Annotated in this window: 57 protein-coding genes and 1 pseudogene (2 of these 58 running past the window's edge); 25 read left to right on the forward strand and 33 right to left on the reverse strand. The window is 50.4% G+C overall.

Translation table 11 applies throughout. The annotated features are described in order from the left end of the window. The 3 genes from ACO0LF_RS25520 to ACO0LF_RS25530 form a co-directional block, all read right to left on the reverse strand. A protein-coding gene (locus tag ACO0LF_RS25520; RefSeq protein WP_423003518.1) for a branched-chain amino acid ABC transporter permease crosses the window boundary here: on the reverse strand, positions 1–187 show its start. It extends 743 nt beyond the left edge of the window; only the first 187 of its 930 coding nucleotides appear in the window; the start codon lies at positions 185–187; the stop codon falls past the left edge of the window. 532 nt (positions 188–719) lie between these two features. Continuing rightward, positions 720–1,658, reverse strand: a complete 939-nt coding sequence (gene ispH, locus ACO0LF_RS25525) for a 4-hydroxy-3-methylbut-2-enyl diphosphate reductase (protein WP_423019177.1) — start codon at positions 1,656–1,658, stop codon at positions 720–722. 8 nt (positions 1,659–1,666) lie between these two features. Beyond that, complete coding sequence (locus tag ACO0LF_RS25530) at positions 1,667–2,122, reverse strand: FKBP-type peptidyl-prolyl cis-trans isomerase (protein WP_423019179.1); 456 nt, start codon at positions 2,120–2,122, stop codon at positions 1,667–1,669. Positions 2,123–2,215: 93 nt separating this feature from the next. On the opposite strand from ACO0LF_RS25530, the gene radC reads away from it, so the two are divergent. From radC to rpmG, 3 genes are all read left to right on the forward strand, one after another. After that, positions 2,216–2,890: a RadC family protein gene (gene radC, locus ACO0LF_RS25535; RefSeq protein WP_423019181.1), complete on the forward strand. Its 675-nt coding sequence runs from the start codon at positions 2,216–2,218 to the stop codon at positions 2,888–2,890. 263 nt (positions 2,891–3,153) lie between these two features. After that, positions 3,154–3,390: a 50S ribosomal protein L28 gene (gene rpmB / locus ACO0LF_RS25540; RefSeq protein ID WP_110257749.1), complete on the forward strand. Its 237-nt coding sequence runs from the start codon at positions 3,154–3,156 to the stop codon at positions 3,388–3,390. Positions 3,391–3,415: 25 nt separating this feature from the next. Next, positions 3,416–3,583, forward strand: a complete 168-nt coding sequence (gene rpmG, locus ACO0LF_RS25545) for a 50S ribosomal protein L33 (protein ID WP_110257750.1) — start codon at positions 3,416–3,418, stop codon at positions 3,581–3,583. Between the two features lie 386 nt (positions 3,584–3,969). Here rpmG and ACO0LF_RS25550 read toward each other — a convergent pair whose 3' ends face one another. The 6 genes and pseudogenes from ACO0LF_RS25550 to ACO0LF_RS25575 all read right to left on the reverse strand — a co-directional run bounded on the left by ACO0LF_RS25550 (position 3,970) and on the right by ACO0LF_RS25575 (position 9,649). Beyond that, a complete protein-coding gene (locus tag ACO0LF_RS25550) occupies positions 3,970–5,172 on the reverse strand; it encodes a DesA family fatty acid desaturase (protein WP_423019183.1) in 1,203 nt (400 codons plus the stop codon). A 146-nt stretch (positions 5,173–5,318) separates the two neighbouring features. Next, entirely contained in the window at positions 5,319–6,617 is a 1,299-nt protein-coding gene (locus ACO0LF_RS25555; protein ID WP_423019185.1) for a mechanosensitive ion channel family protein, read from the reverse strand. A 54-nt stretch (positions 6,618–6,671) separates the two neighbouring features. Then, positions 6,672–7,982: an RsmB/NOP family class I SAM-dependent RNA methyltransferase gene (locus tag ACO0LF_RS25560; protein WP_423019187.1), complete on the reverse strand. Its 1,311-nt coding sequence runs from the start codon at positions 7,980–7,982 to the stop codon at positions 6,672–6,674. A gap of 154 nt (positions 7,983–8,136) precedes the next feature. Then, complete coding sequence (gene purN / locus ACO0LF_RS25565; RefSeq protein ID WP_423019189.1) at positions 8,137–8,742, reverse strand: phosphoribosylglycinamide formyltransferase; 606 nt, start codon at positions 8,740–8,742, stop codon at positions 8,137–8,139. 89 nt (positions 8,743–8,831) lie between these two features. Further along, positions 8,832–9,251 (reverse strand): annotated as a pseudogene (locus tag ACO0LF_RS25570) (barstar family protein); the annotation flags it as partial. Between the two features lie 20 nt (positions 9,252–9,271). Next, the gene (locus ACO0LF_RS25575) at positions 9,272–9,649 is read right to left on the reverse strand and encodes a ribonuclease domain-containing protein (RefSeq protein ID WP_423019191.1); all 378 of its coding nucleotides are present in this window, start codon (positions 9,647–9,649) and stop codon (positions 9,272–9,274) included. Positions 9,650–10,376: 727 nt separating this feature from the next. Here ACO0LF_RS25575 and ACO0LF_RS25580 point away from each other — a divergent pair. Together ACO0LF_RS25580 and ACO0LF_RS25585 are read left to right on the forward strand one after the other, a co-directional pair. After that, positions 10,377–11,792: a circularly permuted type 2 ATP-grasp protein gene (locus tag ACO0LF_RS25580; protein WP_423019193.1), complete on the forward strand. Its 1,416-nt coding sequence runs from the start codon at positions 10,377–10,379 to the stop codon at positions 11,790–11,792. 5 nt (positions 11,793–11,797) lie between these two features. Then, entirely contained in the window at positions 11,798–13,174 is a 1,377-nt protein-coding gene (locus tag ACO0LF_RS25585; protein WP_423019195.1) for a hypothetical protein, read from the forward strand. Between the two features lie 14 nt (positions 13,175–13,188). Here the strand turns inward: ACO0LF_RS25585 and ACO0LF_RS25590 are convergent, their stop codons facing one another. The 9 genes from ACO0LF_RS25590 to ACO0LF_RS25630 all read right to left on the reverse strand — a co-directional run bounded on the left by ACO0LF_RS25590 (position 13,189) and on the right by ACO0LF_RS25630 (position 22,140). Then, the gene (locus ACO0LF_RS25590; protein WP_423019197.1) at positions 13,189–14,376 is read right to left on the reverse strand and encodes a patatin-like phospholipase family protein; all 1,188 of its coding nucleotides are present in this window, start codon (positions 14,374–14,376) and stop codon (positions 13,189–13,191) included. Positions 14,377–14,664: 288 nt separating this feature from the next. Beyond that, the gene (locus ACO0LF_RS25595) at positions 14,665–15,423 is read right to left on the reverse strand and encodes a 3-hydroxyacyl-CoA dehydrogenase (protein ID WP_423019199.1); all 759 of its coding nucleotides are present in this window, start codon (positions 15,421–15,423) and stop codon (positions 14,665–14,667) included. Between the two features lie 226 nt (positions 15,424–15,649). Then, a complete protein-coding gene (locus ACO0LF_RS25600) occupies positions 15,650–17,878 on the reverse strand; it encodes a sodium-translocating pyrophosphatase (protein WP_423019201.1) in 2,229 nt (742 codons plus the stop codon). Between the two features lie 247 nt (positions 17,879–18,125). Continuing rightward, positions 18,126–18,782, reverse strand: a complete 657-nt coding sequence (gene adk, locus ACO0LF_RS25605) for an adenylate kinase (RefSeq protein ID WP_423019203.1) — start codon at positions 18,780–18,782, stop codon at positions 18,126–18,128. 198 nt (positions 18,783–18,980) lie between these two features. Next, a complete protein-coding gene (gene kdsB, locus ACO0LF_RS25610; RefSeq protein ID WP_423019205.1) occupies positions 18,981–19,739 on the reverse strand; it encodes a 3-deoxy-manno-octulosonate cytidylyltransferase in 759 nt (252 codons plus the stop codon). 6 nt (positions 19,740–19,745) lie between these two features. Next, positions 19,746–19,940 carry a Trm112 family protein gene (locus ACO0LF_RS25615; protein ID WP_423019207.1) on the reverse strand — a complete coding sequence of 65 codons (195 nt, stop codon included), beginning with the start codon at positions 19,938–19,940 and terminating at the stop codon, positions 19,746–19,748. Continuing rightward, positions 19,921–20,961: a tetraacyldisaccharide 4'-kinase gene (lpxK, locus tag ACO0LF_RS25620; RefSeq protein ID WP_423019209.1), complete on the reverse strand. Its 1,041-nt coding sequence runs from the start codon at positions 20,959–20,961 to the stop codon at positions 19,921–19,923. Before lpxK ends, ACO0LF_RS25615 begins: the two co-directional genes overlap by 20 nt. Positions 20,962–21,088: 127 nt before the next feature. Further along, complete coding sequence (locus tag ACO0LF_RS25625) at positions 21,089–21,532, reverse strand: ExbD/TolR family protein (RefSeq protein ID WP_423019211.1); 444 nt, start codon at positions 21,530–21,532, stop codon at positions 21,089–21,091. A 2-nt stretch (positions 21,533–21,534) separates the two neighbouring features. Further along, a complete protein-coding gene (locus ACO0LF_RS25630; protein WP_423003552.1) occupies positions 21,535–22,140 on the reverse strand; it encodes a MotA/TolQ/ExbB proton channel family protein in 606 nt (201 codons plus the stop codon). Positions 22,141–22,480: 340 nt separating this feature from the next. Between ACO0LF_RS25630 and ACO0LF_RS25635 the strand changes: the two genes are divergently transcribed. The 4 genes from ACO0LF_RS25635 (at position 22,481) to ACO0LF_RS25650 (ending at position 26,510) form a co-directional block, all read left to right on the forward strand. Continuing rightward, positions 22,481–22,606, forward strand: coding sequence for a hypothetical protein (locus ACO0LF_RS25635; protein WP_423019213.1), 126 nt, complete (start codon positions 22,481–22,483; stop codon positions 22,604–22,606). 744 nt (positions 22,607–23,350) lie between these two features. Then, positions 23,351–24,712, forward strand: a complete 1,362-nt coding sequence (gene xseA, locus ACO0LF_RS25640) for an exodeoxyribonuclease VII large subunit (protein WP_423019215.1) — start codon at positions 23,351–23,353, stop codon at positions 24,710–24,712. 168 nt (positions 24,713–24,880) lie between these two features. Then, positions 24,881–25,459, forward strand: coding sequence for a superoxide dismutase [Fe] (gene sodB / locus ACO0LF_RS25645; protein WP_423019217.1), 579 nt, complete (start codon positions 24,881–24,883; stop codon positions 25,457–25,459). A gap of 178 nt (positions 25,460–25,637) precedes the next feature. Then, entirely contained in the window at positions 25,638–26,510 is an 873-nt protein-coding gene (locus tag ACO0LF_RS25650; protein WP_423019219.1) for a DMT family transporter, read from the forward strand. Positions 26,511–26,563: 53 nt separating this feature from the next. On the opposite strand, the gene ACO0LF_RS25655 is transcribed toward ACO0LF_RS25650, so the two are convergent. From ACO0LF_RS25655 to ACO0LF_RS25665, 3 genes are read right to left on the reverse strand one after another with little or no spacing between them, the layout of a single operon-like run. Beyond that, positions 26,564–27,505 carry a hypothetical protein gene (locus ACO0LF_RS25655; protein ID WP_423019221.1) on the reverse strand — a complete coding sequence of 314 codons (942 nt, stop codon included), beginning with the start codon at positions 27,503–27,505 and terminating at the stop codon, positions 26,564–26,566. After that, a complete protein-coding gene (locus ACO0LF_RS25660) occupies positions 27,502–28,383 on the reverse strand; it encodes an ABC transporter ATP-binding protein (protein ID WP_423019223.1) in 882 nt (293 codons plus the stop codon). Before ACO0LF_RS25660 ends, ACO0LF_RS25655 begins: the two co-directional genes overlap by 4 nt. Next, on the reverse strand, positions 28,380–28,748 hold the full coding sequence (locus ACO0LF_RS25665) for a GntR family transcriptional regulator (protein ID WP_423019225.1): 369 nt from the start codon (positions 28,746–28,748) through the stop codon (positions 28,380–28,382). Before ACO0LF_RS25665 ends, ACO0LF_RS25660 begins: the two co-directional genes overlap by 4 nt. A gap of 193 nt (positions 28,749–28,941) precedes the next feature. Between ACO0LF_RS25665 and ACO0LF_RS25670 the strand changes: the two genes are divergently transcribed. Further along, positions 28,942–29,829 carry a DUF2785 domain-containing protein gene (locus tag ACO0LF_RS25670; RefSeq protein WP_423019227.1) on the forward strand — a complete coding sequence of 296 codons (888 nt, stop codon included), beginning with the start codon at positions 28,942–28,944 and terminating at the stop codon, positions 29,827–29,829. Between the two features lie 8 nt (positions 29,830–29,837). Here the strand turns inward: ACO0LF_RS25670 and ACO0LF_RS25675 are convergent, their stop codons facing one another. Continuing rightward, positions 29,838–30,530: an aspartate/glutamate racemase family protein gene (locus ACO0LF_RS25675; protein ID WP_423019229.1), complete on the reverse strand. Its 693-nt coding sequence runs from the start codon at positions 30,528–30,530 to the stop codon at positions 29,838–29,840. 121 nt (positions 30,531–30,651) lie between these two features. Between ACO0LF_RS25675 and ACO0LF_RS25680 the strand changes: the two genes are divergently transcribed. The 6 genes from ACO0LF_RS25680 (at position 30,652) to ACO0LF_RS25705 (ending at position 37,866) form a co-directional block, all read left to right on the forward strand. Then, positions 30,652–31,431, forward strand: coding sequence for a helix-turn-helix domain-containing protein (locus ACO0LF_RS25680; protein ID WP_423019231.1), 780 nt, complete (start codon positions 30,652–30,654; stop codon positions 31,429–31,431). Between the two features lie 223 nt (positions 31,432–31,654). Then, complete coding sequence (locus ACO0LF_RS25685) at positions 31,655–34,327, forward strand: prolyl oligopeptidase family serine peptidase (RefSeq protein WP_423019233.1); 2,673 nt, start codon at positions 31,655–31,657, stop codon at positions 34,325–34,327. A 144-nt stretch (positions 34,328–34,471) separates the two neighbouring features. After that, positions 34,472–34,894 carry a hypothetical protein gene (locus ACO0LF_RS25690; protein WP_423019235.1) on the forward strand — a complete coding sequence of 141 codons (423 nt, stop codon included), beginning with the start codon at positions 34,472–34,474 and terminating at the stop codon, positions 34,892–34,894. Between the two features lie 144 nt (positions 34,895–35,038). Then, positions 35,039–35,344, forward strand: coding sequence for a hypothetical protein (locus ACO0LF_RS25695; protein ID WP_423019237.1), 306 nt, complete (start codon positions 35,039–35,041; stop codon positions 35,342–35,344). A gap of 154 nt (positions 35,345–35,498) precedes the next feature. Beyond that, positions 35,499–36,815, forward strand: a complete 1,317-nt coding sequence (locus tag ACO0LF_RS25700; RefSeq protein ID WP_423019239.1) for a hypothetical protein — start codon at positions 35,499–35,501, stop codon at positions 36,813–36,815. A gap of 214 nt (positions 36,816–37,029) precedes the next feature. Next, positions 37,030–37,866, forward strand: a complete 837-nt coding sequence (locus tag ACO0LF_RS25705) for an HDOD domain-containing protein (RefSeq protein ID WP_423003578.1) — start codon at positions 37,030–37,032, stop codon at positions 37,864–37,866. Positions 37,867–37,956: 90 nt separating this feature from the next. Here the strand turns inward: ACO0LF_RS25705 and ACO0LF_RS25710 are convergent, their stop codons facing one another. Next, positions 37,957–39,030 (reverse strand): acyltransferase family protein, encoded by a 1,074-nt coding sequence (locus tag ACO0LF_RS25710; RefSeq protein ID WP_423019241.1) that lies wholly within the window; start codon positions 39,028–39,030, stop codon positions 37,957–37,959. Positions 39,031–39,428: 398 nt separating this feature from the next. On the opposite strand from ACO0LF_RS25710, the gene ACO0LF_RS25715 reads away from it, so the two are divergent. The 5 genes from ACO0LF_RS25715 to ACO0LF_RS25735 all read left to right on the forward strand — a co-directional run bounded on the left by ACO0LF_RS25715 (position 39,429) and on the right by ACO0LF_RS25735 (position 44,366). Continuing rightward, complete coding sequence (locus ACO0LF_RS25715) at positions 39,429–40,754, forward strand: MFS transporter (RefSeq protein WP_423019243.1); 1,326 nt, start codon at positions 39,429–39,431, stop codon at positions 40,752–40,754. Positions 40,755–40,956: 202 nt separating this feature from the next. Continuing rightward, complete coding sequence (locus ACO0LF_RS25720) at positions 40,957–41,370, forward strand: cupin domain-containing protein (protein WP_423019245.1); 414 nt, start codon at positions 40,957–40,959, stop codon at positions 41,368–41,370. Between the two features lie 144 nt (positions 41,371–41,514). After that, positions 41,515–42,588 (forward strand): sensor histidine kinase, encoded by a 1,074-nt coding sequence (locus tag ACO0LF_RS25725; RefSeq protein WP_423019247.1) that lies wholly within the window; start codon positions 41,515–41,517, stop codon positions 42,586–42,588. After that, on the forward strand, positions 42,585–43,367 hold the full coding sequence (locus ACO0LF_RS25730; RefSeq protein ID WP_423019249.1) for a LytR/AlgR family response regulator transcription factor: 783 nt from the start codon (positions 42,585–42,587) through the stop codon (positions 43,365–43,367). Before ACO0LF_RS25725 ends, ACO0LF_RS25730 begins: the two co-directional genes overlap by 4 nt. Positions 43,368–43,499: 132 nt before the next feature. After that, positions 43,500–44,366, forward strand: a complete 867-nt coding sequence (locus ACO0LF_RS25735) for a DUF2306 domain-containing protein (RefSeq protein WP_423019251.1) — start codon at positions 43,500–43,502, stop codon at positions 44,364–44,366. A 125-nt stretch (positions 44,367–44,491) separates the two neighbouring features. On the opposite strand, the gene ACO0LF_RS25740 is transcribed toward ACO0LF_RS25735, so the two are convergent. Both ACO0LF_RS25740 and ACO0LF_RS25745 read right to left on the reverse strand, forming a co-directional pair. After that, positions 44,492–44,935, reverse strand: a complete 444-nt coding sequence (locus tag ACO0LF_RS25740) for a GlcG/HbpS family heme-binding protein (protein WP_423019253.1) — start codon at positions 44,933–44,935, stop codon at positions 44,492–44,494. A 33-nt stretch (positions 44,936–44,968) separates the two neighbouring features. After that, the gene (locus tag ACO0LF_RS25745) at positions 44,969–45,979 is read right to left on the reverse strand and encodes a zinc-binding alcohol dehydrogenase family protein (RefSeq protein ID WP_422978741.1); all 1,011 of its coding nucleotides are present in this window, start codon (positions 45,977–45,979) and stop codon (positions 44,969–44,971) included. A gap of 129 nt (positions 45,980–46,108) precedes the next feature. Between ACO0LF_RS25745 and ACO0LF_RS25750 the strand changes: the two genes are divergently transcribed. The 4 genes from ACO0LF_RS25750 (at position 46,109) to ACO0LF_RS25765 (ending at position 48,512) form a co-directional block, all read left to right on the forward strand. Beyond that, positions 46,109–47,026, forward strand: coding sequence for a LysR family transcriptional regulator (locus ACO0LF_RS25750; RefSeq protein ID WP_423019255.1), 918 nt, complete (start codon positions 46,109–46,111; stop codon positions 47,024–47,026). A gap of 117 nt (positions 47,027–47,143) precedes the next feature. After that, complete coding sequence (locus ACO0LF_RS25755) at positions 47,144–47,359, forward strand: DUF4287 domain-containing protein (RefSeq protein WP_423019257.1); 216 nt, start codon at positions 47,144–47,146, stop codon at positions 47,357–47,359. A 108-nt stretch (positions 47,360–47,467) separates the two neighbouring features. Continuing rightward, on the forward strand, positions 47,468–47,779 hold the full coding sequence (locus tag ACO0LF_RS25760) for a hypothetical protein (RefSeq protein WP_423019259.1): 312 nt from the start codon (positions 47,468–47,470) through the stop codon (positions 47,777–47,779). 223 nt (positions 47,780–48,002) lie between these two features. Next, positions 48,003–48,512, forward strand: coding sequence for a DUF695 domain-containing protein (locus ACO0LF_RS25765; RefSeq protein WP_423019261.1), 510 nt, complete (start codon positions 48,003–48,005; stop codon positions 48,510–48,512). A gap of 17 nt (positions 48,513–48,529) precedes the next feature. Here ACO0LF_RS25765 and ACO0LF_RS25770 read toward each other — a convergent pair whose 3' ends face one another. From ACO0LF_RS25770 to ACO0LF_RS25805, 8 genes are all read right to left on the reverse strand, one after another. Next, positions 48,530–49,630, reverse strand: coding sequence for an ABC transporter ATP-binding protein (locus ACO0LF_RS25770; RefSeq protein WP_423019263.1), 1,101 nt, complete (start codon positions 49,628–49,630; stop codon positions 48,530–48,532). A 12-nt stretch (positions 49,631–49,642) separates the two neighbouring features. Then, positions 49,643–51,184, reverse strand: a complete 1,542-nt coding sequence (locus tag ACO0LF_RS25775) for a glycoside hydrolase family 3 protein (protein ID WP_423019265.1) — start codon at positions 51,182–51,184, stop codon at positions 49,643–49,645. After that, positions 51,181–52,002, reverse strand: coding sequence for a carbohydrate ABC transporter permease (locus ACO0LF_RS25780; protein ID WP_423019267.1), 822 nt, complete (start codon positions 52,000–52,002; stop codon positions 51,181–51,183). Before ACO0LF_RS25780 ends, ACO0LF_RS25775 begins: the two co-directional genes overlap by 4 nt. A 2-nt stretch (positions 52,003–52,004) precedes the next feature. After that, positions 52,005–52,907 (reverse strand): carbohydrate ABC transporter permease, encoded by a 903-nt coding sequence (locus ACO0LF_RS25785; RefSeq protein WP_423019269.1) that lies wholly within the window; start codon positions 52,905–52,907, stop codon positions 52,005–52,007. Continuing rightward, entirely contained in the window at positions 52,904–54,193 is a 1,290-nt protein-coding gene (locus ACO0LF_RS25790; protein WP_423019271.1) for an ABC transporter substrate-binding protein, read from the reverse strand. The genes ACO0LF_RS25785 and ACO0LF_RS25790 overlap by 4 nt, the downstream gene beginning before the upstream one ends. Positions 54,194–54,314: 121 nt before the next feature. Then, a complete protein-coding gene (locus ACO0LF_RS25795) occupies positions 54,315–55,325 on the reverse strand; it encodes an SIS domain-containing protein (RefSeq protein ID WP_423012122.1) in 1,011 nt (336 codons plus the stop codon). Then, positions 55,318–56,439, reverse strand: coding sequence for an N-acetylglucosamine-6-phosphate deacetylase (gene nagA, locus ACO0LF_RS25800; protein WP_423019285.1), 1,122 nt, complete (start codon positions 56,437–56,439; stop codon positions 55,318–55,320). The genes ACO0LF_RS25795 and nagA overlap by 8 nt, the downstream gene beginning before the upstream one ends. A 2-nt stretch (positions 56,440–56,441) precedes the next feature. Continuing rightward, on the reverse strand, positions 56,442–57,161 hold the 3' portion of the coding sequence (locus ACO0LF_RS25805) for a GntR family transcriptional regulator (RefSeq protein WP_423009606.1). Its footprint extends 15 nt past the window's final position; 720 of the gene's 735 nt are visible here — the last part of the coding sequence; its start codon lies beyond the right edge, outside the window — the gene reads right to left on this strand; its stop codon occupies positions 56,442–56,444.

Consider the following 57,161-nt stretch of genomic DNA (forward strand, 5'->3'; position numbering starts at 1 on the left):
CAGGTGCAATAACTTGCAATCCTTTGATGATACTCAGGCCTGCCATCGCACCAACCATCAGTACGTCGCCATGCGCAAAGTTAATCAGATTGAGTACACCATAGACCATGGTGTAACCAAGAGCGACCAAGGCATACATACTGCCCAGCACCAGACCGTTAATAATTTGTTGGATAAAGGTATCCATATTTTGCTTCTCACTTTAAGAACGAAACGAATTTCTGAAAAAACAGGAGATGAACTGTTTGCCATCTTGCCACCCTATACAAGCAGATAACAATAGACAGGTTTCAGCAAAAATCATTCCTGATAATAAAAGCGGCACCCTGGTTTGGGTGCCGCCGGAATTCGAACGCGCGCTATCCGAACAGGCGCGTCATCAAAGTAGAAGCAATAATGGCGTAATTGATACACATAGTAGTACTCTCCTCAGCAACTTTTGGTAAAAGTTTTTGTAATATATTTTGACTTAAAGGTTATCCCAGTAAAGTCGGGCGGATTATACATAATTTGCTTGTTCTTCCAGTGGTAAAAAAGCCACCGCAAGCTACGTATTTTCCACAACCGCCAATCACCAGCATACACGTTTTGACAAGTCCGGCAAGTACCGAGCTTGATTGTGCCGCAATCTTAAACACGTATTTGCAAAATAAAATATCGAAAACAACAGCCAAAACGAATTTTTAATCAAATTCACTTAGCAAAGGAGTTAAGCAGGCTTAAATCTTCGGTGTAGCGAGCCCCTTGGGCATGGGGAAAGTCACTGCCTCTTCTACCCCATCAAGTGCACGTACACTGCGTGCGCCTAACTGACGCAAGCTGCTGATCACTTCCTGCACCAGTACTTCTGGTGCAGAAGCACCAGCAGTGACGCCAATACGTAGCCGGTTTTCCAGCCATTCAGGTTTGATCTGACTGGCATTGTCGACCATATATGCCGCCACCCCTTTTTTTTCTGCCACTTCGCGCAGGCGATTGGAGTTCGAGCTATTAGGGCTACCGACCACCAGCACCAGATCCACTTGCGGTGCCATGAATTTCACAGCCTCCTGGCGATTCGTCGTAGCGTAACAAATGTCACCCTTTTTGGGTTCACTAATTAAAGGGAAGCGCGCTTTCAAGGCATCGATGATTTCTGCCGTATCGTCAACCGACAGTGTCGTTTGCGATACAAAGGCCAGCATGTCAGCATTTTTTACTTGCAAGCGGGCGACATCGGCCACGGTTTCGACCAGGTACATGCCCTCTTCTGCCTGCCCCATTGTGCCTTCGACCTCAGGATGTCCATGGTGGCCTATCATGATGATTTCGCGGCCTTCCTTGCGCATCTTGGCGACTTCTATATGCACCTTGGTCACCAGTGGACAGGTCGCATCAAAAATCGTCAGGCCGCGGGCTTCAGCATCCTGGCGTACGCTTTGAGAAACCCCATGCGCAGAAAATATCAGGGTATTCCCTGGCGGGACATCTTCCAGCTCTTCAATAAAAATCGCGCCCTTGGTCTTGAGGTCATTCACAACATAGGCGTTGTGCACGATTTCATGCCTGACATAAATCGGTGCACCGAATTGTTGCAAGGCGCGCTCGACGATTTCAATGGCGCGGTCTACGCCAGCGCAAAATCCGCGTGGCTGAGCTAATAAGATTTCTTTGTCCATAAGCTTGATTAAAGAATCCCGATAATTTTTGTTTCAAACAGCACGGTTTGTCCGGCCAGAGGATGATTAAAGTCGAACAAGGCACCCTCGTCGTCAAGTGCGCGCAAGATACCGGCAAACTTGCCACCAGCAGGGGCCGCAAATTCGACCAGATCACCAATCACATATTGCTCGCCAAAAGCCGAGTTTTCTTTTAGTGTAGCTAGCGACACTCTTTGTATCAAATCCGGATTGCGTGGACCAAAGGCTTTTTCAGGTGCCAGTTCCTGGGTAGTATGGGAGCCCTCCTCCAAGCCCAGCAAGGATGCTTCCAGTTCAGGAGCCAATTGGCCATTGCCAAGTTGCAGCGTGGCCGGACGCTCATTGAAGGTGCTGAGTATATCCTCACCATCCAGCGTCGCAAGACGATAATGCAGGGTCAGGTAGGCATTGGGTGTCACAGTGGGGATTGCATTGGAAGACATGATATGAAGCTGGGCTTAGGCTAAGAATCCGATATTGTAAGCCAGCTTTAGCTTAATAAGAGACAAGGACACAATTCTATGGAGAAAACCTAGATGGCAATCAATGAATGGCCGGAAGATCAACGCCCCAGGGAAAGACTGATCAAGCATGGGGCCAGTGCCCTGTCGGATGCAGAATTGCTGGCCGTTTTCCTGCGCACTGGTGTTACTGGCAAGAGCGCCGTGGATCTGGGGCGTGACATGATCACCCGCTTTGGCTCGCTTTCAGGCTTGTTTGCGGCCAGTATCAAGGATTTTTCCTCCGTACACGGACTGGGTTCTGCCAAATATGCCCAATTGCACGCAGTACTGGAGCTGGCCAAGCGGGCGATTTCTGAAGAACTGCAAGAGAATGCCTCCTTGTCCTCACCCCAGGCTGTTAAAAATTATTTGCAGCTCATGATAGGTAATAAACCACATGAATCTTTTGCCATCCTGTTCCTGGATGTCAAAAACCGTTTGATCAAGGCAGAAGAATTGTTCCGCGGCACACTCAATCATGCGAGCGTGTACCCGCGCGAAGTAGTGAAATCGGCTTTGCATCAAAATGCAGCCGCCATCATCCTGGCACACAACCACCCTTCAGGCTCCTGCGAACCCAGTTCTGCCGACATCGGCCTGACCCAAACCCTGAAACAGGCGCTGGCGCTGGTAGATATACGCATACTGGATCACTTCATCGTCGCCAACCCTAACGTGTACTCGTTCGCGGAGCATGGATTGATGTAAACACTTCTGACTTTGGCCACTGAGGTTTTACGACACTAAGTACAACACTGAATACAACACTGATCAAAATAGCCGCTGTCTGCGTTTTTCAGGTTTCCCCCGGTGTTTACCTGAGGATAAAGCCCCGGCAAAATCATGAAAATCGAATTGTTAAATCTATTTTTTTAAAATGACACAGTTGTTTTTCGCAAGTCGTTGATATTTCATGAGATTTTGTTTATACTTGCGTTTTTCCAATTTCGGAATCGTCTAAGGAGTTAAACATGGCACGTGTCTGCCAAGTGACTGGGAAGGGGCCAATGGTTGGCAACAATGTATCCCACGCTAACAACAAAACAAAACGCCGCTTTTTGCCTAATCTGCAAAATCGTCGCTTTTTCGTAGAATCAGAAAACCGTTGGGTTTCTCTGCGTTTGTCCAATGCTGGCCTGCGCGTCATCGACAAAATTGGCATCGATGCCGTTTTGACTGACATGCGTGCTCGCGGCGAAAAAGTTTAAGCTAAACTATTGTTAGGAAAATATCATGGCTAAATCTGGTCGCGACAAAATCAAGCTGGAATCGACTGCTGGTACAGGTCACTTCTACACAACCTCCAAAAACAAGCGCACTATGCCTGAAAAAATGGAGATCATGAAGTTCGATCCTAAAGCACGTAAGCACGTCATCTACAAAGAAACCAAAATCAAGTAATTCTGGTAAGTTTTGTAGAAATAAAAAAACCCTGCATTGCAGGGTTTTTTTATTTCTACAGGAAGTAGCCACAAAACAAAGGGGCTATTTACTCTTGATGAAGCGCATTGCAGAGGTAGCGCTAACCTGATTTACAAGGGTTATCCAAAGTATCGAGACTCTGGTCACGCTGAAAGCATCTGGGAAACTGCCAATAGATGCTCCTGATGCATATCAGACCTAGGCACTGACCAAACACAACATCATTGCATTGATCGCCTCCAGAGGCATGCTGAAAGTCCTCAACGGACACAAGCAGCTAGTCACCTCTCACGATAAGCGCGGCATAACAACGTTCAAAAATAAAAAACGGCGCATCAGCGCCGTTTTTTGAAGAAGCAAAAGACTTAAGCGTAGGTACGCAATCTCAATGAGAATTCACGCAAAGTCTGGATGCCAGATGCTTCTGCACGCACACACCAGTCCTGCAATTGCTGCACCAGTTGTTCGCGACTGACGGTAGAACGCTCCCAGATCAAGCCCAGTTCCACACGCATGTCATGCATGGTCTTCAGGGCGCGACTATGAGCCAACACTTCAGACAATTGCTGTTGTTGTGGTGCTTCGAGCTTGGTTGGCTCACGTTGCAGCAATTTTTTTGTCGACTTCAGCATTTGCGCTTCAAACATGGCTTTTTCACGCAAGTTGGCTACTTCATCACGCCAGGTACGGCGCAAGGACTTGGTATATTTGGCCATGACGTCGTAACGATTGGTGATCACCGCCTGCAGGGTTTCCAGGTCAACGACAGCCTTGGTTTCCTTGAACTTGGGCTCAGGTGCCACTTTTTTGACCTTGGCCAGACCGACGATTTCCAAACTGCGTATATACATCCAGCCTATGTCAAACTCATACCATTTGGAGGACAGCTTGGCCGATGTGCCAAAAGTGTGGTGATTATTATGCAGCTCTTCGCCACCAATCAAAATACCGATCGGCAAGATATTGCGTGAGGCATCCACACAATCATAATTGCGATAACCCCAGTAGTGGCCTATACCATTGATAATGCCAGCAGCAGTCACGGGTATCCATGCCATTTGCACTGCCCAGACTGTTGCGCCAATCACGCCAAATAACATCAGGTCAATAATCAGCATCAGTGCCACGCCCTGCCAGCTGAAGCGGGTGTAGATATTACGCTCCATCCAGTCATCTGGTGTGCCATGGCCATATTTTTCCATGGTTTCGAGGTTCTTACATTCTGCACGATACAGCTCTGCGCCTTCGAACAAGACTTTTTTGATACCACGCGTCACCGGGCTATGCGGATCTTCTTCAGTTTCGCATTTGGCATGGTGCTTGCGGTGGATGGCGGCCCATTCCTTGGTTACCTGGCCAGTCGTCAACCACAACCAGAAACGGAAAAAATGACTGGGTATGGCATGCAATTCCAGAGCACGATGTGCCTGGCAGCGATGCAGGAAGATAGTCACACTGGCAATCGTGATATGCGTCACGACCATAGTGAAGATAAAGACTTGCCAACCCGTGGCACGCGTCAGACCATTAGACAGAAAGTCAACGACAGTATCGATAAAAGTGCTCAAAATGACATGTACTCCATTGTTATTGACGACATCTGGGTTGATTTCGCAAAAATGCAATCAACTTTATTCATTATAGACATGGGACGGCATTGTACGCCGTTTTAGAGGATTCCCACCAATTTTAGATCTAAAATTATTGCCATGCCTCAAGTTTCTTTAGCAGGAGTGTTAATTAAAGTCACAACCCGCTGGCCATAGGGCAGATTCACCTGATGCTCGTGCAAAACCTGCCACAAGGCAAGATTCACGGCAGACATGACGCTGGAACGGCCATTCTCTGGGTCACTAATCCAGAAACCTACCCGCAACTCAAAACCATCTGCACCAAATTTCATCAAATAAGCCGACGGTGCTGGCTCTTTGCAGACACGCTCTACTGTAGCAGCTGCAGCGCCCAGGATGGGCATGATATGAGTAAGATCGGTTTCATAGCCCACTGTCATATCCGTCCACATTGCCACGGTCCGGTCGCTCAGAGAATAATTTTGCACAGGCGTCGATACCAGCATTTCATTTGGTATGACAGCCTCGCCACCATCCTGCCCTTGCAATACCGTATAACGCGTATTGATTTGCGTTACTCGCCCGCTGAATTTATCGACCGTGATCATGTCACCTATGGACATGCTGCGGTCCAGCAGGATAATGAAACCAGATACATAGCTGCTGGTAATTTTTTGCAAACCAAAACCCAGGCCCACACCCAGGGCACCACCAAATACCGATAGCACTGTCAAGTCTATGCCAACCAGGGTCAGGCTGATGAGTATCGCCAGCAGGATAAAAACCGCCCTGCTTACGCGTGACAGTACCACCTTGAGAGAGCTATGCGCATTTGGCAAAAGCATCAGGCGCACTTCCAGTGCAGCGCTGGCCCACATTGCCACCACCAGGGTAACCACGACAGAAGCGACTGCCTGCAAGATGGTCAGGATGGAAACCTTGTTTTTCCCCAGGGGCAAAGCAACATCATCCAGGGATGAAAACAGTTCCTGCCCCAAACCTGTGAAATGCAAGACCACACCCAGCCAGACCAGGCCAGCAAACAGTTTCTCAAATACGGCAAGAAAATTACCAATATAGCCATCACGGGCAAAGGTCTGGCGCACGACATAAAAAGCAAAGCGTATCAGGGCCAGCGAACCGATGATGGGAAATAGCAGAGACAGCAAATGCGTATGCTGCCATTTGCCTAAAATCATTTTTGCAATCAGGATAAAAATCATCGCCAGAGCTGGCGAGAGTACACGGGTAAAACTTTCCACGCCCAGCTTGACCACACCAGTATCAGTCTCCTTGGGAGTAAAGCTGCGCCTGAGCATGCGTGACAGCACCCAGGCCAGCGCAAAGCACAAGATGACCGCCGCCACTTGCCAATAAAAATCAGACTGGCCTACATCATGCGATAAGTCAGACAATAAACTGGCGAGCAAAGGCGTACTCATGGTGCGTCACAAAAAATAAGAATGATGGAAATGGTGCCAGAGCAGTGAAGTCAATCAGGCATCCTCAGCCACTTCAGCCGCTTCAGGCTCTGGAGCAACTTTAGCTGGTGCCTTTTTACGTTCCAGTATCGCTGCAAAGAAGCCATCTGTCTGATGCAGGTGAGGATAGAGCTTCAGATAGTCACCCATTTCCAGATCCACTTTTTGCTCAGCCAATACTTGCGAAGCTGGCACCAGCGCATAATCAGCATGTTCAGCCAGGAAAGCTTGCACTATGCCTTCATTTTCTTCATCGAGGATACTGCAGGTCGCGTAGACCAGGCGTCCACCTGGTTTCACCATGCGCGCAGCGCTGGCCAGGATGGAAGCCTGCTTGACATTCAACTCTGCTACGCCTTCTGGTGTCTGGCGCCATTTGACGTCAGGATTGCGGCGCAAGGTGCCCAAACCACTACAAGGTGCATCGACCAGTACGCGGTCCAGCTTGCCTGCCAGGCGTTTGATTTTGGCATCTTTTTCATGGGCGATTACAACCGGATGCACATTCGACAGACCACTGCGTGCCATACGTGGCTTCAATTTAGCCAGGCGTTTTTCAGAAATATCAAAAGCGTACAAACGGCCAGTATTGCGCATTAATGCACCCAGCGCCAGCGTCTTGCCACCGGCACCGGCACAGAAATCGGCCACCATTTCACCGCGCTTGGCACCGACCAGTTGCGCCAGCAATTGACTACCTTCATCCTGCACTTCTATTGTGCCGTCTTTAAACAAAGGCAGATTCTGGATGGATGGTTTTTTACGTACACGCAAACCTGTGCTGGAGTATGGCGTAGGCTCAGCAATGATAGGTGCTTGTGCCAGTGTGGTGATGACAGTTTCACGATCACCCTTGATGGTGTTGACACGCAAATCCAGTGGCGCAGGGGTGTTAAGAGACATGGCCAGCTTGAGCGCTTCTTCTTCACCAAAGCGTTCCAGCAACTTGGTCCACAGCCATTCAGGCAAATTAGCCTTCATCATCAAAGGCAGGTGGGCACGGTCAATTTCCATGACACGTTGCAACCATGCAGTTTCATCTTCCGTCAAACCACCCAGAGCATCGACACCCACCGCATCAGCCAGACCCAGCAGGCTCAGGCGGCGCATGGGTGAACCTATGCCGGACTCAGAAAAATTGGTGTACACCGCTTTATTGCGCAGCAAGCCATAGACAGCCTCCGCAACTACACCGCGTTCACGTGAACCCAGTCGCGGGTGGTCACGAAAATAACGCGACAAAGTGCCATCTGCCGGGCCGGTAAAACGCAAAATCTCACGTAATACTTCTTCGGTATTGACGAGTATGGCTGGAGGTAATCTCATGCTGCTTCCTTCTAATATGCTGATATGGCCCGGATGGGCCTTGTTACTATTTTTTGCTTTGATTTTTTACTATGTCATGCGGATGCAAGACCGCAGAAGCGATCTCGCTGATACTGGCTAACCTGGCTTCTTATCAAGCTACTTATTCGGCTTATCAGTTACTGATATGAACACGGTTGCCGTCTATACGCAATTTGTCTTCGACGAATTGCAGTACGGCGCGCGGATAAATCTGATGCTCCTGCTCCAGCACGCGGTGCGACAGCGTGTCTTCGGTATCATCATCAAGTACGGGCACGACTGCCTGCGCGACGATGGGGCCATGGTCCAGTTCGGCAGTGACAAAATGCACAGTCACACCATGCACTTTAACACCAGCATCAATTGCCTGCTGATGCGTTGCCAAGCCAACAAAGCTGGGTAACAGGGATGGATGAATATTCAACATCTTGCCCGCATAGTGTTCAACAAAACCTGCCGTCAGTATGCGCATGAAACCAGCCAAAACGACCAGATCGGGGGTAAATTCATCAATTTTTGCCTGCAAAGCGGCATCAAATGCTTCACGTGTGGCAAATTGCTTACTGACAACTACTGCCGTAGGTATGCCACGGCTGGCAGCATATTCCAGGCCACCTGCATCAGCACGGTTGCTGATAACGGCTGCAATTTGCGCAGGCCATTGCTGTTTTACAGCAGTTTCAACGATGGCTTGCATATTGCTGCCACGACCAGAAATGAGGATAACAATCTTTTTCATGGCGGCATTGTACCGCTGACAGGGGTCTAGCCCCAAATAAAAATGCCGACAATTACTTATCGGCATCTATTATACAAGGTATAAAAAGACTATTCGAAGGAGTAAAACACCCGGAAAGCAACTTTTCTTTCGGCCCAGAAATCTGCTGCATCACGAAAGACATCCAGCAGAGTCTCACGTGCTTCCTTGTCAAATTTTTGCGTATTTGGCAATTGCTCAAGCACAATGAGAAAGCCTGGTTGTGGCCCTGCCTTATAAATCATGTCTGTCAGGCAATCAGACAAGGCATCCAGATTCCGGCACATGGGTTTGGGGAAGCCAAAAGATACGGCAATCTTGCCCAAGACTTGCTGCTTGCTTAATGCTTCCAGGCAATAGGCATACAGGAAATGCTGGCCAAGTTTGTTCGCCTCTGCCTGCAAATCCTGCACGCGAAAAGCCCGTATGGACTGCACCAGATTTGACGGCACCGTTGCCAATAAATCCATTTCCCCCTCGATTGCTGAGATCATATTTACTCTTTAATTATTTACTCTTTAATTCTGCGAAAACTCTGGTAGTGGTCTTCAGTGTAATAGTACTCACCAGAGGTCTGCGGGTCCGATCCGGCAATGATGCGACGCACACCACGATTACGGGCGCGCGGTGTTTTCACTGTATATTCATGATAGTAACCACGCTTCTGCTTGGGCAATCTGGATTCATAATTGCCAAAAACAACGCCATCCTTGTCATAAGGAAATGGCCCACCTTGCTTGATGAGTTTCAGTGTCGTCTGAGCCTCTTTGGGTAACTCTGCCAGCGCAACTTGAGACTGACCGCCAGTGTCTTTAGCAATGCCAGTTACTGCCAATAAAGCAAGCGCCAGGAAAACCAGCCATTTTTTAAAAAATGTTGGACTTATCATTATTTCATCTATCCGCACATGCTTAAACAGGGCATAGATTAACGGTTTGTCGATGATGAATCAACCATTGTTGCACTTGTTACAAGGAGGCAACTCCTTGTAACAACAGAGCGAACTTTAGCGCTTCCCTGGAGAAATTTTTCTATTTTGAAACGCTGCATGCGCTGTAAAGAATGCCTTGCTTGCATGATAGGGCTTGCGTCCTTTTACATCATTGAAATTGTTAAAATTAATACTCATTAATATATTACAAAATAGCAATTGACAAAAAGGACACATCATTTCAAAATCACAGGCTTGTGTTGCCAATGTAGCCATAAGCTGCAGAGTGAGTGCCTTACGAAGAGTGAGTCCTCTTAAAAATGAGCAACTTGGTCAAGCGTGATATTCGCTTGGTTCACATGGCCTTGAGTCTGCCAATAGGCATGATCCACGAGGGCGACTTAAGCTAGTATTTAATCTGAGGATACAGTTTTCGTATGAACGGATCTTCTTCATCTCATCGTGACGTAAATTCTTGGGGCAGGACAGACTGCCTGTTTGTACAGGCAAAGAAACCCAAGCCCTGCTAGTACTCGTCAGCACTCAGCATCGCCCTTCCCTACCTCATCGGAACCGCACATCAAGTGCAGGCGGAGTTATGTCCGCCTGCAGGAAATAGCTTTTGCTGGAAGTCGCAAACCCAGACATCTCTTGAGGGTCGATTAATCGAATTTTCTTAACCATCATGAATACTTACACTCCCCTGAAAAAAACCAGCATTCTTGAAGTCTTAAAGAAGAATGGCCGCATAAATTTGCTTGAGCAATGCTTTGCTGATCAACTGGATGCATCTGCCAGGCTGGTTGACCATCAAGAAAATCCTGCCAGGCTCAGCGGACTGGGCTTACGTCATGAAGACAAGGCTATCCCCTATCAGGGCCTGCCTTATGTGATGTCAAATTCCACCTTCCTGCGCATAGGTGGCTTGCTGGAACGCGTGGCCGTGATAGTCGAACGAGCTATCGACCTTTACCTGAATGATGCCAGCGTACGCGATTTCTTCAAGCTACAAGCCAGGTACGAGCATTTGATACGGCTAGGCGCAGCATACCGGCCACGCGTGCAATATTGCCGCTACGATTTCACGATTGATGATGCGGGCCGCCCGCGTATCTATGAATTAAATACCCATTCCCCGGCAGGCTCCAGTTTCTATGAGCGCTTTGCGCAAGTCTTCAGACATAACCTGGTCATGGAAGAATTACAGCAACTGGGATTAGACCCTGTCGTCACGCCCCTGGAAAAGCAAGGTGCATTTGCCAAAGCCGTGATAGAGGCAGCCAGCACAGCTAACTTGAATCAGCCCACCCATTCTGCAGCTATCTTGAACAGCAAATATCTGACGATGAATAATGAGCTTGATCTGATCAAGGAACAATTTATTGCAGAGGGCAAACCAGCGATTCGCTGCTATGTTGAAGACTTGCGATTCGAGGAAGGAACGCTGTATTTCGAGGATAAACCTATCGATATCTGCTTCAATAAATTTGACGATACCCATGGGCCAGATGCCTATGAATGTGCATTTTCACGTACGCATGCAGAAGTGCAGGCTTATCTGGATGCCGTTGGAACTGGCAAGGTCTTTGCCGTAAACACATTTGCCAGCATGTATTTACCTGAAAACAAGAGCATGCTGGCCTTTCTGTGGAGCCCTTTACTGCGCCCACATATCAACGCCGAGGAATATGAACTGATCAGGGAAGTTGTCCCCTACACCAGGCTGCTCAGGCACCTTAATCCAAATGAGTTGAAACACGTGATCTCCAATCGCAGGGAACTGGTGTTAAAACGCTCTCTCGATACACGCGGACGCAGCGTCGTCATCGGCAGGGATGTCGACGATAAAGAATGGGAACAGGCCATCCACCAGGCAGTCGAAGTGCAAGAGGAAGAGGACTTTGTGATACAGGAACTCTCGGCTGTAGAAACCTGCATGGCTACGCTGCCCGGCATGCAAGAACCCGGGCAATACTTTACCTCTCTGGCCTATTTCATGATACATGGCAAAGCCCAGGGGATTTTGGTCAGGACTTCTGCAGAAGCGACCACCAATGTTGCGCGCGAAGGCTTTGTTCAACCATTTTTAGTCGTCAGGTGAAACCGATGGACAGCAAAGTCACGCACCTGCCAGCGCCTCAGTTACGTACTCTGCCTGCCATCGAAGGAAAAGCAGCGCAGGATTTACTCAGGGACTTCAGGGCGCAATTAGGCAAGACCGTATGGGGCACACAAACTCCAGATACCCTGCTGGGCCCGGTAGAATCTGCCTTGCCCTCCTTGCTGGAATTTGAAACTGATTTGCAGACACTGTACCGCGCGCTCTTGAAAGTACTGGTCCTTGAACGCGAGATTTCTCATGCGGATGCTCAGGCACATCGCATGTCCGACTTGATGGCCCATGTACGGCGTTTCAATCACTGGCCTGTAATGAATGAAGGCATATTACCCAGTCCAGAAATCCTGCTGGCCGAAGATGCCACCAAATTCATGTTCGGCCGCCCGGATATCGTCTTGAGTGCAGAAGGTCCCAAAGTCGTAGAAACGAATTTTGACACTGGCATAGGTGGTTATCTGCGTCCCGATGATATCTGGAAAATCGCCGCACAACTATTTATCCTGGACGATGAAACCCTGGCTTTCGGCAGCCCTTTGGATGGTTTTGCAAAATACTTTAGCGAGGTCGCCGATAAAGATGCTGTCGATTTTCACTGGATCATGAAAGACAAGCCAGAAATTCGCCAGGAGATGGATGTCGCCCTACAAAGGCTGAACAGCAAACAAGATAATGTCTTTCATCGCATGCAATACACAGGTGAAGTTGTTCCCTCCTTGCGCAAGGGCAGAAAACATGTACGGCATCGTGCTTGCTCAATTTACACAGTCAAAACCGCGCTGGAGCAATTCACCAGCATGTTGCAGGCATTGCTGCCAGCCACCCAAGCTGAAACCGTGCCGCTTGCCTTGTCTGTACTTGATTCAAAACTCATGCTGGCCTGGATTTCTGACCCGGCCTACCGACCTGGCAATCTTAGTGATGCAGAAATCAGGGCGGTTGATCGTTTAATCCCGTGGACCCGGGTATTGGCATTCTTGTCTGGCGGGGAACTGGCCGAAGTCAGGAATAACAGGGAAGAATTTGTCATCAAGAAGACAGATTCCTTCCAGGCCAGAGACGTCCATCTGGGATGGAATACCACCCATGCGGACTGGAATGATTTGATCACAGAACTCAGTGCAAGAGCAGCATGGGACGGCAGCGCAACTGATATCTGGATAGTACAGCGCCGGGTAAGGCCCAGGGCACAAGCCTTGATAGAATATACCGACCAGGGTGTCATCGAAAGAAGTACAGGCGTATCCTGCTGCCCCTATATGATGGGCGGAAAATTACGTGGACTGGAAACCTGGGTGACACCCTTTAACCCGGATTTTTCTATGATACACAAGATGCAATTCGTCCCGCATTTTATCCGCGCATAGACGTCTAGATACAATCAGGTGATAGTCTGGCCCTGGTCACGGAAGAAGCTCAGTACTTCTTCTTTCTTGGCCTGGGTGTCACGCCTGCCCAGCGCAATCAATTCCTTGGTATAACTGGACTCAAACAAGAGATAAGATGCCAGCGCCGAGCCACGTGCCTCGGTCGCACCTATGCCCCCCAGCATGGTGCGGACTGGCAAAGGTAGGCTATTGGTATGGCGGCTGGCAATTTCATCCAGCCTTTCTGAAGGCGCAATCACCAACAGGTCCACCGGCCGCAAAGGCGTTTTTTCCAGCAACTCGGGGGGCAACATCGACAAGGTTTTATTGATGCGCATCAGCCTTTCTATATCCACGGCCAGGCTATCAAGAAAGATACTGGACAAGGCATGACCGGCAATTTGTGCCAGGCTGGGGTAACGGGCAGTCTCGGTACTGACATTGGGCGGCTCGCTGAGACGTCCAGCACCAACGATCAACACTTTTTTTGCCCCCAGGTGTATGGCTGGCGATATCGGTGCCAACTGACGCATGGAACCGTCGCCACAATACTCCATGCGCCCGCCCCAATTCAAGGGCACGGCAGGAAAAATAAAGGGGATCGCTGCCGAGGCCAGCAAATGCTGGACGCCGATAAAATCGCGCTGTGCCAGACGCTGACTGCGCACCCAGGGCTCAATATCGGCCAGGGTCTGGTAAAAAGTCAGATGCTGGCCAGCGGTATAAGAAGAAGCCGTCACCGCCAGTGCATGCAAGCTGCCACTATTGAAAGCAGCATCCAGGCTACCCAGGTCCAGCATGCGGTTCAATAAGGCTTCCAGCGGTGAATTATCCAGCAAAGAGTTTGGAGGAGCCTTGCGCCATTTATTCAAGAGCCAGCCAAACGACCACAGCGTCAACCAGCGCGCCCCGCTACGCATGACGCCCAGCGAATCAGCCCGGTAGACTTGCGCGGCCTCAAAATTCTCCCAGATATGCAACATGCGCCCCAGCGCATCACTAAAATTATCTGCGCCACAAGCCAGCGACGTGGCATTGATCGCCCCCGCTGAAGTACCGCAAATGATACCAAAAGGATTACTGGCCGGATGCCAGCCAGCATCAATCAGGATAGTCGAGATTTCATTGAGCACCCCCACCTGATAGGCCGCACGCGCCCCACCCCCAGTCAGTATCAATCCCGTTCCTGCGTTAGTGCTCATTTGTGTAGGCATAAAAAAAGGGCAAATACAGATTTGCCCTAGTGTAGTAGCCCCCCAGCAATTTGTCATGCTGCACGGCACACTGAAAAAATCATGCTCTGCAAATACAACAGCCGCACCGAGCCGTGTGAAGCCTTAAGATTTTTCCTTCCCAGCTTACCGAGACGCGTAAGTGCTGAGAAAGCGTAGCGAGCGACGCTAGTTTTGGTTGAGAAGCGCAATCGTACTTTAGTACGATGAGCATCGCCGACCAAAAATCGCGCCGCGCAGTAGCTTTATCAGCATTTACTATTTGGGTTGCATGCGAATGGCGCCGTCTAATCGGATAGTCTCCCCATTCAACATCACATTCTCAATAATCGCCTTGGCCAGATTCGCATATTCATCCGGCTTGCCCAGGCGCGGAGGAAACGGCACCATCTTGCCCAAAGCATCCTGCACCTCTTGCGGCATACCCAGGAGCATAGGTGTTTCAAAAATACCAGGCGCTATCGTCATGACACGAATGCCGCTGCGTGACAAATCACGTGCCATAGGCAAAGTCAAACCAACCACTGCAGCCTTGGAAGAAGCATAGGCTGCCTGGCCAATCTGGCCATCATATGCTGCGACGGATGCGGTATTGATGATGACACCGCGTTCACCATGGTCAGCAGCTTCGGTCTTGCCCATGGCATCTGCTGCCAGGCGACACATATTGAAAGTGCCGATCAGATTGATATTCACCACGCGCTGGAAAACATCCAGCGGATGCGGGCCATCTTTACCTACCGTCTTGATGGCTGGTGCAACACCGGCGCAATTGACCAGGCCACGCAGCGTACCCAGAGTGGCAGCGGCCTCGACAACAGCTTTGCCATCAGCTTCTGAAGTTACATCGCATTTGACAAACTTGCCACCCAGTTCAGTTGCCAGTGCCTCGCCAGCTTCAACCTGCACGTCGGCCAGCACGACCTTGCCGCCATTGGCAACGATCATTCTTGCCGTCGCTGCACCCAGGCCGGAAGCACCGCCAGTAATAATAAATACATGATTTTGAATTTGCATGTTTGTCTCTCCAGGTAAATCGAATTATGAGGATTGTATTTATTGATGCATTTACATATGCAATGACGCTTATCACGCAGGTTTAACTTACGCTAAATTTACGTTAACGTAAACGTCACATCCTCGTATTGTAGCGAATATTCTTCACCAGGCAAAAATAAAAAAGTGGTAGCGATGTTTGCGCTACCACTTTTTTTCCACCCTTGCTTATGTAGCAAGTTCTCGCTTATTTACTGGCGGATGCAGGATCAGCCATGGCCGGAGGAGGCGGCACCTCGGTCGGAGTCGAAGCTAGAGCAGATGCTGATGCCGCAGCAGGTGCAACTGCTGGAGGCACTACGCTGGCTGAAGCAGAAGCAGCGGGAGCCGCCATTTGTGCAGGCGGACTGGCATGACTGGCCGCACTGGTGGTGGTGCCGGTTGCTGGCAGCAGTGGCACCAGCAACAAGGCCACGATGTTGATGATCTTGATCAAGGGATTGACTGCGGGACCAGCCGTGTCCTTGTAAGGATCACCAACCGTGTCACCCGTCACGGCAGCCTTGTGTGCTTCCGAACCCTTGCCACCAAAGTGACCATCTTCTATATATTTCTTGGCATTGTCCCAGGCGCCACCACCGGTAGTCATGGAGATGGCAACAAACAAGCCCGTCACAATAGTCCCCATCAACAAACCACCCAGTGCAGCAGGCCCCAGCAACAAGCCAACCAGGATGGGCACGATGACAGGCAATAGCGATGGAATAATCATTTCCTTGATGGCAGATGTGGTCAGCATATCGACAGCCTTGTCATACTCAGGCTTGCCTGTGCCATCCATGATGCCCTTGATTTCCTTGAACTGGCGGCGCACTTCTACCACCACAGCACCGGCAGCACGCCCTACTGCTTCCATCGCCATGGCACCAAACAGGTAAGGAATCAAGCCACCGATAAACAGGCCGACGATGACTTGTGGATTGGACAAATCAAACGAAGTGCTCTTGCCGACAGAATCCAGCGCGTGTGTGTAATCAGCAAACAGCACCAGCGCAGCCAGACCGGCCGAGCCAATTGCATATCCCTTGGTGACCGCCTTGGTGGTATTTCCGACAGCATCCAGCGGATCAGTAATGGCACGCACAGAAGCTGGCATTTCTGACATTTCAGCAATACCACCGGCATTGTCGGTGATAGGGCCATAAGCATCCAGGGCCACGATAATGCCAGCCATGGACAACATGGAAGTTGCGGCAATCGCGATACCATACAAACCAGCGAGATGATAAGACACAAGAATGGATGCACACACAGCCAGCACGGGCCAGGCGGTTGATTTCATCGATACACCCAGGCCAGCAATAATATTCGTACCATGACCCGTGGTCGATGCCTGCGCCACATGTTGCACGGGTTTGAAGTCTGTGCCGGTGTAATACTCAGTGATGTAGACCATCAAGCCAGTGAGTACGATACCGACCAGAGCCGAGCCCATCATCTTCATACGCATGGCTTCGTCGACCCAGACATGCCAGGTGACGAATGCGAAGCCTATCAATGATAAACCAGCTGCCCACCACAAACCTGTGTACAGGGCTGACATGATTTTCTTGCCTGGCTTGGCTTTCACCATGGAGCAGCCGACAATGGAAGCCAGGATGGAAACAGCACCGAGCAAGAGTGGATAAACGATCGCTTCAGTGACATTGCTGGTGATCACCAGCGCACCGAGCAACATGGTGGCGATCAGGGTTACCACATAAGTTTCAAACAAATCTGCCGCCATACCGGCGCAATCACCCACATTGTCGCCGACGTTATCGGCGATCACGGCAGGATTACGTGGGTCATCTTCCGGGATACCGGCTTCAACTTTGCCCACCAGGTCAGCGCCAACGTCAGCACCCTTGGTAAAGATACCGCCACCAAGGCGGGCGAAGATGGAAATCAGCGAAGCACCAAAGGCCAGGCCTATCAAGGGCTTGATGACATCATGCTGTGTCAAAGTACTGCCTGCCGCGTTGCAAACCAGCACCCAGTAAAAGATAGTCACACCCAGCAAACCCAGGCCGACGACCAGCATGCCGGTAATAGCACCGCCACGGAAAGCCACGTCCAGTGCTTCATTCATGCCCTTGGTTGCCGCCTGTGCAGTCCTGACATTGGCCCTGACCGAGACATTCATGCCGATGAAGCCACAGGCACCAGATAAAACAGCACCTATCAAAAAGCCTATGGCCGTGATCAAGCCCAGGCCAGGTATGGCGGCTACAACAACGAATAACACGACGCCGACGATGGCGATAGTGCGGTACTGGCGCGCCAGATAGGCGGCTGCGCCTTGCTGAATGGCTGCGGCAATTTCCTGCATACGCGCATTACCGGCATCCTGCTTCAAGATCCAGCTACGCGATATCAAACCATATACGACGGCTATGACTCCACATGCGATGACAAACCAAAGACTTGCTGTCATGTTGACTCCTCCAATGTTATAGGCATGTTGGCCTTGTGGGCGCATGCATTTTTTTAACGACAAAGTGAAACAACGACAATTCTTCATTTTCCAGACTTCAGTACCAGACTGCTTTGCACCAAATGACAAAAATGAATCCTGCACACTGCGAAACTTTTACGTAGCCCATATTTTTGGAGAAACTGGCTGGGGCTTAGCCGTACTTAGCTATAAAAAAAGCGGACGATGCAGTCCGCTTTTTACTTACTTATTCGGACAGCGCCGCAAATGCGCTGTCGCGGATGGACTCTACCGGTCCAACGCCGGCGATCTTGCGATACTTGGGAGCACCTGGCTTGCCAGACTTGGCCCAGTCGCCATAGTAAGACAACAGGATTTCAGTTTGTTCGTGATACACAGACAAACGCCTCTTGACAGTTTCTTCTTTGTCGTCAGGGCGTTGCACCAGTTCTTCACCAGTCACATCATCCTTGCCTTCGACTTTTGGCGGATTGAATTTGACGTGGTAAGTACGGCCAGAACCAGGGTGAACGCGGCGACCACTCATGCGGTCGATAATGGCTTCATCCGGTACATTGATTTCCAGTACATAGTCTATCGTCACGCCAGCATCCTTCATCGCATCTGCTTGTGGCGTCGTGCGTGGGAAACCGTCGAACAAATAACCATTGGCGCAATCCGGCTGTGTCAGCCTGTCTTTGACGAGACCGATGATGATGTCATCTGATACCAGTCCACCAGTATCCATGACTTTTTTTGCTTCCAGACCCAAGGCTGTGCCCGCAGCGATCGCTGCACGCAACATGTCACCGGTAGAGATTTGAGGAATATTGTATTTTTCTTTGATGTAATTGGCTTGTGTACCCTTGCCGGCACCCGGCGCTCCCAACAAAATAAGACGCATGTTAAATTTCCTAAGACGAGTTTGAATTTTTTGTGCTTGTATTATCAAAACATGCCAGCCAGTGTTTCATTGCAGGCACAGCCCTTTTTTGCTTTTCTTCTTTTAGCTTGATAACACAGTTTCTTTTCACGAAACTTACCACAATTTTCGCAATTCTTGATGCTTTGCCACGAAAACATGGGCAAGTTCCGTATTTTTTTATTTCTTATCCATAAAAAACTGCCGGACACGCTCCAGATCCTCTGCCGTATCCACCCCTGGTGCAGGGCTGGAGTCAGTCACATGGACAGCGATCGCATAGCCATGCCATAGAACTCGTAATTGTTCCAGGGTCTCAATTTGTTCCAGTGGAGAAACAGCCAATTGCGGATATTTTTTTAAAAAATCGTTGCGGTAGGCATACAAACCGATATGACGCAAAGGTGCATAGGCGGGTGGGAACTGTGCTCGGCTGATGGCAAACCCATCCCTGTGCCAGGGTATGGTGGCGCGAGAGAAATACAGGGCGCGACCATGTTTGTCTAATACCACCTTGACGACATTGGGGTTAAAAGCATCTTCCGCTGAATGGATAGTGTGAGCTGCAGTCGCCATGGGCACATCAGCACTTACCAGTGCCGCCGTTGCAGCGATCAGTGCCGGAGCTATCAAGGGCTCATCTCCCTGCACATTCACGATGACAGCATCATCAGCCAGGTTCATGCTGGCGGCGACTTCAGCAATGCGGTCAGTGCCAGATGGATGGTCTGCTCGCGTCATACAGACCGGCACACCATGGGCCTTGCAGGCAGCGACGATGTCGGCATGATCTGTAGCCACCATGATGGCGCTGGCACCAGACAATAATGCCTGTTCAGCCGTGCGCACCACCATGGGTTTACCGCCTATGTCTGCCAAAGGTTTATTCGGCAGGCGGCTGGAAGCCAGCCGGGCCGGGATGATGGCGATAAAACTCATAAAACTTTATCCCTTGGGTCTGGCGTCAATTTCTTCAGTAGTCAGCGTGCGCGCCTGATCTGCCCACATGATGGGAATATCATCGCGTATCTGGTAAGCCAGTTTATCGCCATAGCAAATCAATTCCTGACTGGCTTTTTGGTAGACCAATTGTCCTTTGCACAAAGGGCAAACCAACACATCAAGCAGACGTGCGTCCATGCTTTTTCTCCGAAATCATTTGTATCAGTGATGCGGCAAAAGCAGCATCGAGTTGAGCTTCGACTGGCACTACCCAGATGCGGGTATCTTCCAGTAAAGCCGGGATTTGCCTACATTTTACTGCATCCTTTTCGGTAATCAGGATGCAATCAGCATCGATGCCTTTAAAACTCTGCGCATCAAAGGGATGGTGATCAGGAAAAGCCCTGGTCTGGCATGGCAAACCCTGTGCCGCCAGCATATCGAAAAAACGTTGTGGATTACCTATGCCAGCCGCTGCCAGCAAGCGCTGCCCTGCGAACTGTGTCATAGGTTTACGTTGCGTATCATCATGCAAACGATAGGCCTGACCTGCTTGCAAATGCATGCGCACGGTATCCGCAGGCATCATGTCAGGCAAGGCCGTATCCTGGCGGGCCAGATTGCAGATAGTAAAATCACGCCGCCTTTCCACAGGCTCACGCAAAGGCCCAGCAGGCAAGAGCCAGCCATTGCCAGCCCCACGCTGGTCAAACAGCACGAGTTCAACATCACGCCCCAGGGCGTAATGCTGCAAACCATCGTCAGCAATAATGACATCGACTTGCGGATTAGCTGCCAGCACGCAACACGCCACGGCCACGCGGTCACGCCCCACCGCTACTGGACATGCTGCCCTGGCAGCAATCAATACCGGTTCATCACCAACCTGCTGCGGCTGCGAAGTAGCGTCCAGCAAAATTACGCTCTCGGCATGCACGCCATAACCACGCGAAATAACAGCCGGATGCCAGCCTGCAAGCTTTAATTGCTGCACCAGCCAGATCACCAGCGGTGTCTTGCCAGTACCACCAATAAAGATATTGCCGACCACAACCACAGGTACGGGTAATTTCGTTTGTGCTTTGTAGCCCATCACAAACAAGCCAAAACGGAAAGTGACGATGAGCTGAAATAGCCTGGACACTGGCCACAGCAGGCATGCCAGCAGCCCGCGCTTTTGCCAGGCATTCAACAAGACTTTTTCCACTACTGCCCGCATGTCACTCTCTTTTTTCTCTATCGTTCTCTTGCTGTCTCTACAAAAAGAAACCGGGGAGTTACTCACTCCCCGGTTTTTTGCCAGTTTCTAAAACAGTACCCTGCTTATAAACCAGTCAGGCTATCAATTACTTCGCCGTAGCCTGCGCCGCAAACGTCACCTTGGCCATGCCAGCGATACGCGCCGCTTCCAGCACATCAATCACGGACTGGTGGCTGGTCGCACGGTCTGCATTGATGATGACGACAGGATCAGGCTGAGCACCAGTCTTTCCAGCTTCCAGCACGGCTGCTGCTTTTTTCAAGTCTTCCGCCAGTGTCAAGGTGTCGAGGAAAGACACGGACTGGTTATTGATCTTATAGCGCCCCTGTGCATCGATACCAATATCAATCTGATTCGGCTTGTCCTGGGCTTTTTCTGCATCTGCAGTCGGCAAGGTGATTTGCAATTCGGTGAAACGACTATACGTCGTTGTCACCATCAAGAAAATCAGGATCACCAGCAAGACGTCGATAAACGGGATCAGATTGATCTCTGGCTCTTCCCTGCCCCTTCCTTTACGAAAATTCATGACTACTTCCTGGCGCTGTGGACAACGTCAACAAACTTGATAGCCTGTTGTTCCATATCGACGACGATACTATCCACCAAAGCGCGGAAATGACGCCAGAACACCATGGCAGGCATGGCGATCATCAAACCAAAGCCAGTGTTATACAAGGCTACGGAAATACCATGGGCCAGTTGTGCAGGGTTGGCACCAGTCGCATTTTGCGAACCGAAAATTTCTATCATACCTACGACCGTACCAAACAAGCCCATCAAAGGTGCCAGCGAAGCGATGGTGCCCAGGGTAGTCAGGAAACGTTCCAGCTCGTGAGCAACCGCGCTGCCAGCTTCTTCTATCGATTCTTTCATGACTTCACGGGGTGCGTTTACATTACGCAAACCCGCTGCCAATACTTTACCCAGCGGTGAATTACCTGCCAGTTGCTCTATGACTTCTGGCTTGACCTTGCCAGCCTGATAGACGCGTATGACTTCGTCAACCAGAGTGGGTGGCAAGATACGGCTGCGGCGCAAAGAAAGGCTGCGTTCTATGATTAATGTCAGCGCAATAACTGAGGCAATCAGTAACAAATAAATTGGCCAGCCTGCGGCTTGAATGATGGCGAACAAAATAACTCCTTGAAGGTTCCTAAATCCAAGCCCGCAATGTAGCGCGTTGTCTGCCTGTGAGCAAGAGCACAACGCAAAAAACTCGGTACAAAATGTTTCAGAACAGGATTTTTCACACAAGCACAAAGTTTGCACTACTTATCGTCATGGCGGATTGGCCCCTGTTTTACACAAAATCTGTGCGCAAGCTTGTGGATAAGTCGATTGAATATAGCTAAGCCCATGATTTATTTGAAGTTTTCAGTTATGCCAAAGATTTAAGCACAGCGATTTTGTGGATAAAACAGCATTTTTCTTGATTTCACCACGTCATTTCTACACATAATTTGTGGACAAGTATGTGCAAAAGTCTCGTGTACAACGACAAGTGACTGATTTAAAAGCATATTATTTTGCTGCCAATATTTTAGGCAAAGCGGCAATCCAGGCTTTTTTTGCACAAATTTTCATCAAAATAATTGAATAGAGATCAAGCCCATTGTTTTGCACAAAATATGTGGACAAGATTGTGCATTACCGTAAATAAACGCTATAAGTCATTGATTTTAAAAACGTAAGCAATGCTGCCAGAAAAACAGGCAAATGCAGACTTTCAGGAGAAAATCCTTTTTCCCCATGGAAAAGTTAATTTCCATACAAGCAAGTACCAGCTCAACATGGCATAAATGAGGCTTTTACACAAAATATGTGGATAACTATGTGAAAAAGTATGGGGGTTTTAACTAAACCACTGATTTTATTCATTATTTTATTCGCGCCTAAAAAAGTGGCAAAATCAACTTATTCACAATCACAGGTGAAATTTTGTTTTTTTGATCATTCCTTTAAAGAATAAACATTTATTCTGCACAAAATATGTGGACAAGCTTGTGCAAAAGCACAGGGAAACCGTATAAGTTATTGATTTTAATGAATATTACTTTCATGCCACTATTTTAGGCAAACAAGTTTGAAGCACTCAGCGGTAAAGTTTTCAACAGCTTAATCACAATTTCTGTGGATAAGTTTGTGCACAAGCTGCCTGATGCGTGGCAATGTCCTTGATTTGAAAGGGAATTTTCATTTTGCCTCATTCTTTTGCAAATTGTTTTTTATTAAAAATCAAAGACTTAGATAGTAAACTTTCATTTCTTTTGACATCCTAGAGGCAAAATGACATGCTGATGACCATTTCACGCCACTGTGGACAGAATTTCCGCCGCCAAGCTTTATGAATCCTGAATCACCTTACGCCAAGCCAGCAAATACGCCGTCCGTGATGACAGTTACGGCGCTGAATCAGGCCGTTGCTCAACTTTTGGAACGTAATCTGCCATTGACCTGGGTTTCTGGCGAGATTTCCAACTTTACCCGCGCTGCGTCTGGTCATTGGTATTTCACCTTGAAAGATAGTGGCGCCCAAGTCAGGTCTGTCATGTTTCGTGGTCGCGCCCAATATGCCGACTTCCAGCCCAAGGAAGGTGACAAGGTAGAAGTACGCGCCCTGGTCACCCTGTATGCGCCGCGTGGCGATTATCAGTTAAGCGTAGAAGCCATACGTCGCGCTGGTGTTGGTAATTTATATGAAGCATTCTTGCGACTGAAAGCGCAATTGACACAGGAAGGCTTGTTTGACCCCGAGCGTAAGCGCCCCCTGCCCAGCTTTGTCAAAACCATAGGTATAGTCACCAGCCCTCAGGCGGCTGCCCTGCGCGATATCCTGATTGCCCTGCAGCGACGCGCACCGCATGTGAATATCATCCTCTACCCTACCCCTGTTCAGGGCGAAGGGGCGGGCATGAAAATCGCACAGGCAATCGCCTCTGCTGCTGCCCGTGAAGAGTGCGATGTCTTGCTGGTCTGCCGCGGTGGTGGCAGCATGGAAGATTTATGGGCCTTCAATGAAGAAGTCGTGGCACGTACCATCGTCAACTGCCCTATGCCCGTCATCGCTGGCATAGGCCATGAAACTGACTTTACCATCGCCGATTTTGCTGCTGACCTGCGCGCTGCGACACCGACAGCCGCCGCCGAACTGGCTACCGCACCACGCGATGTCTGGCTGCAGCTCTTGCAGCGCCAGGCACAGATACTCAGCCGCTGCATGCACAGGCAACTGGATAACCAGGCCCAAACCCTGGATTGGCAAAGCCGCCGCCTGCTCAGCCCCAAGGCTGCTATTGCCGCCCGCCGCCTGCAACTGGCAAACCTGGCCCGCAACCTCAGCTACAGCGCCAACATACCTCTGCGCCAGGCCAGACATGATCTGACACAACTGACCCTAAGCTGGCAGGCGCATAAACCTGATTTAGCCAAACCCGGGATGATACTGGCCGACATGCAAAGGCGTCTGCAACAAACGGCCAGACACAGCCATGAAGGTCACCAGCAGCACTTATCTGCGCTACGCAGCCAGTTAGAGCTGCTGAACCCGCAACGTACGCTGGAACGTGGCTATGCCATCCTCAGCGACCACAAAGGCCGGGCGTTGCGCGCTACCACAGAACTCAAGCCACAATCCCTGCTGCAAGTCAGGCTGGCATCCGGCACGGCTGAAGTTGGCATCAGCAGCGTACAAACCAAGCTGGACTGATATCTCAGTAAGCTGGCTGACAGAAGCGACTCATCATTTTTCGCATATACATGTCATTGCTGGTAATTTGCATACGCCGACGTGCAAGCTTTTGTACAAAAGCTTACAATGCTGGTCTGGCTTTTCCGGATTGCCGGAATTGATAAACTCACGATAAAAGGACACGATATGGAACATACCTTACCGGCACTGCCCTATGCACTGGACGCTCTGGCCCCGCATATCTCTCAAGAGACGCTGGAATACCACTATGGCAAGCATCACCAGACCTATGTGACCAATCTGAACAACCTGATCAAGGGTACAGAATTTGAAAACTCCACACTGGAAGAAATCGTCAAGAAATCTTCTGGCGGCATTTTCAATAATTCAGCACAGATCTGGAACCATACTTTCTACTGGAATGGCCTGAAACCTAACGGCGGCGGCGCACCTGACGGCAAACTGGCGGATGCCATCAATGCCAAATGGGGTTCTTTTGATGCATTCAAGGAAGCCTTCACCAAGTCTTGCGTCGGTAATTTCGGTTCTTCCTGGACATGGCTGGTCAAAAAAGCCGATGGCACACTGGATATCGTCAACACCTCCAATGCCGCGACACCATTGACAACAGCAGACACACCACTGCTGACTTGCGATCTGTGGGAACACGCTTACTACATCGACTACCGCAATGCACGTCCAAAATACCTGGAAGCATTCTGGGCGCTGGTCAACTGGGAATTTGCAACAGCAAACCTGGGCTGAGTCAGCTTGTCGTGATGCCCTCGCATCATGACATATGCAAGACAGATGAAAAAAACCTGCGCCTGCATGAGCATCGCAGGTTTTTTTTCATCCATTGACTGCGCTGTTTGTGCGAAGATCAAGGCTCAACTGAGCAGCAGAAATCCATTGTGCTCAATCGTCCTATTCTCTGAACAACATGCATACCAAAGCCTCACCTCTCTTACGCTTTCTCCCCGCTATCTTCATTTTCATCTGGGCATCTGGTTATGTGGTCGCCAAATATGGTCTGCCGTATGCCGAACCGCTGACTTTTTTATGCCTGCGTTATCTGGGCGTGATTATCTTCATGCTGGCACTGGCGCTGGCAATGCGTGCACCCTGGCCAGAGCGCCGCTTCTGGCTGCCTATCGCCATCGCTGGCATCATGATGCAGGCCATGTACCTGGGTGGCATCTGGTGTGCGGTCAAGCTGGGCATGCCGGCTGGTGTCGCCGCCCTGATCGCCAATACCCAGCCTATCTTTACGGCATTCCTTGGGCCCATCATTGGTGAACGCATCTATGGCAAACAGTGGATAGGGCTGGCACTGGGCATTTGTGGAGTGGCACTGGTGGTCGCCAATAAAATTTCTGTCATCGGTTTATCCGTCAGCAGCGTAGCGCTGGCCGTGATGGCCTTGACTGCAATGACCGTAGGTACGCTCTACCAGAAAAAAAACTGCCCCAGTTTTGATGTCAGGACCGGGCAGGTCATACAATTTGTAGCGTCCTTATTGGTGACGTTGCCATTTGCACTGACGCTGGAAACTCAGACCATCATCTGGACACCCCAGTTTTTTGCCGCCATGGCCTGGTCCGTATTTGTCTTGTCGGGCGTTGGCATTTCGGTGCTGTTCATCATGATACGACATGGCGAAGCCACCAAGGTCACCAGCTATATGTACCTGGTCCCCGCAGTCACGGCCGCCATGGCCTGGCTGATGTTTGGTGAAAAGCTGACGATGACAGCGATCCTTGGTATGGTGATTGCGCTGGCAGGGGTGGCCCTGGTGGTAAGGCCATCGAAATAAAGAATTAAAGAATTGGAATTGCGCTTATTGCCGCAATTCCAATTCTTCTTACATCATGCAGCTTCGCGCCAGCGGCGCAAGCGTACCGTCATATAGAACATGCACGCAGCAAGCAATACTCCCAGCCACAATTGCAGGCTGGTCAAAGTATGCCAGGAAATCATGAATATTCTTTCAAAGCCAGAATCTTCTTTTGATAAGGGAAAGTAAGCATTTAGTGGGATGCTCTCAAATCGTATCCATGCACCTGGAACCAAGCTTCCAATACTACGACCTAAAATGAGGTCGACAAACCATTGCATATCTGCATCCTGATATATCAACAGCTTTAGCATGCCGATCAAAAATACGACCAGAAGCGGTATCCCAACTGCCCAAAGAAATACTTTGGAGCGAGCCCAGCTAGACACCAGCATCAACCAGCATAAGCTTGGCAAGGCCCATAGAATATATACTGGCAAAATTCCTGCTATTTGCAGAGGAGTCAGGTACAGTTTCCCATTTGCCAGCAAATCTTTAAATATGAAAACTTCTTGCGTGGAAAATGCAATGCTGAGTATCATCAACATGCAAAATGACATTGCAGTCGCAATCGTCAGGAAGATCAAGGGCACGACCAGACACGCTACCAGCAGTTTAGACAAAACAGTTTGAAAATCTGACACTGGCAAAGATTTCCAAAACAATATACTGCGGTCACGCCTGTCATCATGCAGGCAAGCAAGGCAGTAAAAGAAAATGATGCCAGCCATGGCTATCAATAATGGGCCAGAAGAAAGCATATAAATACTGGCCAAAGCATCCCCGACTCTTTGAGTATCATCCCTCATCCTCCCAACCCTGTCGAGAACGTGCGCACTAATCAGATGCTGCCCAAATAAAAAGGGCATGGTAAACACACATATCATCGCAGCGGCAACACTTAACGGCGTCCATAGAAACATGCCGGTATGTTCCCAGAATTCACGCTTCAACAGACTAATCATGGTTTTCATTTAGCAATTCCTTTCATGCTGGCGACGAATAAGTCTGCAACGCCGGGGATACGTGTTTCTCCCAGGCTGGCCAGCAAATCCTGTGCAACACCATCAAACAGCATGACGATTTTGCCGAATACTGCACGTTGACTAATGGGGTGCAATGCCACAGCTTCCTCCATTTTTTCATGTGTCACCATCACCTCGACAAAACGCCCGGCCATCTGCTCCATGCTGATTTCCAGCACGATTTTTCCTTCATCAATAAAAATCACGTCACTGAGAATATGCTCAATTTCTTCTACCTGATGCGTAGTGATGATGATAGTTTTGTTTTCATCAAAATAGTCTTCCAGCAGATTTTGATAGAACTGCTTACGGTACAAAATATCCAGGCCCAGCGTCGGCTCATCAAGCACCAGTAATTTCGCATCAATGGCCATGATCAGCGCCAGATGCAATTGCACTATCATGCCTTTGGACATAGCCTTGACCTTCATTTCTGGCATCAGCTTGGTATTGGCAAGATATTTCTCAGCTTTGGCACGATTGAATTTGGGGTGGACTCCCGCCACGAAGTCTATCGCCTGCTTCACCTTGATCCAGCGCGGCAAAATAGCAACATCGGCGATGAAGCAGACTTCATTCATCAGCGCATCACGCTGGGTACGCGGGTCCAAGCCTAATACCTGCATCTCGCCTTCAAAATTACCCAGGCCTAGTATTGCTTTGAGGGTGCTGGTTTTGCCTGAGCCATTCGGTCCTATCAGGCCAACAATTCGACCGGGAGCAATCTCAAAGCTCACATCATTCAACACATGCTGCTTACCATATTGCTTGCTGATACCGCGGGCTGAAATGACACTATTCACTGAGCTATTCCCTGTACTGGTCATTTCACCCCTCCTTTATTTTGCAGGCCCGGCAATTGCTGCACATCCAGCCCCAGCCTGCGTATGCGTTCCAGCATGGCTGGCCATTCTTCTTCTATGAAACGCTGGCGTTCATTTGCCAGCAATTTATCAAGCGCTGCCTCGGTCATATACATGCCCACACCTCTTCGTTTTTCGACCAGTTCTTCATCTACCAATTCCTGATACGCTTTTAAGACAGTAATCGGATTGAGCTGATACTCTGCTGCCACCTGCCTTACCGAGGGCAAAGCATCCCCCGGCTTTAACAAGCCATCCAGCATCATGCCCAGCACCCGCTGTTTCAATTGCCGGTAAATCGGCGTTTGGTCATTCCAGTTAACACTCATGCTTGCACCTTCCTGTGAATACCCGGGACAGCGAGATTGATGCTTCTACAGTGCTATCTCACAAGTAAATTAGTGTTGTAGTTAACTATAACACTAACTCAATATGCTTTGTGTAAGTTTTTTGTGGAGCATGACAAGAAAAAATCGGCATGGCACACTTGTCAATCTTTCCTCTCCTATATGGATAGCACTCATGCGTCGCCTGATCTCTTCTTTTTGCCTGCTCACCTTCATGTTGACTGCCACTGCCGCACTTGCCGATTGTGATGAATCAAGCAAACAAGAATTAAAGTCCGCAAAATCTGCTGGCTGGAAGCTCGATGATGATGGCAAGCGCCAGCACCTGGCACTCGCTGCGGCTGATTGTCTGGGTGTGGCCGACGCAGAATTGCGTGATGAACTGGCATTTGAGGGATTGTCAGCCTGGATGCGCGCAGAGAAACTGGCTCTGCCCTCACTCACCGCATTGCGTATAAAAATGCTGAATGCAGTCCAAGCACCGGCAGCAGAAGAAAGTAGTTTTCTGCGACCATTTGCGATCTTGACGCTGGCAGAACTGGTGCGGGTAGACAGGAAAAAAGCTTATCTGAGCGCTCAGGAAAGAGTCGATATCGTCAACGCGGCCAGTCACTATCTGAGCAATCTGCGCGACTATCGTGGCTTTGATGAAAAAGAAGGCTGGCGCCATGGCATAGCCCATAGCGCCGATCTGATGTTGCAACTGGCAATGAACCCGGCCATAGAAAAAGCCCAGCATGAAACCATGCTGGCAGCCATCGCCAGTCAGGTCGCGCCCGCCAGCCATTTTTACCAGTACGGAGAAGGCGTCAGGTTGATGACTGCCGTGTACTACCTGGCAAAAACACCCAGCTTCAATAAACGCGACTGGGATCTATGGTTCAATAAACTCATGGAAAAAAGCATACAGCCCGGCTCTTATACTCAGGCCAGACTGGCACAGCGGCATAATCTCAGCGCCTTCTTACTGCCCCTGTATTTTTCAGTGCGGGAAAGCAGCGATCCAGCACTGAGGGAAAATTTGCTACCTGCATTGAGAGATGCTCTGCAAAAGGTCAATTAAAGACTCTATTACTGCAAGGCCCATAATGCCGCACTACGTGCATGAATCGCCGTGGTATCAAATAACGGCACACCGGCATCATCCTGGCCAACGAGCAAACTGATCTCGGTACAGCCCAGGATGATGGCTTGTGCACCCTGCTCTTTCAAGTTTTCCATGATGCGGCGATACTGCTGGCGCGATGCAGCATTGATCTTGCCCAGGCACAGTTCTTCATAGATCACCTGATGGATGATGCCACGGTCTGCCAGCTCAGGCACCAGTACTTGCAAACCATGCTTGCTGTGCAAACGCTCGCGGTAAAAATCCTGTTCCATGGTAAAGCGGGTACCCAGCAAACCCACTGTGCCATGACCAGCAGCCTTGATGGCTAGTGCAGTAGGATCAGCGATATGAAACAAGGGAATCGCCGCCGCAGCCTCAATCACCTTGGCCAGCTTGTGCATGGTATTGGTACACAGCACCAGAAAATCTGCTCCTGCCAATTCCAGTGAGCGCGCAGCTTGTGCCAGGATGACCCCGGCGGCATCCCAGTCACCTGCATGTTGCAGTCTCTCTATCTCATGAAAATCTACGCTGTAAAGTATGATTTTTGCAGAATGCAGGCCACCCAGCTTTTCCTTGATGGTTTCATTGATTTGTTTGTAATACGGGATAGTGGATTCCCAGCTCATACCACCGATCAGGCCTATGATTTTCATTGCAACTCCATGTCAAATTTAAAGGCCGCTACGCTGGCCTATGAGGTGAATGCCTCTATAATAGGCAGCTAATATTTCTCTGGCTATCAAGAAATTTCAGCAAAGAATTTTTGCAATGAGCATGGATATCGCAGATATCAAGTGGGCAAGACTGGAATTATTACCAGCCACACCTTATACCATCAATGGTGCATCAACCCACACCAGCCTGGGCCTGGCATTTGCACGCCAGCAAGGTGTGCATGCCATCGCCAGCGATGTTCGCCAGGATTTCGATGCTTGGCCAGGTGACTTCGCGATCAGTGAAGCTGGCTTGCCCATGTTTTCGGAATCTGCGCATGGCGGAGAATATCTGCTCATGCACATCACCAGACCTGAGCTATTGGCGGGCATGTCAGCGGCTTCGCCACGACAGATATTTCATGGTGACAAACAGGCCGTCATGCTGGCGTGGCAATTGCGCAGCCTGCTTTTACAAAAAGACAAGGATGCTCAGCTACTGGAAGAAAAAGCGAGTCTGTTTTTGCAACGAGGGCTGGTACTCGCCAACACCAGAGCTGCAAGCAGTCTCTATGCTGAAGACAAAGCCTTGCACGGACGCATACTGGATTACATCGAAGACCAGCTCGATACACAATTGAATCTGGAAGAACTGGCGGCAATAGCAAATATGCCACTCCTGCGTTTTTTGCGCAGCTTTACCCATGCCACAGGCACGACGCCGCATGCCTATATTTCAGAACGCCGACTGCAAAGAGCCCGCTTACTGCTTATAAATAGCAATTTATCTATCGCTGAGATTGCCACAGATTGTGGTTTTGCTCAGCAATCCCATTTGGGTAGCACCTTCAAATCCCGGCTGGGGCTCAGTCCTCAGCAATACCGCAAACTATCTTCTTGAAGATGATTCCGGCAAAAAACTAAAGCGATCTTCGCTTTAAAAAAGCAAAAGCAAATTTTCTACCGAATTTCACAGAAATTACTTTCCCATGGAACTGTATGGGCTGGCATTTGTCTATGGAAAATGCGTTAATTCCGCCAATAACTTGCTAACATCGCTATTTTCGCATCACCTCTTCACCCATCCACAACCTGCTAATTATATTAAAACCAAGGTTTTCACTATGTCTCCGAAAATTCTCACCGTCAGTATCGCACTCGCTTTTAGCGGAGCAGCCAGCTTGCTCTTTCCTCAAGAAACTGCGCAGGCAGCACCAGCTATTGCGAGTATCGCCAAAATCAAACCAGCCGACCTGACACTGGAACAGGTATATCGCGCCAAAGGCTATGCAGGCCAGGCCGCACGCCATATACAATTCAGCAAGGATGGCCGCTACCTGGCTTACGCCTGGAACCCGTTCGGTGAAAATGGTTTTGATTTGTATGTGCATGACACCCAGACTGGTGAAACCAAACGCATTACTTCACCAGCCCTGATGAAAACTTACGACGCGCCAGAAGACTGGGAACGCTTCGATAAAAAAGCAGCACAAAAAGAAAAAGAAGAAGCCGAACGCCAGGCCAAAGCTGAAGCCCAGGCAGCCTATCTGCGCGGCGAAAAAGTCAACCTGATGCAGTGGGAAGAAGCTGCGCTGGAAGAAGTAAAGCGTGAACTGGCCGAGAAAAAAGCCAAGGACGCCGCCAAGAAGGCTGAAACCGATGCTGAAGCAGCCAGGGAAAAAGCCGCTGCTGCTGCCGCCAAAACCGGCACAGCCAGTGTAGCCAAGGTTGATAGCGACAAGAAAGATGAAAAGAAAGACGTCAAGGACGACAAGGCCAAGGAAATCTGGGAACTGCGTGACGAGCTGAAAAAGAAACTGGAAAAAGAAAAGCTCAAGCCCAGCGACCTCTACCCAGGTGTAGATGCCCTGGTCTGGGCGAATAAAAAGAATGAACTGATCTTCCAGTACCGCGGTGACTTGTTCCGCCTGAACGCAGCAGATGGCAAGATAGAACGCCTGACCCAAACCGACAAAGTCGAACGCATCGTCGCCTACCAAGCAGATGATAATGGCTATATCTACATGGATGAAAAACGTCTGTTCAACGCCAGCTTTAGCAGCAGCGCGATACGCCAGTTGAACCGCGAATTGATACACCCAGACGACGCAGACAAGAAATACCGCATTGCCAGTACCGTGCTCAGTGAAGACAAGCAATGGATGGCGATTTCTGCCGAGGCACCGGATGCCAAACCAGAAAATGGCAAACCACCTCCACCTGCCGAACGCCAGGTCGAGATCATGAACTACAGCGAGCGCTTTGCTACGGCCAAAAAAGTATCGCGTGAAGTATCCGACGACAAACGCAAGATACCCGCAACGGCCCTGTATATACGCCGTGTTGGCGATGCCTCTGCACGCCAGCCACAACCCGTCTTCACCAATGAGGGTGGCGATGTCTGGTTTGAAATGAGCCCGGTTGCCTGGGCCAAAGATGGTAGCCGTTATACTTTCTCTACCTGGGAACGTGAAAAAGACTTATTGCGCATCTATGTAGGCAAGGCAGAAGAAGGCGTCAAGCCACAGATGGTTTTGGAAAGACGCGGCAACGTTGGCCATGAAGTCGTCAATGTACTGGCACCACGCTTCACCGCCGACAGCCAGCAACTGGTTGCCGTCCTCGATGAGCAAGGCTATCGCCAGCCCTATGTCATTGATGTCAGCAATGGCAGCGTGAAACCCTTGCTGAAAGGCGACTTTGAAGCGCACAACATCATCGGTTTTAGCGATGACAATAAATCCATGTTCGTACTCGCCAACAAGGATGATTTTGCAGCCATGAATGCTTACAAGGTTGATCTTGCAACAGGTGACATGAAAGCCCTGGGCCAGGCTGGTGACTTCTATCGCAATAGCACAGTGACAGACAGCGGCGACAAGCTGGCCAGCATGGCTGGTCAATGGGCCAGTCGCCCTGAATTGAAACTGCTGGATATCAGCAAAACGAAATCAACGACGCTGACACAAAGCCATGACCCGCAATGGAATGCGATAGACCTGCAACGCCCAGAGCGCTTCAGCTACACCAACCGCCATGGCGACAAAATACAGGCCTATGTATTCAAGCCAGTCGGTCTGAGTTCATCTGATCATCGCCCTGCCATTGTTTACACCTACGGTGGCCCTTTGAATGACAGGCACATCGTCGAGACTGACAGCTTCCAGCAAACTGCCTATATGTTTGGCATGTATATGGCAGCCAAGCATGGTTATGTCACAGTCGCAGTAGACCCACGCGGCCACTCCAATTATGGCCGCAAGTTCAGTGATGCCAACTGGGAACAGGTAGGCAAACCGCAGGCAGAAGACCTGGAAGACCTGACCAAATACATGCAAAAGAACCTGGGCGTCGATGGCAAACGCATAGGCCTCACAGGCTGGAGCTTTGGCGGCTTCCAGACCCAGTACACCATGTACACCAGTCCCGATACTTTCGCTGCTGGTATCGCCGGTGCTGGCCCGACAGAATGGGAGAACTATAATAGCTGGTATAGCGGCCGCACCATAGGCAAGACCGAGCGCAGCAAACCTAATCTGCGTAAATACTCTTTACTGCCCCTGACTGCTGGCTTGAAAAAACCGCTGCTGCTGGTACATGGCATGCAAGATCCGAATGTGCTTTATCAGGACACGGTGAATGTGTATCGCGCCCTGCTGGAAAATGGCAAGGAATCTCTGGTTGATCTTTTCCTTGATCCTGATGGTGAACACGGTCTTGGTGGTACGGTCAAACCAAAAGCACTGCACAAGAAATATGAAGCCTTCTTCCTGCAGCATTTGGGCAAGGCGAGATAATTTTATTGCCTGATGTATCAATAAGCGGCTGAAGGAAACTCCTCAGCCGTTTTTTTACATGGTTTATTGCGCCGGTAATGCCAGACTGAAATTACCGTGGATTTCTGCTAATCGTTTATTGATAATACGGTCCTGACCAATTCCTTGCCCTATCTGCAAATGAAAGTATCTCTAAAACCTGCACTCCTGCTCTTGAGTATGGCAGGCATCAGCAACAGCGTCAGCGCAATGACTGAACAAGGAGCATATAGAAATCTCATGTTTTTTCAGACAGCCAAAAGTGAAGGTGAGTACTGCGAGAATAAATTGCACATACAGGCAATTCCCCAACAAACAAAATGGCGTAATCAACATGCCACGGTACTATCCCGATCTATCAATACGCTGGAGCAGCACTTCGTCAACGATAAAGGCGCATCGAAACAGGAAGTACCTGCGGCCATGGTGGCCGTGTGGAAAAAACTTGAAGATATCGACAAGCGCGAGCTTGCAGGAAGACGAAATTTCAACACTTGCATTAAATTCCCTGAGTCGCTTAAATTCTACGCATCGCAATTAGTCCAATGAAGAACAACAGCATGCAAAGTATGCATGGGACGCATCGGCAATTTGTTCTTAAAATTACCGTAGACTATTTTGGCTGGCATCTTGATAATGACGTCACCGCTGCATAGCAAGTAAATAAGCAAGCACCACCTTCAGGAGTCGTTCATGAAAAATAGCGCCAGTCAGTATTTGTATTCTGTGTTCAGACAAGTAGCCCAGGAATTTCGCCAGATAGGGCAAAAAGTGGGCACACGACTGCTGCGCACGCCTTTACCAAAAGTATTAATGGTGTGTATCGCGCTTGCCCTTTTGATTACCATCATCCCACTGATCATCACTCTGTTTGTGGTGTTTGTACTGATCAAGCTATTTCTCGCGGTGTTCACTATGGGTAGCACGCAGGGCAAACCCAAAGCTCGCGGCGAGACCATTAACGCCGTTTACATAGAGCGACATACTGACAGGCAATAATCACATTTGCGTCCCAGTCCAGAAAGCCATCTCAGCAAATAAGGAAATAGGTGGCAGCTACAAATTCATGACATTTTCTCGACAGTTTTTAGTCATCTGCATCTGCGCAAAGTCTAAGATGATAAGATGATAAAACAGATGGCGAGACGACAAATTGAAAGCTAAGTACTTATTTCTGACCGTAAGCATTTGCTTCGCTACCGGCCTGCTCTCTGCTTGCGGGGGCGGCATTAATAATAGTAGCAACAGCACTGGCAACAGCAATCCACAAACGCAAGTAGTTGCTGGCCCCAGTTTGCGCGGCACGGCAGCCACTGGCCTGGCCATTGCCGATGCCAACCTCAGCGTCAAATGCCGCGGCGCCAGCGGCAGTACTAAAACAGCGGCTGATGGCACATTCAGCATCAGCATGGCAGCAGGCAGTACCCTGCCCTGCGTGCTGGAAACCAGTAATCCAGCCAATGGCAGGAAACTACATGCAATAGCCATCAATGCAGGCATCATCAACCTGACGCCCTTGACTGAAATGTTGTCCACCAGACTGATGCTGGCGGATATGAAGATTGTTTTTGCCAATCCAGACTTTGATGCCATCAACAAAACCGTCACGGCTGCCACTATAAAAACAGCACAAGCAGATGTCAGTGCCGTACTAAGCGGCTTACTGGATACCGGCAGCCTCAGCGAATTTTATAGTACGCCGTTAAAAGCAGCTGCCAGCAGCGCACCCGGCACCGGCGACAGCCAGGACAAAATCCTCGATACCTTGAATTTGACACTGGCAAGCAACTTGTATGAGCCCCTCCTCAATATGCTGTCAAAAATTACGCCTGCCATGATGGTATTTGGCCGCCAAGGCTGCCTAGTCAGGGGAGCAGATGGCCAGACCTTGTCTTGCAGCGGCCCCGGGTTATGGGAAACTGCAGGCAGGATAGATATTTTCCCGGCGGCGATGATACTCGAGCCTGGCAGCAAGCAAGTGCTGAGCGCAAAAATTGATTACTTGCAAAACGTCAACTATCTGCGCCAACCTGTGACATGGCAAGTCGTGGAAGCAGATGGTGGCAGCATCAGCAGCAATGGCGAATACATCGCGCCTTTAAAGCCCGGCATCTATCACGTGCGGGCACAAAGAGAAGACTTCCCTACCCTGAGCGCGACTGCAATGGTGATAGTCAATAATACATCGACTGGCTTTATACCGACCTTGAGTGTTGAACATCACATCGTCAATGTCATGCCTGGCGGCAGCATTGCGCTCAAGGCGGATATGAATTACCCACCTAACATCATGTACATACGCCAGCCTGTCAGTTGGAGCATTGTTGAAGCCGATGCGGGTGAAATCAGCCTGCTGGGTAACTATATTGCGCCAGCAAAAAGCGGCACCTACCATGTCAAAGTACAAAGAGATGATTTTCCGTCTATATACGTAGTGGTCGATATTTTGGTAAATTACCCCCCTGATTAAAACTTGCAAGATTTCCCTGAGCGCGTATGCTATCGACAGGCTCTGGATGATTGCAAAATAAAGTTAAATTAGAAGTTGCTTTTGAGAATTCTTTGACTATCATGAAGACAGTCGATCATTCCCTAAGGCAACTTTTAATATTCTGCACTAGCCGCAACATGCAGCATAGGCCAATACATTGGGGGAATCGCCAGATGATTACCAGGAGAAAGTCATGGACAGGTTGGAAATTTTTAAAAGCATAGCCACAGAGATCAATCGTGGGGACATCGTTTTCCCTACCAATGTGGAAGCTTCGCTAAAACTACAGCGTATCCTCGACGACCCTGATTGTCATATCGACACGGCTGCCAAGCTCATCATGGCTGACCCACTGCTATCTGCACGCACAGTCGCCATCGCTAATTCTGCAGCTTATCGCCGCTCAACCAGTGAAATCACGCATGTCAGGCTGGCAGTCAACCGCCTGGGTTTTCGCAGCCTGAAAGCCATGCTGGCTGCAGTCATCGTGCGCCAGCTCAATAGCCAGGTCAAAGACCCCGTCCTGAAAGCCAAGGCGGACAAATTATGGGAGCATTCTGCCCATGTGTCTTCATTGGCCCAGGTCATCGCCAAGCAAGTCACCAGGGTTGATCCTGAAACGGCCATGTTTGCTGGCATAGTCCATGAAATTGGCGGTTTTTATCTGATCTCGCGGGCTGAGGAATTCCCTGGCTTGCTTGATGGTGAACCAGAAATATGGATAGAATATGGTGAGCGCATGATAGGTCGCGGCATCATGCGCCAGTTGAATATACCTGAGAGTGTCATGAACGCGGTGGAAGCCATGTGGCATGGCGTTTGTGCCTTCCCACCAGAATCCCTGGGTGACACCCTGATCCTGGCAAATGATATCGCGCCCGTACTGTCACCGCTGCACGATCCTGACAGGGATTACAATAAACGCTTTGCCCGCCGCCTGAATTTTGATACTGACGACAGCAGCTTCCAGATCATCATGGATGAGCAGGAAGAGCAAATTGATACGCTCGCCACAGCTTTAATGATGTAGTGCAAATACGGCTTACATAAAACTATCCCAGCCACTTTATGAATGTTGGCTGGGATAGAAAAAATTATTCGCGATCTTTCATCTCGACATTCATATCGTAATCCGCCAGCCCTTTTTATTCATTCCAAAAGTCAGGGCAGCAAACATCAAAGTAAATGCAGCAGCATAAGCGAAGGATGAAAAATCCTCGCCAAACCGGCCGACCAGTGCAGGTGCAAATATTTGCTGGTAAATCAGATTATCCCAAGCAGTCCAGGCCAATACACAGGTTGCTACCCACGCCCCGGCATAAGCCGCGATTGCATTCACGCCAAAACTTTTTCCCAGCGCAGGCCAACCCTGTTTGTCTATCAGCATATGCATGGCCAGCAAGAGCAAGATGGCCCAGGCGCTGGTCCAGCAAACAAAGGAGGGCGTCCACAACTGCTTATTAAAGGGCAGATAAGCTGACCATATCAGCGCCAGCAAAATCAGGCCAGCAGCCCCGGCCAGCATTTGCTTCAACTGTCCATCACGCATGGCCCTGCCCGCCCAAACCCCAAACATGACACTGGCCATGGCCATGAATGTCGACAGCAAGCCTTCTGGCTCTTGCGCCAGGCCAGTCTGCACATCATAGCTATAGGCCAGCTTGCCCAATACTGCCGTATCTATCTTGTCGACCAGGTTCAGGTGCGGCTCGTAGGAACCTCCAAAAAATAACAATGCCCAATACACCAGCATGGCGCCCAGACAAATCATGATCTGACTGGAAAGCTGACGCACATGGATAATCAGGCAGGCCACCACGGCATAACAAATCCCTATGCGCTGCAACACCCCCAGCAAGCGGAAATGTCGCCCATCTATCAAGGCCCAGGCAATAAGGTGCAAAACTACACCCAGCAAAAACATGCGCAAGCTGCGCCAGAGTATGCTCTTGCGCACGACAGCGATATCCAGTCCCTTGCTTAATTGCGCGTCTAATGACATGGCCAGAGAAGCGCCGAGTATGAACAGGAAAAACGGAAAAATAAAATCGGCAGGCGAGCAGCCATGCCATGTCGCATGCTCCAGCCAGGGGAAGACATGCGACCAGTCACCAGCATTATTCACAAACAGCATGGCGGCCACTGTCAGGCCGCGCATGGCATCCAATGCTGCGTAACGTTTTACTGTAGACATACCCAAGTTCTCCCTAGCGCACTGAGACCAGTGCAGAAATACCAATTTATGCCTGTCGCGTCGTCCGGCATCAAGAAAAACCAGGAAGCGGGCTACACGCAGGATAATACCAGTGATAAAATCTGACAAAGTGGTATTGAATCTGGCCTTATAGATTAAAGCCATGCATAAAAAACTTATTTCATAGAGAAAATATATAAAATTCTTATGCGTGCCGCCTATTATTACAGACCAATTCCAAGTCAGCCACATCTTACTGGCACTTAAGTGGCATTGCAAATATAAAACCAGTTGACCAGCAATTTTGTGGCTAGTATGTTTCTCATGCTGGCAGTAAAAAACAAAAAAACAGGCAAGACCTACGCGGTTTTCAAGAACCATCAAATAGAGACAAATCCATGAGCATAGAAAAAACCAAGACTCCACGACCCATGCGCTGGGTGCCAAGTTTGTACCTCGCATCTGGCCTGCCGTTTTATGCAGTCGCCCTGATCGCTGGCCTGATGTATAAAAGTATGGGGGTACAAAACGACCAGATTGCTCACTGGACTGGCCTGCTTGGCCTGGCCTGGGTCTTCAAGTCTTTGTGGAGTCCTTTCCTGGAAGCCGCAGGCAGCAAGAAAATGCTGGTCATCCTGTTCCAGCTGATAGGCGGCGCAGCTCTGGGCCTGGTGGCATTGTCGCTGCAATTGCCCGCTTATTTTGCCATCAGTATTGCCTTGTTCGCTGTGGTGGCACTTTCTTCCGCCACCCATGACATCGCCGCCGACGGCTTGTATATGGCCAGCCTGAGTAACAAACAGCAGGCCAAGTATGCCGGCTGGCAAGGCGCATTCTTTAACGGTGCAAAATTCATTTCTCTGGGTGGCCTGGTGTATCTGGCAGGTTACCTCGAAAAAACTCTGCCAGCAGCACAGGCCTGGACCATTATTTTCGCCATCATGGGTGTGCTCTTGTTCACACTTGGCTTGTATAACAGCTGGGCCTTGCCAGGTGAAAAAAATGCGGCTCCCAAAGCATCCATGCACAGTATTTTTGTGACCCTGCAAGATGTGATCACTGAGTTTTTCAAAAAACCTGGCATCTGGCTGGCCATTATTTTCATTATTCTGTTCCGCGCTGCCGAAGGTCAGATACAAACCATAGGCCCCTTGTTCTTGCGTGAAGCCAAAAACCTGGGTGGTCTGGGCCTGACGACTGACCAGGTTGGCACGGCCTACGGTATAGCTGGCACGATCGCGTTTTTGGGTGGTAGTATCCTTGGTGGTTATTTCGCCTCCTGGCTGGGTTTGAAACGCGCCCTGCCATGGTTGATACTGGCGATGAATACGCCCAATCTGGCTTTCTTCTTCCTCAGCAGCAGCATGCCAGAAAGTATGACCGTCATCACAGCCGCTCTGGCATTTGAGATGTTTGGTTATGGCTTTGGTTTCGTCGGCCTGATCCTGTTCATCATGCAAGTGGTCGCTCCTGGCAAATACCAGACTGCCCACTATGCGCTGGGCACAGGCGTCATGCAACTGGGCTTTGTGTTTTTCAAGACCATCAGTGGTGACATACAAATCGCCCTGGGCTACAAGAATTTTTTCCTCTGGGTTTTGCTCAGCGCCATCCCCGTGCTGCTCATGACACGCTTCGTGTCTTTTGGCGACAGTGCTTCACATGGCAAAGAAGCCGATACAAAAGATGCGCCAGATAACATGGCAAAAACTGCAGACGCATAAGCCTTGCCGCCAGGGTGAGTACAAAACACACGCCCTGGCATACTTTCAGTCTCAGTTTAAGCCACTAGTCTAAGACTCAGGAAACAACACCCGCCAGTATCTTGACAAGAGAACCACATCTTAGCTTGACTCCCTGATCAAAAAGGATAGTAAATATGTCTATGCGCATAAGCGCATGCCTATCCAACCAGGGAGATCCATCTTGCACTCAACCAAAACAAGACATTGGCGTCAACTGACTGCCCTCAGCCTCTTGCTCATCAGCAGCACATTGCTGGCACAAAGCACAGGCATTACCCGCACTATCGTCACCAAGGCAGATTCATCCGTACCCGGCAAGGAAGATATAATTGCCAACATAGAAATTGCCGCCGGTGCCGTCGTTGGCTGGCATACCCATCATGGCGATGAAATCAGCTATATCACGGAAGGTGAAGTAGAATTGTTGGTAGCCCACCAGCCACCACGCAAGCTCAAGGCTGGCGAAGGCTTTATCATCCCTGCCGGTGTCGTCCATAGCGCAAAAAACCATGGCAGTGTCCCCATCAAGCTGACCGGTGTGTACGTGGTAGACAAGGACAAACCGCTGGCAACACCAGCGCCTGCTCCTAATTGAACCCTTATAGCCTGCCCTGTCATTTTGCAGGGCAGTTTTATCTTACCATTCGCCCGCCGTCACTCAGCGCTTGAAAACCGTCACTGGTCGCATGCCTGCCTTATCCAGCTTGTCGAAAATTGTGCTTACCGCTATCTTGAGCACATGAAAACCCTTACTGCATCCACTCCTCGCTGGCCAGCACTGCCAGGAACACGGCAAATTGTCGTGGTGCTTATCATCAGTGTCTTGATCGCCTGGGTGACCACGCCTATCTTCCAGTCACCATTCTGGCTAGTGCTCAGGCGTACGACTTTCATTGCCATGGTCATGCTGCTGGCATTCACAGTCTCTGGCGTCTGGCGTTTGCAGTGGTTGCCACGCTGGATACCGCGCTGGCTGGTACGAGTGACTGCCGTCTGCCTGCTGGCACCATTTGCCAGCCTGGCTGCCTATGTGGCGATAGCAGGCAGTTTCATGAACTTCATCCAGGCAAACAATCTCTTATCGGGTTTTGCCGCCAGCACGATTTTTGCGCTGTTTTTTGGCCCCCTCGTCGCCGTCGCCGCCATCAAGCGCGAAGACAAGCAACGTGAACGCGCAGATCGCCTGCAACTGGAACTGGAGAAAAACGCCCTGGAACGCGAAGTGCTGGATGCCCGCCTGCGCCTGTTGCAGGCGCAGATAGAACCGCATTTTTTGTTTAATACTTTGGCGAATGTGCAGGCACTGGTTGAAGCTGGTTCAGACAATGCAGCGCCCGTCCTGCGTCACCTGATCGCCTATCTGCGTGCCGCCATGCCACGCCTGAACGATGCTGATGCAACGCTGGAAAAAGAAATGCAGTTAGTCAGCGCCTATCTGGAAATCATGCACATGCGCATGCCTGACCGCTTGCAATTTGAACTGAGGCTGGCACCTGAACTCAAGAGCCTGCGCTTTCCCGCCATGGCTTTGTTAACCCTCGTAGAAAACGCCGTGCGCCATGGCATAGACCCTGGTACGGAAAGCGGCACAATAGAAGTCGGCGGCAAAAAAGATATCAACAACATGGTAACGCTTTGGGTAGCCGATACCGGCATAGGTATGGCAGAAACCGCCGTACCAGGCACTGGCCTGGCCAATGTGAAAGCGCGGCTGCAAGCCTGCTTTGGTAAAGATGCGCGTGTCGATTTGCATGAGCAGGCACCACATGGTTTGCGTGTCGAATTAATTTTCCATCCAGAGACCAAGACATGAAGCAGATCACCAAGCAAATCACCGCCTTGATCGCCGATGACGAACCCTTGCTCAGGGAACATCTGCGCACTAACCTGGCACGCCTGTGGCCAGATTTGCGTATCGTCGATGAAGCCCGCAATGGCCGTGAAGCGGTGGAGATGTTTGATATCCATCAGCCCGACATTGTCTTCCTGGATGTACACATGCCAGGCTTGAATGGCATAGAAGCAGCAAGGTCTATCGCACGCAGGGCGCATATCGTCTTCTTTACCGCCTACGAAAAATATGCTGTGCAGGCGTTTGAACAGGGTGCGGTTGATTACCTCGTCAAGCCCATCATAGAAGCACGCCTGGCTGATACTGTCACGCGCCTGCAACAGCGATTGATGCAAGCGAATGACATAGGTGCCAGCTATGACGCTCTACTTGATCGCATGGCCAGCGACATGCGCCAGCGCAGCCCAAAAGCAAACTACCTGCAATGGATAAAAGCATCAGTAGGCAATAGCATGCGTCTGATCCCGGTTGAGCAAGTGGCCTTCCTTCGCTCTGACGACAAATATACCCTGGTCGCCTGGGATGGTGGGGACGCACTGATACGCAAGAGCATACGTGAACTCAGTGATGAACTCGACCCGGATCGTTTTGCACAAACCCATCGCTCCGTCATCGTCAATCTGCACTATGTCAGTGAAGTCACGCGCGGCATGAATGAAACAGCCGAACTGCATATACGCGGCCGCCCCGATGTATTACCCGTCAGCCGCAGCTACCTGCATCTTTTCAGGCAGATGTAACGCCGCACTGATTTTTTCAGTAACAAACCATAAAAGCAAACCCGCCTTTGCAGGCACGCTTTGCACGCACACTCACGCCTGTTCGGCAGGATCAGACACGGCTAATTCACATGAGCAAAAAGGAGTTTTCAAATGACGCAAGAGACTGTTTTCGAAACGAACAATATATTTCCTACGCAAACTGCACCACCATTGAAAAAATATGGAATAGAAAAACTCTCCCGTGCCAGCCTGAAATATGCCGCAGGACTGTGGTTCTCAGTCGCCATCATAGGCCAGCTCTTATTCATCTATTACATCCTTGGTTTTTATGTCCTGGCTGCGGTGAAAGGCAATCTCGCAGCCTGGAGCGACGTACTGCCCCATGGCTATATCAAGGGCGACAGCGCAGGCAATTTTGCCATCATCACACATATCTTTTTGGCGGCGAGCATCACCTTGGCGGGCATACTGCAAATGATCCCGCAAATCCGCGCACGGGCACCAAAATTCCACCGCTGGAACGGGCGTATCTATCTGTCCAGTCTGGTCATTGCCGCCACGACTGGTTTATACATGGTGTGGTTACGCAATGGCGTCGGTGATTTTACCCAGCATCTGGGTGTGAGTTTAAATGCAGTATTAATCCTGGTCTGCTCAGCCATGGCCTTACGCCATGCCCTCGCACGCCAGTTCGCCCAACACCGCCGCTGGGCATTACGCCTGTTCCTGCTGGCAAATGGCGTCTGGTTCTTCCGTATAGGCCTGATGTTCTGGATAGCCATCAATCACGGCCCTGCAGGCTTTAACCCCAAGACTTTTGAGGGACCTTTCCTGAGCTTCATTTCCTTCGCCAATTCCCTGATACCGCTGATCGTCTGTGAATTATATTTGCGCGCGCAAGACAGCAAGAACAAGGCCGCTCAGTTCAGCATGGCCGGGGCATTGGTGGTTTTAAGTGCAGCCAGCGGTATGGGTATCTTTGTGGCGTTTATGGGTATGTGGTTGCCGCGTCTCTAGTCATCGATTATTCAAAGAATGCTAATGAATGACTAATGAATGAGTAATGATAATTGTCATGTTGTTTGATCTTTAGAATGAAAAGAGTGCATGACCTGCATGCACTCTCAACAATCGGCTTGAGCTTATGCCTTTACTTCAAACCCCAGTGCAGCCAATGCAATTTCTGCTGCCTGCTGGTCTTGCAGTGCATTACCGCCTGATATGCCTATGCCACCGATGACCTTGCCATTTTCAATAATCGGGCAGCCACCACCAACTGCCACCAGGCGCGGCCTGTGGGCCAGTTGTGCTACAACATCATTGCTGATGATGGCTGTCCAGGTATGAGTAGGCAGGCCAAACGAGGCTGCCGTCCAGGCTTTGTCGATTGCCACATCCACCGTCAAAAATGCGGCGCTGTCTGCTCGTTCAAATGCTTTCAGGTGACCGGCATTGTCGGTCACAGCGATCGTGACATCGATACCGATATCGCGGGCAGCAACACTGGCTGCGGTGATCAGGGCATTCGCGGCATCGCGTGTGATGCTGGCCGCCGCAAATGATTTATTGAGGTTCGTTGTTTGCATAAAAACTTTCTGCTGAATTCTGCTGAGATTAAATTAAAAGCCTTGCAGTACGACTTTGCCCTGGGCCTTGCCGCTTTCTATCAGCGCATGCGCCTTGCGCAAGTTTGCCGCATTGATCTTGCCAAAATTCGCATTCACAGTCGTGCGCACTTTGCCTGCATCCACCAGTGCCGCCACTTCTGCCAGCAGCTTGCCTTGTTCATCCATATCGACGGTCTTGAACATCGAGCGGGTAAACATCATTTCCCAATGCAGGGAGATGGATTTCCCTTTCAACTGCATCAAGTCCAGTGCCACCATGTCGTCAATCACAGCCAGCTTGCCTTGTGGCTTCAGGCTGGCGATGATTTCTGCATAGTGCTGTGCTGTCTGCGTCAGGCCAGCGACGATATCGACTTCATTAATGCCTATGGCTTTCAATTCAGCACTCAAGGGTTTCGAGTGATCGATCACTGCGTGCGCACCCAGATCCAGGCACCACTGACGTGTCTCGGCACGTGAGGCGGTGGCAATCACACGCAATTGCGTCAACTGACGTGCCAGTTGTATGAGGATGGAACCAACACCACCGGCACCACCTATCACTAGCAAGGTCTGGCCTGCGCCACCATTCTTGGCTACACCCAGGCGTTCAAACAGCAATTCATAGGCAGTAATCGTCGTCAGTGGCAAGGCAGCAGCCTGTGCATCATCCAGCGTAGTGGGTGCCTTGGCGACGATGCGTTCATCCACTGCATGCAATTCACTGTTTGCACCGGGGCGGTCTATCGCGCCAGCATAGTAAACACGGTCACCCGCTTTAAAGTTGCTGACTGCAGTGCCAACTTCTTCAACGATGCCAACCGCATCCCAGCCCAGCACGTTCAACTGGCCTTCAGCGGGTGCACGACCCAACCTGACCTTGGTATCAACAGGGTTGACAGAGATAGCATTCACGCGCACCAGCAAGTCACGCGCTTCCAGTGCTGGTTTTGGTAATTCCACATCTTCCAGTGATGCAGTGTTATCGATAGGTAAAGAATGGCGGTAAGCAATGGCTTTCATGTTGAGTCCTTGAGTATGTTGTGTATGTTAAGTATCGGTATGGTGTCCAGAAACATTTCCAGATCAGTGCAGGCATTGTAGAATCTGAAGCATGAATTGATAAGACCGATAAATAACTATCACTTTCAAATGAAAATTGAAAATCTCAGCGACCTGCATGTACTCGTGCAAACCGCCCGCTGCGGCTCACTCTCAGGCGCAGCCAGCGTGCTGGGCATGACACCCGCAGCCGCCAGCGCCACTCTCAAGCGACTGGAAACCCAATTGGGTACCCGCCTGTTCGAACGATCGACCCGCGCTCTGCGTATCACAGCGCAAGGGCAAATCCTGCTCGACTATGCGCAAAGGGCGTTTGATTTGCTCGACGAAGGCGAATCCCAGGTATCAGAAGCCCGCACCGCCCTGGTCGGCACCATACGCGTCGCCGCCCCGTCTGACCTGACCCGCACCACCCTGCTGCCCTGGCTGGACGAGTTCCTGGCCCTGCACCCCGGCGTGCAAATTGCGCTGAATGTTGGTGACAGGCCACTGGATGTAGTACGCGATGAAGTGGATGTGGCAATAAGGTATGGCACGCTGACAGATTCGCGCCTGGTCGCCAGGGTACTGGCACAAAGCCGCCCTATACTCTGCGCAGCCCCCAGTTACCTGGCACGCCACCCCGCCCCGCAAACACCGCAAGACCTTACCCACCACAATTGCCTGCTATTCGAGCGCAGCAGCCGCCTGCACAAAACCTGGCGCTTTGGACAAAACGGCAAATGGAAAGAAGTCAGAGTAAAAGGCGACCGCAGCGCCGACGACGCCTCACTGGCCCGCATGTGGGCGATAGCAGGCGCAGGCATCATCTTCAAATCATTGATTGATGTCAGGCAGGAACTGGCAGATGGTAGCCTGGTAGCGCTACTGACGGACTGGGAGACTGAGGCTTATCCGCTGCATGCTTTGTTGCCGAGTGGGCGCTTCATACCCAACCGGGTTCGGGCCTTGGTGGAGTTTTTGAGTTCGAAATTTGCTATCAGTATTCGGAATGAAAATAGCAAATAATGACGTGCACAGAAAACATTGCTCCTGATTGTTTAACATGTCAAACAATAAACTAAAAATCTCGTACAATATTATTCAAGTGAATTCAATCGGACTCAAGAAAAAGGAAAGCACAGCATGTCAAATGAAGAAAAAATCAAAGGCCCCGCCTCTTATTTCCCTTCAATAGAAAAGAAATACGGCAAGCCCATCCAGCACTGGCTGGATCTGGTTCAGCAAAACAAAGGTTTAAAGCATATGGAAATCGTCAACAAGCTCAAGACTGAACATGAATTGGGGCATGGTCACGCCAATGCCATCGTTGCTTATGCTCTGGCTGCTGACAATAAGTAGTTTGGCGCTTTCAATTCTGCTTTCAGATAAATATAAGCAAGGTCATTATGACTATAGTGAAAATCCCTTCATTTTCATATTGGACAGCAAAGACCAAGCAAGAAGCCCATGAACAAGCAAATCAAAGAAGTGTTCGCAACGCAAAGTAAAGACAATATAACTGTATTGATATTGACATCCCTGTTAGGGCCAGTTGGTATACTTTTGCTTTTCGCAAGAAAAACGATCAACAAGCTTCAGTTTGCCAGTTTGCTTTGCATGTGGCTCTCGGTATTCTGGTGCAGGTGGATAACGGGATTTGTCTTCCCTTCGACCTTTTACGAAATGTTCATCGTAGGCATACTTTGTTACGGTGGCGCGATCTTGAATCCACACAGATCGGATTCCAGCATGGCTGCAGTGACGGGGTATCTTTGCTGATGCTGGTAGCTGCTGTTACTGGTTATTTAGAAGTACTTGTCGTACGAAATTTAGAGCATTTAATTTCGCCAATAGATATGCTCGTCATAGGAACCGGTTATTTCGGATATCTTTTGTCCAGCTATCTAGCTTGGAAGAAGAGAGTTTCAAGCTGAACAACCAAATCAAATATTCGCACAAAATCAACTTTAAAAAAATAATCAATATTTCAACGAATCATTCAATGTCCACACACTCGAAATTAACTACCAAACCCTTCCTGCTAAAAATTCTATTTTGTTTTAGTGCATTCATAATTATCCCTAATGCATCTGCTCAGATTTGGGCGACGGCAACTTCAAAACATCGAACAAATGATAGTGTCATCGTATTTCGCTACCTCAAAGAATTTAAAAATAGTTACAATATTAAGCAGTATCCAGATCAAGTGACGCTTACCTGGACATATTTTGGAAACAAGGGCATGCCATCTACTGATGAGCGTGTAAAAATGGACAAATTTGAAGATACTCTTCTATCTCTACTCGACAAAGATAATTTGGCCACGCTCACGATAGTATCTACCGGCAATAATGTGCGTGAGTGGAAATACTATGCAAAGTCAAGCAGCTCTTTCAAACGTAAATTGAATCTGGCGCTTAAAGAATTCTCAGACTTGCCAATAGAATTCCAAATATCACCTGACCCAGAATGGACCGTTTATAAAAACTTTAAGGCTGCAGTCAAAGAGTAGGTGAAAGCATTGTGTTGCTAATCCCTCACTGCCAACCCATGGCCATCAAACACATGACACCTATGCCCCGGCAGTTGTATGCAAAGATCAGCCCCCGCATACAGATCTGAAGTATCCGCAGGTAGCTTGATAGCAAACAGATTTTCTTCACCCGCCAGCGTCGCATAGACGATGGCGGCATCCCCCAGATGTTCAACAAAGCTGATGCAGACTTCAAGCTGGTTGCTGTGCTCTGTGGTTTGCGATGCCAGCAAGATGTGCTCTGCCCGGATGCCGAGGCTGACTTCGTCGCCTGTCTGCAAATTGCTGGCATCAAGCTGGACGTTGATATGTGTGCCTGCTGCCAGTTGCAGTTCTATCTCATTACCCAGATTGCGCAATACCTTTGCCTTGACGATGTTCATCTTCGGTGAACCGAGGAAGCCTGCGACGAAGAGGTTGGCGGGTTTGTCGTAGAGTTCCAGCGGTGCGCCTATCTGTTCTATCTTGCCGCCGTTGAATACTGCTATGCGCTGGCCCAGGGTCATTGCCTCTACTTGATCATGCGTGACGTAAATCATGGTGGCGGCAAGCTCTCTGTGCAGCTTGCTGAGTTCTATGCGCATTTGTACGCGCAGGCTGGCGTCGAGATTCGATAAGGGTTCATCAAACAAAAACAGGCCGGGCTTGCGCACGATGGCGCGGCCTATGGCGACGCGCTGGCGCTGGCCGCCGGACAGGTCGCGTGGCTTGCGTTGCAGCAGGTGAGTCATTTGCAAAATGCTGGCGGCGTGTTGCACAGCCGTGTCTATCTCTGCTTTGCTCATGCTGGTGAGGCTTAAGCTGAAGGCCATGTTTTCATACACGGTCATATGCGGGTACAGGGCATATGACTGGAACACCATGGCCAGGCCGCGTTTGGCGGGTGGGATGTCGTTCGCCAGTTGATTGTCTATATGCAGTTCACCGGCGCTGATATCTTCCAGACCGGCAATCATGCGCAAGAGCGTGGATTTGCCGCAGCCTGAGGGGCCAACAAAGACCATGAATTCACCATTGCGCACATGCAGGTCTATGCCTTGCAAAACCTGGTTATTGCCATAGGATTTGCTGATCTGCTGCAGTCTGACTTCGGCCATTCCTTGTGTTCCTTAAGCCTGGACTACTGCAGCAGTAGAGAAACCGGCAACCGGTATCTGGCCGCTGGCGACCACTTCTGCGGCAAACCATGCGCGTGCTGCGTCTATGGCTGGTGGTGCAAAGCCGTAAGTAATCAATGCAGGTGCCTGAATGTCGAGCATTTGAAATGGATTCCACAAGACCAGGTGCAGGTCTGGCTTCCAGGTGTCGCGTACCTGTTTGCTGTAGCGTATGCGTACGGTGGATGCCAGCACGACAAAGCGACCATCATCTGGCAAGGCGCTCCAGTCAAAGCTGTCAGCATTATTAAAGGTGACGGTATCTACATCATACAAACTGGCCAGCATGGCGCTGACTTTTGCTGCGGGTATGCCAGCCTCAGAGACACCATCGCTGACTACGTCAGCACTGATGATCAGGCGCAGCTTGCTGCCCTTCGCAGGTGGTTGTGCATTGCCCTGCGTAGTCAGGCCGCGCTTCCAGGCGCTGGACATGAGGATGCGGTCTGCCATGTCGGTCTGGTAGGCGGTGTCTATGCAGGGGTAAGCCTTGGTCAGGTCGGCCATGCGCTGCAGTTTTTGCTGTACATCTGCGAGAGAAATCTGGCCAGACAAAATCACTTCGGTCAGGGCATTCAGGGTTTCCAGTTGCGTCTCTGTCGTGCCTAGTGCCATGACCATGTCGGTACCGGCCAGCAAGGCGCGCACTGCGGCATTGCCTACGCCATAACGGCCTGCTATGGCATGCATGTCCATGCCGTCTGTGATGACTACGCCCTGGTAATTCCATTGATCGCGCAACAGACCCGTCAGGATGGGCTTGGACATGGTGGCAGGGTTTTCTGCATCCAGTGCAGGATAGACGATATGCGCGGTCATCATGGCTGGTGCATTGCGGCTGACAGCGGTCTGGAAAGGTGCCAGTTCCAGCGCCTGCAATTCTGCCAGGCTCTTGTTCACCGTTGGCAGGTCGCGGTGGGAATCAACATTGGTATCGCCATGACCGGGGAAATGCTTGACGCAGCAAGCCACACCTTCGGCCAGGCTACCGTCCATCCAGGCCAACGCCAGTTCACTGGCACGTTTTGGATCAGAGCCAAACGAGCGTTCAGAGATGACGGGATTATCGACATTGTTATTCAAATCCAGCACAGGCGCAAAGTTCCAGTTGAAGCCCAGCGCCTTGACGCCGCGCGCAACAGCAGCGCCCACCTGGCGGCATAGCTCAGGATCATCGCTGGCCCCCAGCGACATTGCCGCCGGGGGCTGCGGTACCCAGGTGGAGCGCACGACTGCACCCCCTTCCTGATCGATGCCGATCAGCGCCCCCTCCCCCAAGATAAGGCGCAGATCAGCCGTCAGTTTTTTCAGCTGGATTTCGTCGACCATGTTTTGCCTGAACAGGCAAATGCCACGGATATGATTGTCTTTTAAAAAATGTGCCGATGTCTCATCCAGGCTGGTGATGGGCATGCGTATCATCACCAGTTGCCCGGCCAGGCGGCGTGCTTCTTCGCGTGTCAGGGTTTGTTGTTTATTGTTGTCTTGCGTCATTTCACTGCTCCATCCATGCCGCGCATAAAAAAGCGCTGGGTAAATAAAAAGGCGACCAATATAGGTGCAACTGTCAAAATGGTTCCTGCCGCAATCACGCGGGTGCTGCTGCCGTAAGTGCCGCGCAAATACAGCACTCCGGCAGACAAGGGGAAATCTTCTGGCTTGCTGATGACGATAGATGGCCAGATGTATTCATTCCATGCCTCTACCGCTGTCAGGATGCCTACCGTTGCCAGCCATGGTGTAATCAAAGGCAGGACAATGCGATAAAAGATGGTCCATTCTGTGGCACCATCGACACGGGCGGCATCAAGCAAGTCTTGCGGCACTTCATCAAAAGCCTGCTTCAGCAAGAGTATCGAGACTGCAGTCACAATATTGGGCAGCACCACGGCAGTGTAAGTATTCACCAGAGATATCTTGGTCATGGTGATGAAATTGACCAGGAAATTGACTTCAGACGGCAAAATCATGGTCGCCAGTATCACCCCCATGATGAGCTTGCTGCCGCTGAACTGCATGCGCGACAAAGGGTAAGCGGCGAGTGAGCAAACGACCAGCTTGCCTAGCACGGTCGCCAAAGTGATCAGCAATGAATTCTTGTAGAAAGCGATGATGGGAATGACACGGAAAGCCTCTATAAAATTATCCAGTGAGATACCACGCGGCCAGAATGTGGGCGGGAATTCAAACAGATTGCCTTCAGTGGACATCGCCACTACCAGCGTCCACCAGAATGGGAAAATGCAGATGATGGCTATCAGGCTCAGCAAGCCATATTGTGAAGCCGTGCGCAGGATTTTTTTGATGTGCATGCTCACTCCCTGCGCCCTGGTTTAAGCCAGCGCAGGCAGACGAAAGCGATCGCCATGCAGCAGAGGGATACAACAAAACTCGCAGCCAGACCACGCGGTAGCTTCAAGTGTTTCAAGCCCTGGTCATAAGCGTAATACAGGGCCGTGAAGGTGGAATTCATAGGCCCACCCTGGGTCAGCACATCGACTTCCTGATAAGCCTTCAAAGCTGCCAGCACCGACATGATGCTGCAGACCAGTATTGTCGGCTTCAGCATGGGCACGGTGATGCGCCAGAAGCGTTGCCAGCGATTGGCACCATCCAGTATGGCTGCCTCCTGCATCTCGGCGGGCAGTGACTGCAAGGCAGCCAGGTACATCACCATATACCAGCCCAGGCCGCGCCAGAAAGAGACGAACATCACGGCAAACAAGGCAAGCGCATCATCCGACAACCAGCCCAGTGGCGCAGCGATAATATGCAATTGCAGCAGCACATAATTGAGTGTGCCCTGCTCATGGAACATGAAGCCCCACATGATGCCGACTACAGACACCGTCGTCACTACAGGCACATAATAGGCGGCGCGAAACCAGCGTATGCCGGGCAATTGATTATTCACCAGCACTGCCAGTGAGATCGCCCCCAATTGCGTGAAGGGTACGACCAGCAAAAACAGTAGCGAGTTTTTAAGCCCGGTCAAAAACATGTCGTTCGCAAACAGGGCGCGATAATTGGCGAAGCCTACCCAGTGCACTTCGCGTATCAGGCTGAAGTCAGTAACGCTCAGGTAAGAGCCATACATGACGGGCCAGAAAGAAAACATCAGCAACAATAACAAAGCTGGTGCCAGGAAAGCATAGGCCAGCAAATTGCGTCGTTTGCTGGTTGTGGACGAAGGTATAGAGGAAAGTGGCTTGCTCATGGCAACTTCGGCCCTTGCAATTTACGGTTCCAGATCACTACTGCTTCATCCAGCGCTTCCTGTATATCACGGCGACCAGTGACGCCCGCCTCTACTGCCTTGACCAGGAAGCGGCGCAATTCATCATAATCATCTATGCCGCTGACGTACAGGCTGCGCGCAGAATTCATGGAGTTTGCAGCAACAGCCAATGCTTGTTCTGATGCGCCTGCATTGGGGGTTATTTTCTTGAAATAGGGATTTGCCAATGCCTGCTTGGTCGTGGGCATGACGCCTGCCATGCTGGCAAAAGCCAGTTGATTGGCATCGCTGGTCAGGTAACGGGCGAAGGCGGCAACTTCTGGGATATCTTTTTTCTTGATGCCTTTGGGTATGGCGAAATGGAACATCCAGCCACCATCATTGATGCCGGTTGGCCCTGGCGGCACAGGGAAGATACCAGTCTGCGCATAAATTTCTGGTGCATCAGTTTGTATACGTTTGATGGCAGTCGGTGCGCTGACCATGACGCCTAAACGACCACCTAAGTAGGCATCTACTACTGCAGGAAAATTATCTTCTGCAAATAATTTATCTTTTAAAAAACCACCCGCCTTGTAGGTGGCAGCCAATTTTTTGACCAGAGTCACATGGGCTGGCGAATTGAAGACTGCCTTGCCATCACGCAGCAAATCCAGACCCTGCTGCATGAAAAAACCATCGATCTTGCCAAGTGCGGGTGCATAGCCAGGCTTGCCAGTCTTAAGAGAAATCATGACTGCCTGGGTCAGCAATTCATCCATGCTGCGTGGTGCCTGGAAAATGCCTGCCGCTGCCAGTATCTTGCGATTATAGGCAATAACATTGACGTTACTATAATGCGGGAAGCCATAAACCTTGCCATTGAAACGCAAGTCAGCCAGGGCTGCATCGGTGTAATCATTCATGGCACCTGGTGCTGCCAGCAAGGTATCGACAGGTTCAAGCAAACCATCACGCGCCATTTCTTCTGCCCAGGGCACGCTCAAATTCACCAGTGCGGGTGGTGTACCGGCAGCAATCGCTGTGATCAGTTTTAATTGCAGGATATCCCAGGGGAAGTCCACCCATTCGAGCTTGATGCCGGGGTGCTGGGCTTCGTAATTTTTGACGAGTTCCTGAAAATAGGGAATGAATTTTGGCTTCAGGCTCATGGTCCAGAATTCGATTTTCTGGACAGCAAAGGCATTGCCGTGCAAGCCAAAACTCAAGAACAGTAAGCATAAGACCAGACGCAACTTCGGCCTTAAGGTCGATGTATTGCACATACTCCCCAATATTTTTAAGCAATCTCGCATTTTAATCATACCAATCTTGCTATTTATAAAAATACTGGGGGTAGTATCTATTTTTTAAGTTTTTAAAAAATAGCCTGCTGCTTTAGCTGTGTCAATTTGTCTTGGTGACTTTGCTCAAGTGCCTAGGTTTGTCCGGGTCCAGACCACGGGCAATCGACAGGTTTGCTGCCATCATGTAGAAGGCTTGTATTGCAACCACAGGATCAAGATCAGGTGTAGCCGCAACTGGCAAAGTCAGGTTACGTTCCTTGACATCTTCTGGTGCTGCCAGCAAGACATTCGCGCCACGGCCACGCATTTCTTCTGCCAGGGCAATCAGGCCAGCCTGTGCAGGACCACGGGTTGCGAATATCAATAATGGGTAACCATCATGTATCAGTGCCATGGGGCCATGCTTGATTTCTGCACCGCTGAAGGCTTCTGCCTGGATGACGGATGTTTCTTTGAATTTGAGTGCAGACTCCAGCGCTACCGGGAAGCTGATGCCACGTCCCACCACCATGATGCGTGATGCGGGTTGCAAGACTTCTATCGCAGGTGACCAGTCAAGCTTGGTGGCGGCATGCAGGGATTCTGGCAATTGCTCTATCGCCGCCAAAAATTCTGCATCGTTTTGCCAGTGACCTGCCAGGCGTGCGCCTGCAACCAGGGAAGTGATAAAGCTCTTGGTTGCAGCCACGCTCAGTTCCGGGCCTGCATGCAAAGGCATGGTCCATTCTGCGCTTTGTGCCAGCGGCGATGCTGCGTCATTGACGAGGGCAACAGTAGTCGCACCACCTTCACGGAAATAACGGATAGGCTCAACCACATCAGGGCTTTGGCCAGACTGTGAAATCGCAATTGCCAGCGCATCTTTTGCTGCCAGTGGGGCCTTGTTCAAGGTCACCAGAGACATGGGCAGAGAGGCGACGATGCGCCCTACCCTGGCCATGATCAGATAGGCTGCATAATTGGCAGCGTGGTCTGAGCTGCCGCGAGCAACAGTGACGACGGATGTGGGTGGTTTGGCGCGCAGGTGTGCGCCAAGTTCGGCATAGCGCTCACCTTCATGTTTGAGTTGTTCGGCTACAAAATCAGCGGAAGAGCTGGCTTCCTTAAGCATCTGCGAGGTCAATCTTTTCTCCTTCTACATAAACAGCGATGAGGTTGAGCTGGCGATCCAGTACAACCAGGTCTGCGTAACTGCCAGCCTGCAGGCGGCCACGCTCATTCAATCCCAGATAATCGGCTGCGTAGGTAGAAACACGCTTCGATGCATCTTCCAGGTCCAGGCCTATGCTGACCAGATTGCGCAAGGCCTGGTCCATGGTCAGCGTGCTGCCGGCCAGCGTGCCGTCTTCAAGACGCACACCGCCCAGGCATTTATGCACGACCTGGCGGCCCAGCATGTATTGTCCATCGGGCATGCCGGAAGCGGCAGTGGAATCAGTAACGCAATACAGATGCGGAATCGCACGCATGGCGGCTTTGATGGCGCCAGGGTGGACATGCAATAAGTCGGGGATAATTTCTGAGAACTGCGCATGTGCCAAAGCAGCGCCCACCATGCCGGGCGCGCGGTGATCAAGGCGCGACATGGCGTTGTATAAGTGGGTAAAGCCGGTAGCACCGTTTTCCAGCGCTGCCTTGCCCTCTTCGTAAGTTCCGAGGGTATGGCCTATCTGTACCTGCATGCCTATAGCGGTCAGCTCGCGCACCAGTTGCAAATGGCCATCCATTTCAGGTGCCACGGTGATCAGGCGTATCGGGGCTATTGCATCGAGATGGCGCACCTGTTCCAGCGAACCGGTATGGGCAAAGTCTGGCTGCGCACCGAGCTTGCCGGGATTGATATACGGGCCTTCCAGATGCACACCCAGGATACGTGCGCCACCGCTACTGCGCTTATCAACCTCGGGCCTGATGCCCTGCAAGGCCAGTTCCAGATCGGCCAGCGGCGCAGTCATGGTGGTTGCCAGCATGCTGGTGGTGCCATGCCTGGCATGTTTGCGCGCGATGATCTTGACTGCGTCACCGGCTTCCATGGTGTCTTTACCGCCAGCACCATGCACGTGCAAATCGACGAAGCCCGGCAGGATGTAATGCGCAGCATCAGCATCAGCGGCATTCACGGCATTGGCATCAGCAGTGATGGCCTGGATTTTTTCATCGAAGGCCAAAGTCCCATACACCCAGCCTTGGGGTGTCAGTATTTGCCCCTGTACTTGTAGCTGCAAACTCATCTGAACAACTCCGCTACAAAGTCATAATAATCGCTGCGACAATAGGAATGCGAGAGTTCTATCGCGGCACCATTTGGCAAATAAGCGACACGAGTAATGAACAACATGGCCGCACCCTGTTTGATATCTGCCAGACGGGCTTGCTCGGCAGTCGCATTCACGGCGCGAATATGCTGCAAGGCGCGCGCTGGTGAGAGATTATGCGATTCAAGATAGCCGTACAGGCTATCGCTGACCAGTTTAGGGTTGGGCATATACATCGCCGGTATCGTTGAACTTTCTATCGCCATGACGACATTGTCGGCAGTGCGCAAGCGCTTCAGGCGCGATACCACAGTATTCGGTGAGAGGCCCAGCGACAAAATTTCTTCAGGTGAAGCGATTCCAGTTTCGCGTGACAACCAGCGTGAGCCTGGGGCAAAACCACGGTTGCGCAATTCTTCACTGAAGTTGGTCAGGCGTGACAGCGGTTGCTCTATCTTGGGTGTGATGTAAGTGCCAGAGCCATGCTTGCGCGTCAGCATACCGCGTTCGCACAGCATGTCTATGGCCTTGCGCGCCGTCACACGTGAAATTTCCAGGGTTTCAGACAACATGCGCTCTGAAGGCAAGGCTTCATCCGGCTGCCACAATCCACTATGTATGCCATTCGCGAGTTTGTTCGCCAATTGCAGATACAAGGGGGTAGAACTTTCTGTATCCGGTTTGAAGTCTAT

This window comes from Undibacterium sp. Di27W (assembly GCF_049340345.1).
Classification (GTDB): domain Bacteria; phylum Pseudomonadota; class Gammaproteobacteria; order Burkholderiales; family Burkholderiaceae_D; genus Undibacterium.

What these genes read in the sequence shown, in the direction of transcription:
- ACO0LF_RS25625 (WP_423019211.1), bottom strand. Translation starts at nt 21,532, where the DNA reads ATGAATTTTCGTAAAGGAAGGGGCAGGGAAGAGCCAGAGATCAATCTG.
- ACO0LF_RS25670 (WP_423019227.1), top strand. Translation starts at nt 28,942, where the DNA reads ATGCGTCGCCTGATCTCTTCTTTTTGCCTGCTCACCTTCATGTTGACT.
- ACO0LF_RS25665 (WP_423019225.1), bottom strand. Translation starts at nt 28,748, where the DNA reads ATGAGTGTTAACTGGAATGACCAAACGCCGATTTACCGGCAATTGAAA.
- ACO0LF_RS25560 (WP_423019187.1), bottom strand. Translation starts at nt 7,982, where the DNA reads ATGAGATTACCTCCAGCCATACTCGTCAATACCGAAGAAGTATTACGT.
- rpmB (WP_110257749.1), top strand. Translation starts at nt 3,154, where the DNA reads ATGGCACGTGTCTGCCAAGTGACTGGGAAGGGGCCAATGGTTGGCAAC.
- ACO0LF_RS25785 (WP_423019269.1), bottom strand. Translation starts at nt 52,907, where the DNA reads ATGAGCAAGCCACTTTCCTCTATACCTTCGTCCACAACCAGCAAACGA.
- ACO0LF_RS25555 (WP_423019185.1), bottom strand. Translation starts at nt 6,617, where the DNA reads ATGAGTACGCCTTTGCTCGCCAGTTTATTGTCTGACTTATCGCATGAT.
- ACO0LF_RS25680 (WP_423019231.1), top strand. Translation starts at nt 30,652, where the DNA reads ATGGATATCGCAGATATCAAGTGGGCAAGACTGGAATTATTACCAGCC.
- xseA (WP_423019215.1), top strand. Translation starts at nt 23,351, where the DNA reads ATGAATCCTGAATCACCTTACGCCAAGCCAGCAAATACGCCGTCCGTG.
- ACO0LF_RS25530 (WP_423019179.1), bottom strand. Translation starts at nt 2,122, where the DNA reads ATGTCTTCCAATGCAATCCCCACTGTGACACCCAATGCCTACCTGACC.
- ACO0LF_RS25725 (WP_423019247.1), top strand. Translation starts at nt 41,515, where the DNA reads ATGAAAACCCTTACTGCATCCACTCCTCGCTGGCCAGCACTGCCAGGA.
- ACO0LF_RS25685 (WP_423019233.1), top strand. Translation starts at nt 31,655, where the DNA reads ATGTCTCCGAAAATTCTCACCGTCAGTATCGCACTCGCTTTTAGCGGA.
- sodB (WP_423019217.1), top strand. Translation starts at nt 24,881, where the DNA reads ATGGAACATACCTTACCGGCACTGCCCTATGCACTGGACGCTCTGGCC.
- ACO0LF_RS25695 (WP_423019237.1), top strand. Translation starts at nt 35,039, where the DNA reads ATGAAAAATAGCGCCAGTCAGTATTTGTATTCTGTGTTCAGACAAGTA.
- kdsB (WP_423019205.1), bottom strand. Translation starts at nt 19,739, where the DNA reads ATGAGTTTTATCGCCATCATCCCGGCCCGGCTGGCTTCCAGCCGCCTG.
- ACO0LF_RS25710 (WP_423019241.1), bottom strand. Translation starts at nt 39,030, where the DNA reads ATGTCTACAGTAAAACGTTACGCAGCATTGGATGCCATGCGCGGCCTG.
- ACO0LF_RS25770 (WP_423019263.1), bottom strand. Translation starts at nt 49,630, where the DNA reads ATGGCCGAAGTCAGACTGCAGCAGATCAGCAAATCCTATGGCAATAAC.
- rpmG (WP_110257750.1), top strand. Translation starts at nt 3,416, where the DNA reads ATGGCTAAATCTGGTCGCGACAAAATCAAGCTGGAATCGACTGCTGGT.
- ACO0LF_RS25675 (WP_423019229.1), bottom strand. Translation starts at nt 30,530, where the DNA reads ATGAAAATCATAGGCCTGATCGGTGGTATGAGCTGGGAATCCACTATC.
- ACO0LF_RS25795 (WP_423012122.1), bottom strand. Translation starts at nt 55,325, where the DNA reads ATGCTTAAGGAAGCCAGCTCTTCCGCTGATTTTGTAGCCGAACAACTC.
- ACO0LF_RS25600 (WP_423019201.1), bottom strand. Translation starts at nt 17,878, where the DNA reads ATGACAGCAAGTCTTTGGTTTGTCATCGCATGTGGAGTCATAGCCGTC.
- ispH (WP_423019177.1), bottom strand. Translation starts at nt 1,658, where the DNA reads ATGGACAAAGAAATCTTATTAGCTCAGCCACGCGGATTTTGCGCTGGC.
- lpxK (WP_423019209.1), bottom strand. Translation starts at nt 20,961, where the DNA reads ATGCGGGCAGTAGTGGAAAAAGTCTTGTTGAATGCCTGGCAAAAGCGC.
- ACO0LF_RS25590 (WP_423019197.1), bottom strand. Translation starts at nt 14,376, where the DNA reads ATGAGCACTAACGCAGGAACGGGATTGATACTGACTGGGGGTGGGGCG.
- ACO0LF_RS25750 (WP_423019255.1), top strand. Translation starts at nt 46,109, where the DNA reads ATGAAAATTGAAAATCTCAGCGACCTGCATGTACTCGTGCAAACCGCC.
- ACO0LF_RS25660 (WP_423019223.1), bottom strand. Translation starts at nt 28,383, where the DNA reads ATGACCAGTACAGGGAATAGCTCAGTGAATAGTGTCATTTCAGCCCGC.
- purN (WP_423019189.1), bottom strand. Translation starts at nt 8,742, where the DNA reads ATGAAAAAGATTGTTATCCTCATTTCTGGTCGTGGCAGCAATATGCAA.
- ACO0LF_RS25595 (WP_423019199.1), bottom strand. Translation starts at nt 15,423, where the DNA reads ATGCAAATTCAAAATCATGTATTTATTATTACTGGCGGTGCTTCCGGC.
- ACO0LF_RS25615 (WP_423019207.1), bottom strand. Translation starts at nt 19,940, where the DNA reads ATGGACGCACGTCTGCTTGATGTGTTGGTTTGCCCTTTGTGCAAAGGA.
- radC (WP_423019181.1), top strand. Translation starts at nt 2,216, where the DNA reads ATGGCAATCAATGAATGGCCGGAAGATCAACGCCCCAGGGAAAGACTG.
- ACO0LF_RS25715 (WP_423019243.1), top strand. Translation starts at nt 39,429, where the DNA reads ATGAGCATAGAAAAAACCAAGACTCCACGACCCATGCGCTGGGTGCCA.
- ACO0LF_RS25760 (WP_423019259.1), top strand. Translation starts at nt 47,468, where the DNA reads ATGAACAAGCAAATCAAAGAAGTGTTCGCAACGCAAAGTAAAGACAAT.
- ACO0LF_RS25655 (WP_423019221.1), bottom strand. Translation starts at nt 27,505, where the DNA reads ATGAAAACCATGATTAGTCTGTTGAAGCGTGAATTCTGGGAACATACC.
- ACO0LF_RS25585 (WP_423019195.1), top strand. Translation starts at nt 11,798, where the DNA reads ATGGACAGCAAAGTCACGCACCTGCCAGCGCCTCAGTTACGTACTCTG.
- ACO0LF_RS25735 (WP_423019251.1), top strand. Translation starts at nt 43,500, where the DNA reads ATGACGCAAGAGACTGTTTTCGAAACGAACAATATATTTCCTACGCAA.
- ACO0LF_RS25765 (WP_423019261.1), top strand. Translation starts at nt 48,003, where the DNA reads ATGTCCACACACTCGAAATTAACTACCAAACCCTTCCTGCTAAAAATT.
- ACO0LF_RS25580 (WP_423019193.1), top strand. Translation starts at nt 10,377, where the DNA reads ATGAATACTTACACTCCCCTGAAAAAAACCAGCATTCTTGAAGTCTTA.
- ACO0LF_RS25705 (WP_423003578.1), top strand. Translation starts at nt 37,030, where the DNA reads ATGGACAGGTTGGAAATTTTTAAAAGCATAGCCACAGAGATCAATCGT.
- ACO0LF_RS25730 (WP_423019249.1), top strand. Translation starts at nt 42,585, where the DNA reads ATGAAGCAGATCACCAAGCAAATCACCGCCTTGATCGCCGATGACGAA.
- ACO0LF_RS25780 (WP_423019267.1), bottom strand. Translation starts at nt 52,002, where the DNA reads ATGCACATCAAAAAAATCCTGCGCACGGCTTCACAATATGGCTTGCTG.
- adk (WP_423019203.1), bottom strand. Translation starts at nt 18,782, where the DNA reads ATGCGTCTTATTTTGTTGGGAGCGCCGGGTGCCGGCAAGGGTACACAA.
- ACO0LF_RS25740 (WP_423019253.1), bottom strand. Translation starts at nt 44,935, where the DNA reads ATGCAAACAACGAACCTCAATAAATCATTTGCGGCGGCCAGCATCACA.
- ACO0LF_RS25745 (WP_422978741.1), bottom strand. Translation starts at nt 45,979, where the DNA reads ATGAAAGCCATTGCTTACCGCCATTCTTTACCTATCGATAACACTGCA.
- ACO0LF_RS25775 (WP_423019265.1), bottom strand. Translation starts at nt 51,184, where the DNA reads ATGACGCAAGACAACAATAAACAACAAACCCTGACACGCGAAGAAGCA.
- ACO0LF_RS25650 (WP_423019219.1), top strand. Translation starts at nt 25,638, where the DNA reads ATGCATACCAAAGCCTCACCTCTCTTACGCTTTCTCCCCGCTATCTTC.
- ACO0LF_RS25755 (WP_423019257.1), top strand. Translation starts at nt 47,144, where the DNA reads ATGTCAAATGAAGAAAAAATCAAAGGCCCCGCCTCTTATTTCCCTTCA.
- ACO0LF_RS25575 (WP_423019191.1), bottom strand. Translation starts at nt 9,649, where the DNA reads ATGATAAGTCCAACATTTTTTAAAAAATGGCTGGTTTTCCTGGCGCTT.
- ACO0LF_RS25790 (WP_423019271.1), bottom strand. Translation starts at nt 54,193, where the DNA reads ATGTGCAATACATCGACCTTAAGGCCGAAGTTGCGTCTGGTCTTATGC.